We start from the raw sequence: 57,671 nt of genomic DNA, 5'->3' as shown, positions 1-57,671 counted from the left end.
TTAGATGATGTTCAACGTCACGAGCACCGAATTCCTGCTCTATGTCATCGCCGCACTAACCATTGCAGTGCTCATTGCTTGGGACAACCCGTGGATCATGGGACGAATATGATCCTTGAGAGATCGGCACGCGATGCAATCGGCGGCCTTACGAGAAAAGCCCGCGCCGCCAGGCATGCCGACGCGAACCTTTGGACGTACACGGTACGCCCCGTAACCCTGACCGCGGATTTCCGAGATGACGCCCGGCACCCCGACCACAGCGCGCCAGATCCAGAGCCGGCTCCTCCGATTTGCCCGCGAAGTAAGACTTGGGAGTGCGCCTTGGAGTTGCCGAGCTTCTTTTGCGCCCAAGTGAAAGGCCGAATCTGCGTTAAGCGCGCTCTCGATCCGTTCAACGGTACGGTGCATGCAAGTCACCGAAGCGTGAGAGAGCGCAGCTCTCGTTATCAGCCTGTTTCGGCGATCGCGATGTGTTTTCCAGCTTCGCGACGTCGATTCCGACAAAGTATCCCAACCTTCTGCCCCGGCTCGTCGTCCTGTGAACAGGATCGGCCCCGACCGCCCAGGTTCCCTTCGGACGCACAGGGTTAGCGCGAGTGGCCTCGCGGAAAGAGGCAAGACACAGCCTTTCGCTCAATAACAGCTCCCCGAATCCCCTCCGAGCCGACTGCAACTCTCGCCGTTGGATTGGCGCCACTGCGTGACTGCCGCCGGCGGCTCGCTGGCCTCGGCCGGCTTGGCCGGTAGCCTGCTACGCTCCTCGTCGAGGAGCTGCGAATGGAGCTTCTGGATCTGGACGTTTCGCTCGAGCAGGGAAATGGTCCTTGCCTGAACCTGCTCGGCCAGCGCCTTGCGCAGCGCGTTCTCGCGATCGAGCAGATCGGGAAACGGCAACAGCGGCCGGACGGGCTCGGTCGCCTTGATCACGCAGGACGCTCGCGCCATCGCCTGCGTGATCTGATCCGGAAAGGCGTTCCGGCAGTCCGCGAGGGCGCCGCTCAGGTTGACGGGCTCTGGCGCTGGTGTCGGCGTCCTTGTCGCCTCCGGCATCGGTACCGGTGCCGTAGTCGCCGCTGGCGTCGGCTCGGTGGCCGCTGTCGCCATCTCCGTTGTTGGGTCCGGTGTCGGTCCCGCCTCCTTTTCGATGACCTGGCGAGCGGCCCCGCAACAGGACAGCAGGATGCAGAACGAGAGAACGAGCAAGCATCTCGCGCGCTTGGCCAATCCTCCCTGGCGCAAGCCTCAATCGGGCGCCCGATTGTGAAATCGGTCACGGCAAGCCCCATCGCGAGCTCCCCACCCTGCCTCCTGCTGATACGAACATCACATCGCGCAATGGGTCGATCGCTACATTTGGTTAGCGATGGAGACGAGAGACTGGTTGAGGCGGCGCACCCGACACGCCGCCGCGCATCCACGCTCGCGCACTAGAATAATAAAGTGTCTGCGTAATGCGGGGCGCAAAGCCGTCATCCCTCCGGCGAAATTGGTATCGACCAAAACCTGCATCTGCAAAAAAGTAGTATCTCGAAATATCGCATTGGCACGAAATCGCGCCGTACACCTGATTGATTTTAGATGTAGTTTTGTTGGTGACGCAAGAGTCGCCTCAGGCGCAGCGGCGGTAGCTCGTCGGGCGAGCTGCACCACTGCCTGGTGCCCGCTTGCTCGACGATATCGAAGCGCATAGCGAGGCCATTCTTCGGACTCATTGCACCGGCGTGCGTTGCGGGCGCAAGCGGCAGCATTCTCAATGACGCCCGCTTCACCTTCATGCGACGGGCCGACCGTATGCTTGGATCCATTGGCTTATCAATAGGCGCACGATCCCCATGGCAGTCGCGCTGGTGCCGCAATTTCAACTTCATCCCGCCGAAATTTTCGCTTCATCCCAGCCGAGATCTTGCTCTAGGATCAGGCGTTTCAATGAGGGCGCCGAGCACGCGCTCGGGAATTTCCAGAACCAAAACGTAAAGCGACTGATCCGGCGTCATGGGGCTCGAGATGACCGATCGCATTGCACTTTTTATCGATGGTGCCAATCTGCACACCACGGTCAAGAACCTAGGCTTCGAAGTCGACTTCCGGCGTCTGCTTACGGAGTTCGGCAAGCACGGGCAGATCGTGCGCGCATATTTCTACACGGTGGTGAGGGACGACGACGAGTTCAGCAGCCTCCGGCCGCTGGTGGATTGGCTCGATTACAACGGCTATGCGGTCAGGAGAAAGGCAGCCAAGCAGCACGACGACGGCGATGGACGGCGGCGAATGAAGCGCAGCATCGGTATCGAGCTCGCGGTCGACGCGCTGGAAATCGCGCACCGCATAGACCATGCGTTCTTTTTTTCTGGCGATGGCGACTTGCGAGCCATTGTCGAAGCTGTCAGGCGGATGGGCGTCCGGGTCACTGTCGTCTCCAGCATTCGGACCAAGCCACCCATGATCGCCGATGAACTTCGCAGGCACGCTGACGTCTTCCTCGAACTCGACGGCCTCAGGCCATCGATCGAGCGTCCGGCGCATCCGATTGCGCCGGAGTAACGTCGCGGACGCCTTCGGACGTCGGCCGCAGGGATCTCTGGCAACGCGAGTACCGCTCGACCGACCGCGTCCGTACATCTCCGAGTTGCGCGGGCCTCGCGGGGACATCAGTATGATCCCAAGCAATGCAACTGCACAGGGAAAGCCAATGTGGAGGTCAGTCGGGTGCGTCTTGTTGTTGCTGACGACGACAGGCGCAGCAATAGCTGAACCCCTAAGGTTCGCCTGCGACACACCGCACGGCAAACGCGTCGAGCTTGGCGTCTCGGGCAAAAACAGTGACATTCAATGGATCGAGGACGATCTGGACACGGTCCGGCCATCCGTCGCGATCGATGGCGAAACCTTCTCGGTCACGTGGGGGACCTCTGTCGCAACGGAAGGCAAGGGAGCCAAGCTCACCACCTATGTCTTTGCGGCCGCCCACCGCACCGCTGCATCGGTCTTTGCGACCCGCATCGACGAGTCCACGGCCGAGATCTTCCGGTTCTATTTTGCCAGCAAGTCGCTCTACAAACTGACGAGCCGCCTGGCAGACCCCTCGCCCGATTCCAAGGCCGCGCCGTTCGTCGCGACCTACCTGGCGACATGCCGTAACCAGTAGCTTTGACCGCCCGTTAAGACGGGCTTAACTGTTCCAGGTACACCGGTGTTGCCTGCCGGCACCAGCTGGGATGCCCGGTCAAACTGCGCCAAGCAATTGATTTTTAATTAAATTCTCAATAATCTGCTCGCCAAAGCCGATTGCTCCGCCCAATTAGAGCCGCTGTGTGGCTGAAATGTCATAGGTTACGGAACCATCGTACGTTACGCTTTCGCGGATTCTACGTAATATTTTTTGCGAGTGTAGGGGCGGGGATTATGAAGTCGGCATACACGGTCATCGCGTGCCTCTGCTTGGCGGCAACGTCAGCGCGTGCCGAGTTTTTTTCCATTAACGATGCGTTGCGCCAGGCCATGCTGACCAACCCGGGCGTGGGCGAAGCCTCCGCAAATCGCCGAGCGACGGAAAGCGAGCTGAGGCAGACCCAGAGCACGTTGCTGCCGCAGGTGCGCATCGACGCCAGCTACGGTCCGGAAAAATTCGACCAGCCGCCGGGCTTCATCGCACCGACCATTCAGACGCCGACTGTGGGTGCAGGACCTTGGCGCAACGGCAGCCAGGAATCCGTGGTTGTACGCCAGCTGCTGTGGGACGGCTTCTCGTCGATCTATGACGTGTGGCGCCAGACCGCGCGCGTGAATGCTGCGGCCTCCCGCGTCAAGGAACGCACCGAGCTGCTGGCCCTCGACGCGGCCGAAGGCTACATGGACGTCGTGCGCTACATCCGGCTGGTGAGCCTCGCGCAGCAGAACGTCGCCAACCACGAAAAGATCTTTGCGAACGTGAACTCCCGCTTCTCGGGCGGCCGGGCTGGCGAAGGCGACCTGGAGCAAGCCCGGGAGCGCGTCGAGAGCGCCCGCGCGGCACTCGCCGAATTCCAGCGCAGCCTCGACGACGCAAGGGCGAAGTATCGCAAGGTCGTGGGCCTTGAGCCGATCAATGTTCGCTTCCCCGCTCCGCTCGGCGGATTGCCGCAGAGCCGCGACGAAGCGCTGGCGACCACGCTGCGGTTCAATTCGACGATCGCAGCGGCGCAGTCCGACGCCGACGCCGCCAAGCATGCGTTCAAGGCCACGGACGGAACGTTCGGCCCCAAATTCTATCTCGAGGGACGCGCAACCCACTACGACAACTCCTTCCCGTACGTGACCGCACCGGGAAATCCCGCCGTGACCCATGAGGATTACAGCGGCAAGGTGGTGATGTCCTGGGACATCTTCCGCGGCGGCCAGGACGCCTGGAACAGGTCGGAGAAGGCCGAGCGCTATACCGAAGCCACCATGCGCCACGCGCGCCTGCAGCGCGACGCCTATGAATCGATCGACAAGGCGTGGAATGCCCGTACGATTACGGCCACGCGCATCGCGGCGCTGACGCGCCAGCTGGAAGCCGACCGCAAGACCATCGCGGCCTTCCAGAAGGAATACGAGCTTGGTCAGCGCTCCCTGATCGACTTGCTCAACGCACAGAACCAGTTCTTCAACGCATCGGTCTCGCTCACCTCCGCCCGCAGCGTCGTCGTTTTCGCCGACTACCAGCTGCTGGCCGCGATGGGCACCCTGATCGAATATCTGAAGGCTCCTCCGCCGGTCGACGCGGCGCCCACCGACATGCTGTCGATCGGCCTGCCGCGCTATTCGTTCCCCACCCTTCGCGTGAACCTGCCGCAAACCGGCTCCGAGCCGCTGCACGTCGCCGTTCCGGGCCCGACCGCCACGGTTCGCCCCGCCAAGGGTTACAAGGGGGGCTATGCGTCGGCCCAGCCGGCGAAGGATGTCGGGTTTGCCGACCGGTTCACCGGTTCGACCACGACCGCTTCCGTGCCGGGCTCCGCGGAATGGATGCAGCAGCAGAAGAGCGCTGCGGACGGTCCGAACGTGATTTACGCGGATCCGTCGGTCACGGCGAATGCCAGCTCCTATGCCTCGACGAAGCCCCACTGGCTGCTGTCGGCCTTCCCGAGCTCCGCTCGATAGCAGCGGCCAACCAGAATCAGGACTTCCGGAAGGGCCCCAAATGGGGCCCTTTCGATTCCCGTATTAATACTTAAAGCAAGTTTCGCTGATTTTGTTCGCCGTTTGCTGTAGCCTGCCCGAAATCATCGAATGCGATTTCTGCATTTCCATTTTGGTTGTCGAGGTTTCAGTTGTTGTTTCGAACCCCCAGCGCGGCGGCTGACGCCGTTCGCACTTCGCCGGATGATGCAACTTCGAAGCCTGCCGCGCCCGCTCGGCCGCGTGCATTGGGCGACGATCCCCTCACCGCATCGCTGACTTTTCTCGCGGCTCATCACGGCCGCGCCGTCAGCCGCGAAGCGCTCCTCGGCGGACTTCCGATCACAGACGGGCGGCTGTCCGTTTCGCTCTACGATCGCGCGGCAAGGCGCGCGGGCCTGGAGACCGAGGCGATCAAGCGCGACATTTCGAACATTCCCGCGCTGGTCTTGCCGGCCGTCCTGATCATGAAGAACGGCTCTGCGCTCATCCTGCTCGGCACGGACGCAGCGGGCAAGACGGTCAAGATCGTCGATCCGGCCACGCCGAATGCCCCGCGCGTCGCCGACATCGCTTCGCTTGCCTCGGACTATACCGGCTACGCGTTCCTGGTGAGAAGCGCCGCGCAGGCCGACGCGCGTACCGTCGCCGCAGGAGACATTCCCAACAACCACTGGTTCTGGTCGGTGGTGAAGACGCACTGGCGCAGCTACGGACACATCGCGATCGCCGCCTTCCTGACCAACATCCTCGCGCTGGCGACGCCGCTGTTCACGATGAGCGTCTACGACCGCGTCATCCCCAACGGGGCGATCCCCTCCCTGATCGCCCTCTCGATCGGCATGGGGCTCGGCATCGTCTTCGATTTCATCTTCCGCATGGTCCGCAGTCGCATGATCGACGTGACCGGCAAGACCATCGACGTCGTGCTCGCCGCCAACATCTTCGAGCACGTGATGTCGGTGAAGATGGCGCAGCGGCCGACCTCGGTCGGCATCATCGCCAACCAGCTCCGCGACTTCGACTCGGTGCGCGAATTCTTCACGTCCGGAAGCGTGGTTTCGGCGACGGACCTGCTGTTCGCCATCCTGTTCGTCGGGGTGCTGTTCATCATCGCCGGGCCGCTGGCCTGGATCCCGCTGGTCATGCTCCCGCTGGTCATGCTGATCGGCTTCCTGCTGCAGCGGCCGCTCGATCGCGCGATGAAGCGCCTGCAGGCCGAATCCGCCGCCCGGCACGGCGTGCTCGTCGAGTCCCTGTCCAGCCTCGAAACCGTCCGCGCAACCGGCGCCGAGGCGCGGATGCAGACCTTGTGGGAACGCTCGGTCGCGGCGACCGCCCGATCCGGTGAGGACGTTCACTTCTGGTCGTCGATGTCGCTGACCAGCGCGAGCACGGCCCAGCAGATCACCAGCCTGCTGCTCGTCGTCGTCGGCATTTTCCTGATCCTCGACGGCAAGCTGAGCGTCGGCGCGCTGGTCGCCGCAAACATGCTCGCCGGCCGCATCCTGGCGCCGATCGCCGGCATCGCCTCCGTCATCACCAAGGGAACGCAGACGCTGTCGTCCCTCAAGGCGATCGATCGCATCATGTCGATCGAGCGCGAACGCTCGCCGACCCGGTCCTATGTCGCAAGACGGATCGACGACGGTAAGATCGCCTTCGAGAACGTGTCGTTCGCCTACCCCAACGCGCCGGGCAACGCGCTGGAGAAAGTCAGCTTCAAGATCGAGGGCGGAGAAAAGGTCGGCATCATCGGCCGGGTCGGATCCGGCAAGACCACGGTCGGCCGGTTGCTGCTCGGATTCTACGAGCCGAAGGAAGGCCGCATCCTGGTCGACGGCGTCGACTCGCGGCAATACGATCCTTCGGACCTGCGCGCCGGCATCGGCTTTGCGATGCAGGATACCGACCTGTTCTACGGCAAGCTGCGCGACAACATCGCCCTCGGCAAGCCGGAGGCGACCGACGAGGAAATCCTGCATGCCGCGCGGCTCTCCGGCGTCGAGAGCTTCATCGCCGGCCACCCGATGGGCTATGACATGCCCATCTCGGAAGGCGGCCGCAGCCTGTCGGGCGGGCAGAAGCAGGCGATCGGACTGGCGCGCGTCCTGATCCGCAAGCCGCGCGTGCTCTTCCTCGACGAGCCGACCGCGCATTTCGATATTCGCAGCGAGCAGGAATTCCTCGAGCGGCTCAAGGGGCTGCGCGACGATCGCATGACCATCATCATTTCGACCCATCGTCTGTCATTGCTGAACATGGTCGATCGCCTGCTGCTGTTCGACAACGGCCGCCTGGTGGCCGACGGCCCGCGCGACAAGGTGCTCGCCCTGCTCCAGGGCAGGCCCGCATCCGCGGCGCCTGCACCCGAGAATACGATCCAGCCGAAATCTGCATAACGAGCGAATATTATGGCGTCTTCCGATTTTGCGTTTGCAAACGACATCCGGTCCGCGGCGCTGCTGCGCACGCCCCGCACCTCCCGCATGCTGCTGTGGACGTCCTGCGCGCTGCTGGCGACGTTTGTGGTCTGGGCGCATTTTGCCGTGCTGGACGAGGTCAAGCGCGGCAGCGGCCGCGTCGTGCCGTCGCGGCAGATGCAGGTGGTGCAATCACTCGAAGGCGGCATCGTCGGCGACATCCTGGTGCGCGAAGGCGACATCGTTCAGCAGGGCCAGTCGCTGATGCGCATCGACGATACCAAGTTCGCCTCCGAGTTCGGCGAGATCCGCGAGCGCCGCGCGGCGATGGCGGCACGGGTGGCCCGCCTCGACGCCGAGGCGCGGGGACGAAGCGAGATCGCCTTCCCCGATGAAATCGACAAGGTGGTTCCTGCCGCCGTTGCAACCGAAGCCAGCGTGTTCAAGATGCGTGGTCAGAAGGTCGCGCAGGACATCGACGTCCTCAATCAGCAGGTTACCCGCCTCACCGGCTCGCTGAAGCTCCTGGAACGCGAGCAGACCCTGACCCGCAAGCTCTATGATCAGAAAGTCGTACCAGAGATCGAGATGCTGCGGCTTGATCGGCAGGCAACCGAGATGAAGGGCCAGCTCGCCGAAGCCCAATCGAAGATCGCGAACATCACCGCGTCCTTCCGTTCGCAGGCCGATGAGGATCTCGCCAAATCGCGTGCCGACCTCGCCGTGCTCGACGAGAACATCAAATCCGCCCAGGACCGGGTGCGCCGCACCGATCTGAGGGCGCCGGTTCACGGCATCGTCAATAAACTGAACATCAGCACCATCGGTGCCGTCGTGCAGCCTGGCGCCAACCTCATGGATATCGTGCCGCTCGACGACACGCTGCTGGTCGAGGGCCGGATCCGTCCCCAGGACATCGCCTTCATCCGTCCCGACCAGGATGCGGTGGTGAAGATCAGCGCCTATGACTCCTCGGTCTACGGATCGCTCAAGGGCAAGGTCGAACGCATCAGCGCCGACACGATCGTCGACGACAAGGCGGAGAGGACCGAGCGTCAGGAAACCTTCTATCGGGTGATGGTGCGCACCGATAAGAACCATCTCGGCACCGAGCAGCATCCGCTGCCGATCATTCCCGGCATGGTGACCACGGTCGAAGTCCTGACCGGCGAGAAATCCGTGCTGGACTACATCGTGAAGCCCGCCCGCCTGCTGCGTGACGAGGCCCTGCGCGAGCGCTGATCCGGCCCACGGGCTCCGTGGTTAACCGATCATCACTTCAAGTCGTTCAATTTCGAACGAACCGGAAAACCCTGGATTGACCGCCTTCTCGACAATCCAGTCGGCGGCCCCCTCCACTTAACCCGGCTTAAGCGGCCAAGCCGCCAGTCTGCGTCCCGATAACAGCGGGGACGCAGATCGACGCACAGACGTTGACGGTCCCCGGCATTGGGGACGTCATATGAAGTCGCTGAAGTTTGCTTCGTCGGCCGTCATGGCCGTGGCTGCATTTTCAATAAGTCTTTGCGTTGCGCCGTCTGCGTTTGCCGCGGACGAACTCTCCTTCGGCGCTCCCGCCGGCGAGCTTGCGCCGGCGTCGGATGCCGCGTCGAACCGCCCGCCCGCCACCTTCTTCACCATCACCGACGTCCTGGCCAAGCTCGACCGCCAGCGCGGCCGCGGTCCGAACGCCATTCGCACCGCCGCGCTGACGCCGCCGAATACGGCGACCGATGCGTTGCCGGCGGCGAAGCCGCTTCTGCCCGAAGGCACCGAGCCGTTCGGCCTGTTCACCTTTCGCGCGCCGGAGAACGGCCTGTGGCGCAAATGGCGCGGCCTCGAATCCGATCTCGCCAGGGAGCGCACCGTCCTCGAGCAGTGCCGCGAGAACACGGCCGGCTGCCCGCCCAATGCCGCGCAGTTCCTTCGCCTGATCAATGCGGTCAAGGCCAAGTCCGGACGCGACCGGCTGGATGAGGCCAACCGCGCCGTCAACCAGTCAATCCGCTATGTGAGCGACTTCGCCCAGTATGGCGAGGCCGACCGCTGGACCGCGCCGCTCGCCACCTTCGCCACCGGCAAGGGCGATTGCGAGGACTACGCGATCGCGAAATACATCGCGCTCAGCGAAGCCGGCTTCCCGCGCGAGGAGCTGCGCCTGGTGCTCGGCCGCGATCGCGCCATCCGCCAGGATCACGCCGTGCTGGCGGCACGGCTGGATGGCCATTGGCTGATCCTGGACAGCCGCCGCTCCGAGCTGATCGACGACGGCGAGCTCGCCAACTTCACGCCGATGTTTGCGATCAACGAGCGCGGCGTGCAGCTGTTTGCGGCGCCCTACGCCAAGCGGCTGCCGCTTGGCGACGAACTCGATGCCGCACCGGCGGCCGCCAATACGGCAGATACCGAATGGACCGGCGTAGAACCGCGCGAGGCCGCGAGCCCGCTGCCGGGCTTCCTGCCCGTGCTCATGTAGCGCAAGGCAAATTTCAGCCCAGAAAAATTCCGAAAGAAATCCAACAAAAAATCCGCGGGGTGGTCTCCGCGGATTTTCGCTTTTGCTGCAAGCCTGGCCTAGAAAATATGAATGTTCGCGGCCGCTGGCACGCCGGTGCTCAGATGTGCGAGGTCCACCTTGTCGGAGCCGGTGCCATTTGCCGAGTACCAGAGCTCATGCGTCGTATTATTGAAGAAGAACTTGTTGGTGCTGGCGCTTTCGTTCCAGGCGGTCGCGTTGTTCTCAGTCCCGCCCGTGGTTGCCGATGTCGTGAACTGGCTCGCCGTAAGAGCATTTGAAGTGCCCGCCGGGAGGCTTAGACCGGCCACGTCGAGAAGGACCAAGTCGCCGCTGCTGTTGAAATCACTAATGGTAAAGTGGGCGGCGAGATTGAGAACGAACTTGTCGTCCCCACCATTACCAGTGAGCGTTTCATTGGTTGCTCCGGCGACAATGACGTCATTGCCGGCCGTGCCCTGAAGGGTCGTGCTGCCATTGATGTTGATATTGATCGTGCCCGACGCTGTATCACCGTCACCGTCAACCGTCGACACGTTGAAGCTTAGGTTCTCGGAGAGATTCTGGGTCGATTCAACCCCGACGCTGACCAATTCGACCTTGCCGCTGCCCGTCACATCCGTGAACTGGACCGTGTAAAGCTGCAAGCCGGCGGGCGCTGCCGGGGTCGACCATTCATTGGCGACCGAGGTGTGCAGGGAAGGATCGAAATCACCCGACACCGACACGATGGAAGCCGCGTTCACCCCGTCCCAATAGGAAACGACGTAGTGAATATCGTTCCCGGCCGAGTAGTTGGAGAACGTGTAGTTCGCGACCCCTTCGTTTGCCGGCGGATGGAAAGCTGCGTTGTGCACCGGGCTGGCGATTGCGCCGTTCGTGAAATCGAACAGCATCTTTTCATTGACATCGAAGTTATTGTTGCCGACGCCCCAACCGGCGGTGGATCCGTTCACGCCACTTTGAGTACCGTTGGAGGCCGTGCCCGAAATAACCGCCAATTGGTCGGCAGCCGAACCCAGGATCTGCTCTGTCGAAGGTCCGGAGCCAAACGAGGTGGCGCTGCCGACGTTCTCGATCGTTGTGGCAGTGAACGGCTGCAACAAATCGAACGTGTATTGATCGGTCGTGGGATCCACCGTCAGCGTGAAGATATCGTTCGCCGCCGACGGAGCCGCGCCGATATAGGCGGTCAGGACATGTCCCGATGCGTCAATGGAGTAATGCACAGCCTGGCCGTCGAACGTCAGGCCCACTGGCGGCGTGTCGCCGGCCAAGGTCAAGGCGTATGCACCGAAGCCGTCGGCGCCGGAGAACACGGGCAGGTTGCCGATGACGGCTATTCCCGCGATGTCCGGGATGATCCCATTCTCGATCGTGCCAAATTGCGGACCGTCGTCGTGGAACGTGACGTGGGTGCTGAGGTCGAGGTTCTGGCTGGCGCTGTCACCATCCTTGTCGGTCACCGTCGCCGTCAGCGTCACCAGGGCGCCGGTCAGGCTGATGCCTTCACCGGTGTCCGGGCTCGAGGCCGTATTCTCGTGCACCGCGCGATCCTGCGTGAGCGTCACATTGCCCGTCGCCGGATCGACCGTCAGCGTGAACACCAGCCAGGCAGCCTGGCCCTCATGGCCCGCCACATAGCCGGAGATCGTGTTGCCGCTCTTGTCGAGCACGACGCCGAGACCGGAGGCGCTGTCGATCAGGTTGGTCGCCGTGCCGTTGGCCGCAATGTTCAGCGCATAGGTCAGCAACTGCTGACCATCCGCGCCGGTTTTCACCGTGAAGGCATTGGCGAAGCTTTCGGTGTCCAGCGTATGGCCTTGGGTCGCCACCAGATCCGGCGTCGAGCCGTTGACCCCCGCATTGGTCGAGGCCGAGAGGTACGCCTCAAAGGTGTTCAGCGAACCAACTCGGCCGCTCAATCCAATTGACGGACCGTCGTCGTGGAACGTGACGTGGCTGCTGAGATCGAGGTTCTGCGCGGCACTATCACCGTCCTTGTCGGTGACGGTCGCGGTCAGCGTCACCAGGCCGCCGGTCAGGCTGATGCCCTCGCCGGTATCCGGGCTGGAGGCCGTGAGCTCGTGCACCGCGCGATCCTGCGTCAGCGTCACGTCGCCGGTCGCGGCGTTGACCGCCAGCGTGAACACCAGCCAGGCCGCGTCATTTTCATGACCGGTCACATAGCCCGAGATCGTGTTGCCAGTCTGGTCAAGCACGACGCCAAGACCGGAGGCGCTGTCGATCAGGTTGGTCGCGACCCCGTTGGCCGAGATGCTCAGCGCATAGGCCGTCGTTGCATTGTCGGCACCGGTCACCACCGTGAACGCGCCGGCGAAGTTCTCCTTGTCGAGGGTATGCCCCTGGGTCGGCACCAGATCCGGCGTGGAGCCGTTGATGCCGGCATTGGTCGAAGCCGACAGATAGGCCTCAAAGGTATTCAGCGAGTTGACGTTCCCGCTCAGCGTGATCGACGGACCATCGTCGTGGAACGTGACGTGGCTGCTCAGATCGAGCTTCTGGGCGGCGCTGTCGCCGTCCTTGTCGGTCACCGTCGCGGTCAGCGTCACCAGGCCGCCGGCCAGGCTGATGCCCTCGCCGTTGTCCGGGCTCGAGGTGGTGAGCTCGTGGACCGCGCGATCCTGCGTCAGCGTTACGTCGCCGGTCGCGGTGTTCACCGTCAGCGTGAACACCAGCCAGGCCGCGTCATTTTCATGGCCGGTCACATAGCCGGAAATCGTGTTGCCGCTCTGGTCGAGTACGACGGCAAGGCCAGACGCGCTGTCGATCAGATTGGTCGCGACCCCGTTGGCCGAGATGCTCAGCGCATAGGCCGTCGTTGCATTGTCGGCACCGGTCACAACCGTGAACGCGCCGGCAAAGCTCTCCTTGTCGAGGGTATGCCCCTGGGTCGGCACCAGATCCGGCGTCGAGCCGTTGATGCCGGCATTGGTCGAAGCCGACAAATAGGCCTCAAAGGTGTTCAGCGAGTTGACGTTCCCGCTCAGCGTAATCGACGGGCCGTCGTCGTGGAACGTGACGTGGCTGCTGAGGTCGAGCTTCTGGGCGGCGCTGTCGCCGTCCTTGTCGGTGACCGTCGCGGTCAGCGTCACCAGGCCGCCGGTCAAGCTGATGCCTTCGCCGTTGTCCGGGCTCGAGGCGGTGAGCTCGTGCACCGCGCGATCCTGCGTCAGTGTCACGTCGCCGGTCGCGGTGTTCACCGACAGCGTGAACACCAGCCACGCGGCGTCACCTTCGTGGCCGGTCACATAGCCGGAGATGGTGTTGCCGCTCTGGTCGAGCACGACCGCGAGGCCGGACGCGCTGTCGACCAGGTTGGTCGCAGTGCCATTGGCCGTGATGCTCAGCGCATAGGCCGTCGTTGCATTGTCGGCGCCGGTCACGACCGTGAACGCGCCGGCGAAGCTCTCCTTGTCCAGGGTATGGCCCTGGGTCGGCACCAGATCCGGCGTCGAGCCGTTGATGCCGGCATTGGTCGCGGCCGACAGGTACGCCTCGTAGGTGTTCAGCGAGTTGACGTTCCCGCTCAGCGTGATCGACGGACCATCGTCATGGAACGTGACATGCGAGCTGAGGTCGAGCTTCTGGCTCGCGCTGTCACCGTCCTTGTCGGTGACCGTCGCCGTCAGCGTCACCAGACCGCCGGTCAGGCTGATGCCCTCGCCGTTGTCCGGGCTCGAGGCGGTGAGCTCGTGCACCGCGCGATCCTGCGTCAAGGTCACATCGCCGGTCGCGGTGTTCACCGTCAGCGTGAACACCAGCCAGGCCGCGTCATTTTCATGACCGGTGACATAGCCGGAGATGGTGTTGCCGCTCTGGTCGAGTACGACGGCAAGGCCAGAGGCGCTGTCGATCAGATTGGTCGCGACCCCGTTGGCCGAGATGCTCAGCGCATAGGCGGTCGTTGCATTGTCGGCACCGGTCACGACCGTGAACGCGCCGGCGAAGCTCTCGGTGTCGAGGGTATGCCCCTGGGTCGGCACCAGATCCGGCGTCGAACCGTCAACGCCCGCATTGGTCGCGGCCGACAGGTAGGCCTCAAAGGTGTTCAGCGAACCAACTCGGCCGCTCAATCCAATTGACGGACCGTCGTCGTGGAACGTCACATGGCTGCTGAGATCGAGGTTCTGGGCGGCGCTGTCGCCGTCCTTGTCGGTCACCGTCGCCGTCAGCGTCACCAGGCCGCCGGTCAGGCTGATGCCCTCGCCGTTGTCCGGGCTCGAGGCGGTGAGCTCGTGCACCGCACGATCCTGGGTCAAGGTCGCGTCACCGGTCGCGGTGTTCACCGCCAGCGTGAACACCAGCCAGGCCGCGTCACCCTCATGGCCGGTCACGTAGCCCGAGATCGTGTTGCCGGTCTGGTCCAGCACCACGGCAAGGCCGGAGGCGCTATCGACCAGGTTGGTCGGCGTGCCGTTGCCGGCAATGCTCAGCGTATACGCCGTCGTCGCATTATCAGCGCCGGTCACAACCGTGAACGCGCCGGCGAAGCTCTCGGTGTCGAGGGTATGACCCTGGGTCGGCACCAGATCCGGCGTGGAGCCGTTGATGCCGGCATTGGTCGAGGCCGAAAGGTAGGCCTCAAAGGTGTTCAGCGAACCAACTCGGCCGCTCAATCCAATTGACGGACCGTCGTCGTGGAACGTCACATGGCTGCTGAGATCGAGGTTCTGGGCGGCGCTGTCGCCGTCCTTGTCGGTCACCGTCGCCGTCAGCGTCACCAGGCCGCCGGTCAGGCTGATGCCCTCGCCGTTGTCCGGGCTCGAGGCGGTGAGCTCGTGCACCGCACGATCCTGCGTCAGCGTCACATCGCCGGTCGCGGTGTTGACCGCCAGCGTGAACACCAGCCAGGCGGCGTCACCTTCGTGGCCGGTCACATAGCCGGAGATCGTATTGCCGGTCTGGTCGAGCACGACGGCAAGGCCGGAGGCACTGTCGATCAGGTTGGTCGCCGTGCCGTTGCCGGCAATGCTCAGCGTGTACGTCGTCGTCGCATTGTCGGCACCGGTCACAACCGTGAATGCGCCGGCGAAGCTCTCGGTGTCGAGCGCATGGCCCTGGGTCGGCACCAGATCCGGCGTGGAGCCGTTGATGCCGGCGTTGGTCGAAGCCGAGAGGTATGCCTCAAAGGTGTTCAGCGAGTTGACGTTCCCGCTCAGCGAGATCGACGGACCGTCGTCGTGGAACGTGACATGCGAGCTGAGGTCGAGGTTCTGCGCGGCACTATCACCGTCCTTGTCGGTGACGGTCGCGGTCAGCGTCACCAGGCCACCAGTCAGGCTGATGCCCTCGCCGTTGTCCGGGCTGGATGCGGTGAGTTCATGCACCGCGCGATCCTGCGTCAAGGTCACGTCGCCGGTCGCGGTGTTGACCGTCAGGGTGAACACCAGCCAGGCCGCGTCGCCTTCATGGCCGGTCACATAGCCGGAGATGGTGTTGCCGGTCTGGTCCAGCACCACGCCGAGACCAGAGGCGCTGTCGATCAGATTGGTCGCGACCCCGTTATTCGAGATGCTCAGCGCATAGGCCGTGGTCGCATTATCAGCGCCAGTCACAACCGTGAACGCACCGGCGAAGCTCTCGGTATCCAGCGCATGGCCCTGGGTCGGCACCAGATCCGGCGTCGAGCCGTTGATGCCGGCGTTGGTCGCGGCCGACAGATAGGCCTCAAAGGTGTTCAGGGAGTTGACGTTCCCGCTCAGCGCGATCGACGGACCATCGTCGTGGAACGTCACATGCGAGCTGAGATCGAGCTTCTGGCTTGCGCTGTCGCCGTCCTTGTCGGTGACCGTCGCGGTCAACGTCACCAGGCCGCCGGTCAGGCTGATGCCCTCACCGGTATCCGGGCTCGAGGCGGTGAGTTCATGCACCGCGCGGTCTTGCGTCAAGGTCACATTGCCCGTTGCCGGGTCGACCGTCAGCGTGAACACCAGCCACGCAGCGTCATTTTCATGACCGGTCACATAGCCGGACACCGTGTTGCCGGTCTGGTCGAGCACCACGGCGAGACCGGAGGCGCTGTCGATCAGATTGGTCGCGGTGCCGTTGCCCCCGATGCTCAGCGCATAGGCCGTGGTCGCATTGTCGGCACCGGTCACGACCGTGAACGCACCGGCGAAGCTCTCGGTGTCCAAGGTGTGGCCCTGGGTCGGCACCAGATCCGGAGTCGAGCCATTGATGCCGGCGTTGGTCGAGGCCGAAAGGTAGGCCTCAAAAGTGTTCAGCGAACCAACTCGGCCGCTCAATCCAATTGACGGACCGTCGTCGTGGAACGTGACGTGGCTGCTCAGATCAAGGTTCTGCGCGGCACTATCACCGTCCTTGTCGGTGACGGTCGCGGTCAGCGTCACCAGGCCACCAGTCAGGCTGATGCCTTCGCCGGTGTCTGGGCTGGAGGCGGTGAGCTCGTGGACCGCGCGGTCCTGCGTCAAGGTCACGTCGCCGGTCGCGGTGTTCACCGACAGGGTGAACACCAGCCACGCCGCGTCACCCTCATGGCCGGTCACGTAGCCCGAGATCGTGTTGCCGGTCTGGTCCAGCACCACGGCAAGGCCGGAGGCGCTATCGACCAGGTTGGTCGGCGTGCCGTTGCCGGCAATGCTCAGCGCATACGCCGTGGTCGCATTATCAGCGCCGGTCACAACCGTGAACGCGCCGGCGAAGCTCTCGGTATCCAGCGCATGACCCTGGGTCGGCACCAGATCCGGCGTCGAACCATTGATGCCGGCATTGGTCGAAGCCGACAGATAGGCCTCAAAGGTGTTCAGGGAGTTGACGTTCCCGCTCAGCGTCACCGACGGACCGTCGTCGTGGAACGTGACATGCGAGCTGAGGTCGAGGTTCTGCGCGGCGCTGTCACCGTCCTTATCGGTCACCGTCGCGGTCAGCGTCACCAGACCATTGGAGAGGCTGATGCCTTCGCCGGTATCCGGGCTCGATGCGGTGAGCTCGTGCACCGCACGGTCCTGCGTCAAGGTCACGTCGCCGGTCGCGGTGTTGACCGACAGCGTGAACACCAGCCAGGCCGCGTCATTTTCATGGCCGGTCACATAGCCGGAGATGGTGTTGCCGGTCTGGTCCAGCACCACGCCGAGACCAGAGGCGCTGTCGATCAGATTGGTCGCCGTGCCGTTGCCGGCAATGCTCAGCGCATAGGCGGTCGTCGCATTGTCCGCGCCGGTCACCACCGTGAATGCGCCGGCGAAGCTCTCGGTATCCAGCGCATGACCCTGGGTCGGCACCGCATCCGGCGTCGAGCCGTCGATGCCCGCGTTGGTCGCGGCCGACAGATAGGCCTCAAAGGTGTTCAGGGAGTTGACGTTCCCGCTCAGCGTCACCGACGGACCATCGTCGTGGAACGTCACATGCGAGCTGAGGTCGAGGTTCTGCGCGGCGCTGTCGCCGTCCTTGTCGGTGACCGTCGCCGTCAGCGTCACCAGACCGCCGGTCAGGCTGATGCCTTCGCCGGTATCCGGGCTCGAGGCGGTGAGCTCATGCACCGCGCGATCCTGCGTCAAGGTCACGTCGCCGGTCGCGGTGTTGACCGCCAGCGTGAACACCAGCCAGGCCGCATCGCCTTCATGGCCGGTCACATAGCCGGAGATGGTGTTGCCGGTCTGGTCCAGCACCACGCCGAGACCGGAGGCGCTGTCGATCAGATTGGTCGCCGTGCCGTTGCCGGCAATGCTCAGCGTGTATGCCGTGGTCGCGCCGTCGGCGCCGGTCACCACCGTGAACGCACCGGCGAAGCTCTCGGTATCCAGCGCATGGCCCTGGGTCGGCACAGCATCCGGCGTCGAGCCGTTGACGCCCGCGTTGGTCGCGGCCGACAGATACGCTTCAAAGGTGTTCAGCGAGCCAACATTTCCGGTCAGCGCGATCGACGGGCCATCGTCGTGGAACGTCACATGCGAGCTGAGGTCGAGCTTCTGGGCGGCGCTGTCGCCGTCCTTGTCGGTGACCGTCGCTGTCAGCGTCACCAGACCATCGTTCAGGCTGATGCCTTCACCGGTGTCCGGGCTGGAGGCGCTGAGCTCGTGCACCGCACGATCCTGCGTCAGCGTCACGTCGCCGGTCGCCGTGTTGACCGCCAGCGTAAACACCAGCCAGGCGGCGTCACCTTCATGGCCGGTCACATAGCCGGAGATCGTATTGCCGGTCTGGTCGAGCACGACCGCGAGGCCGGAAGCGCTATCGATCAAATTGGTCGCGGTGCCATTGGCCGCGATGCCCAGCGTGTACGCCGTGGTCGCGCCGTCGGCGCCGGTCACCACCGTGAACGCGCCGGCGAAGCTCTCTGTGTCGAGCGCATGGCCCTGCGTCGGTACCGCGTCCGGCGTCGAGCCGTTGACGCCCGCATTGGTCGCAGCCGACAGAAACGCCTCGAAGGTGTTCAGCGAACCGACCGTCCCGCTCAGCGAGATCGACGGACCATCATCGTGGAATGTGACGTGGCTGCTCAGGTCGAGCTTCTGGCTCGCGCTGTCGCCGTCATTGTCGGTCACGGTCGCCGTCAGCGTCACCAGGCCGCCGGTCAGGCTGACGCCCTCATGGGTGTCCGGGCTCGAGGCAATGTTCTCGTGCACCGCGCGATCCTGCGTCAGCGTCACGTCGCCGGTCGCGGTGTTCACCGTCAGCGTGAACACCAGCCAGGCCGCCTGGCCCTCATGGCCGGTGACATAGCCGGAGATCGTGTTGCCGCTCTGGTCGAGCACGACGGCAAGGCCAGATGCGCTGTCGATCAGATTGGTCGCGGTACCATTGGCTGCGATGCTCAGCGCATAGGCCGTGGTGCCGCCGTCGGCGCCGGGCACGATCGTGAACGCGCCGGCAAAGCTCTCCTTGTCGAGCGCATGCCCCTGCGTCGGCGACGCATCCGGCGTCGAGCCGTTGATGCCGGCATTGGTCGCGGCCGACAGATAGGCCTCGAAAGTGTTCAGCGAACTCGCCGTCCCGCTCAGCGAGATCGCCGGGCCGTCGTCGAGGAACGTCAGATGCGGACCGACATCGGCGGTCGCGGTGCCCGTCTGGTTGAAGTTATCCGTCACCGTCGCCGTCAGCGTCACCATCCCGGCAGGCAGATGCACGCCTTCATTGATGTCGCCGCCCGCTTCGCCGGCGCCCTCGTGCATCGCGCGCAGATCGGTGAGCGTGATATGACCAGTCGCGTCCACGGAGATCGTGAAGTCAGCGAGGCCGTTCTGGCCGCCTTCCCGGCCGACGATCTGTCCGTTCTCCTGGAACAGGAACACGTGATGGCCGGTCTGCGAATCGATCAGGCCGGAGTCAACGCCTTGCGCGCTGATCGACAGCGCAAAGGCCAGCGACTTCTCGCCGCCGGGCACGGTGATGGTGAACGGCATCAGCCCGCTCGCCACGGTCGATCCCGCGGGGCCGAGCCCGGAGCCGGCGATGCCGTTGGTCGCAACGGTCAGGAAGCTCTCGTCAACCGCCAGGTCCGGCGCAGCGCCCAGGGAGATGGTGGGTTTGGCAGGAGTGGACGTCTGCGGGAGGTCACCCGTCTGCGGCGGGGTTACGATATTCGGAAGCTCTTCCGGGGGAGCCAGAACGTTGGTGGGCACGGGATCCAGCGGATCAACCGCGAACGGGCTGAAGTTCGCACCGCTCGCCTGCGCGTTGCCGCCATTGTCGGCCGCCGGCAACACGGACGAGTCCGTGCTGATCGGAAACAGGCTGGCAAACTCCTGCACCGAGACGTCGCGCCCCGGCGCCATCTCGATGGTGATGTTGTGCTGCCCGTCCGCGCGGGAGTCGAAGAACGGCTCAACCGTGACGGTCGACTGGTTGTCGAACAGGATGATCAGCTTTTCGCCGATATGAACCAGCGTGATCTTCTCCTTGGCGATCGCCGAGAAGTCGACCTTCACCTTCTGGTCGTATCCGAGATTGATGACGACCGCCTGATCGGTCAGCGGCTTCGTCAGTGTGTAGATTCTTACGGGAGCCGAATTGGTGGAATTGCCGGTGCCGGTAGCCTGAGCGACCTGAAACGAACCCTGCATTAATCAACTCCGCAAAATGCGATTAGAGGAAAAGTTGTAGAAAAATTTAGTTTTAGGCTATTGTTAACCCTCCCCCCGGTCAAGGAATGTATTTGGTTAATCAATGCTTTCCGTGGAAGTGTGGTAAAGATCGGACAGGTGGAGGCTGCAAGAACAACGGCTTAGCCCGTTTAACTTGGTCGAAAGGCAGTATTTGCCCGGCCCTGCTCGTCCTGATCGGCGATTTGGAGCGGTCGATGCGTGTGATTCTTCAGGCGTGTGCCGCCATTTTGATTTGCGGCTCTTTCGGTGCGGCGGCTGCGCAAGCCCCACAACAACCAGTCCCGCCCGAGACCACGGTCGAACGCCAGTATCGGGCGCTCGCCAACCGGGACACCCAAATCGGGATCTATCTCAACGTATTGCCCGATTGCACGTCGGGGCCATTGCCGACCATCCGGCTGGTCAGTCCACCTACTGCCGGCAAGGTTGTGGTGAAGACAGCGAAGGCCAAGGCGACCAACTACAAGGCCTGCCTGGCGCTCGAGGTGCCCGCCTATGTCGCCTTCTACAAGGCGCCCGAATTCCTCGGCGACGATGTCTTGACCATCGCGGTCAAGTACCAGGGCGGCCGCACCGAAATTCAGAAGATCACCGTCAAGGTCAGCGCGCCCGGCGGCCAGCAAAAGATCTGATGGCGCCGCAGGCGATCTTGGCCTCGCCGATCTAACGGGCGCATCGGCATAGAGCCGCGCCGGGCCTGAACGCCGCCCTAAAGCGGCTCGCCCTCTGCCGTCTCCTGCTCCACATCATGCGAAGCTTCGCTCGGTGCGGCGGCCGGCTGGCCAAGTTGTGCCCGCTCCTCGTGACAATCGCTGATCCGGCGCGCGACCACCCGGTCGGTCCGCGGCGCCTGGCCATAGACTTCATTGACCTCGGTATAGGCCTCGTCGCTCAGAACCGTGATGACGGTGCTGACCGGCCCCATGTAGTCGCAGCGGTTCGAGAAGACGTACCTGTTGTTCACCTTCTCCGGCCTTGAGGAATGGCAATTTCCGATCGATGGGGATGAGAACGTCGCCTTCATCGCCTGGGTCGGGTCGACACAGCGCAGCATCTCGCGCTCGAGCAGCTTTTGCCGGACATTCGTGGGCGACACGAGCTCCAGCGTCCGCACGAACCGCCACATCCCTTTCCGGAAGGTCGGCCCGCTGAAGCTCTCCTCGGCCACAGCGCCGTGGGAAGCGAGCAAGGACAGGGAAAGCGCGATCACGGCGCCAAGCGCGCAGGCGAAGACCTTCGACTGCCCGAAGCCCTCACGCGAAGTCATTTGACGAATCCTTATCGGCTGCACGGTGCGCATCGCGTGACTTCACTTGAAGCACGCCCAACCTCACTTCATTCCAGAACACTTCGCGTTAAGGTCGAGTAAATACTGACCCATTTTGGTTGAGGTTCTCAGCTGTCGGATCGAAGCCCCACGAAAGAGCCTGGTCCGGGCCCGTCGCAAATCGGGCCCATGCCTCGGCGTCCCAGGAGCTGATCCTGGCAAGCTCGCCGGCTAGCCTTTCTGGCTGATCGCCAACCTGGTGCTAGTGCTGCAAACGCGCCGGAGCGGACTTTTCGGAGTTGGCTGCACCTCCGTCGTCGCAGTCGCCGATCCTGGTCGCGACGACCGTGTCGGTCCTCGGATTCTCTCCGGTGCTGACCTCGTTGAGCTCGGTATAGGCCTCGTCGCTGCGTACCGTGATCACGGTGCTGACCGTGCCCATGTAATCACAGCGGTGCCCGAAGGTGTAGCGATTGCCGACCTTCTCAGGCTTGTCCGAGACGCAGCTTCCGATCGGTTCTGGCGAGAAGGTGGCCTTCATGGCGAAGGTCGGGTCGACGCAGCGCGTCGTCTCCGCGTTGACCACCCGGTACTTGAAATTTTTGTTCGCAGTCCTGACGACGTCGAGCGTTCGGATGAAGCGCCACAGGCCCTTGCGAAAGCTGGGACCAGAGAAGGAATGAGTGTCCTGAGCGGGCTGAGCCGCCGCGTCCCGGCCGCTCGCCGGTTGAGGAGATGGTGCCTGTGCATGCGCCGTCAGCGACGACGCGGAGACAATCATCAAGGTCAGCAGCGAACCTGCAATGGCACCACGGAAGTTCATTCCCACCCCCGACGTTCGTCCAAAACCCGTTCGCGTTGCGAACCGGTCAGGCTCTCGAAGCAGTCCCACGAAACGACTCAAGTACCCCTCACCACTTGCAGGCCAATTGTGGCCAGTAAAGGCACGTTGTCGCAGCAGGACAGCCGTCAACCTAATTCCGTTCCACTGCAGCAAACTTGCAACACCCGGCGCTCGAACCCTGTGTCTACCGCTGCCGCAGGTTTGACCTTGGAGGCTTTTTTTGCTCATTTAGCGCGAGTTATTTTTCCTCAATTACTTGGCCTATCGCTGGACGAGGGGGCACTGATGCGGATTCGAATTGGCTACATGGTCGCCGGCATTTTGGCTTTGGGCGCAGCACTCTCGGGCAATTCCCGGCCGGCCGCGGCCGCGGATCTCGGCCTGGTCACGAAGGCACCGGTCGGCACCTGCACCGAGATCGTGTTCACCTGCGAGAACGGCCATCAATATCCGCTGTGCCCGCGCGCCGTGTCGGTCGAGGGCGAGGTGGTCACGGCCTCCCTGCTCACCGGCCATGGCGGCATCCATGTGCGGCACGTTCCGATGGGCGTCGGCTACCGCTACGCGGGCCGCGGCATCTGGCTGGACGGCTTCCGGGAAAACGCGCTGCTCAACTTCGGCAAGCACCATCAGGTGGCCTGCACCATCGCGCACTCATGAGTGCGCGCTCTGCGTCGCTCCAATGGGCGTGACGCAGAGCAGCTAAGTCGCCGGGCTGCTCCTCACCCCTTGGTGCGAAGCACCACGCGCGACGATCGCGAGAACATATACGCTTTCGGATGGACGTAGACCGGGCAGTAATCCTGCCACTGGTAGAGCTGCCAATTCCATTTCCAGCAGCCCGATTCAATCTGCGGCTCCTGCACGTAGTCCAGCCGGTACGGCGGATCGCCAAACGGATAGTCGCCGCATTTCGCCGCCGTCGACGACAGGACGACGATGGACGCGGCCGCCGCAATGATCACAGAAAATGACTTGTTCATAACGCCCCTCGATCGAATGACGTGACGGCGCGAGAGTGCCAAATCCACCAGGCCTTATCAAGGTGCTGGCCGCCACACTCCGACGCCAATCGACCGTTCTGGGAGCGTTTTCGAGCGAAGTGGATCCCGGTTCGCGTGAAGAAAACGCGTCGTTCCGATTCACTCGGAACGCGGCTCTAGACCGCGCGATTCTGCGTCGGCGAGCGGCCACCGCCATCGGCGACCAGCACCGCGCCCGTCACGAAGGACGCCTCGTCGGAGGCCAGGAACAGACAGCATGCCGCGATCTCGGCGGGCTCGGCCATCCGTCCCAAAGCGATCCGCCGTTCGACGCCGCGAAACTCGGTCTCGGCGGTGGTGCCGTTCTGCTCCGCGAGCAGCTGCATTTCATAGGCGCTCATCGGTGTCCGCACCCAGCCCGGCGCCACGGCATTGGCTCTGACGCCATCGGCGCCGTGGGCGTAGGCCAGCGAACGTGTATAGGCGACGACGGCCGCCTTGCTGGCGGCATAGCTTGCGCTGTCCGGGCTGGCATTGAACGCGGCCACCGAGGCGATGTTGACGATCGAGCCGCCGCGCTGCCGCAGCAGCGGCAGGGATGCGCGGCAGACCCGCATCGTCCCCGTCAAGTTCACATTAAGCGTTTTGGCCCAAACCTCGTCGGAGACGCTTGCAGGCTGATCCGGCACGATCAGACCGGCGGCATTGACGACGATGTCGAGCCACGCGCCGCAGGCACCGACGGCTTTGGCAATGTCGTCCGGACGCGTGACATCGCCATGGACCGCCTGCCCTCCGCATTCCGCCGCAGCCTCTTGAAGCTCGGCATCCCCCAAACCGAACAGCACGACGCGCGCGCCGCTCAACGCCAGCAGAACAGCGGTGGCCCGGCCGATCCCGGTGGCTGCGCCAGTCACCAGCGCGGTCTTTCCGTCCAGCCGTGGCATCTAGACTCCCCACTGCCGCTCAACGGCGAATCCGGTCTCCGGCAAGGTCGAGCCGCCGTCGACGACGATGGTCTGGCCGGTGACGTATCTGGCTTCAACGGAGGCGAGGTAGAGCATCGCACAGGCGATGTCGTCCGCACTCCCCATGTGTCCCATCGGGATGAAGCGTTCGAGCTTCGCCTTGTTCTCCGGCGCGCTCATGGTGCCGCGGCCCGGCTTCTCGATGAAGCCTGCTTCGACGCCGTTAACTGTGATGCCGTCGCGGGCGAGTTCGAAGGCGGCGCCGCGGATGAACGCGTTCGCACCGGCTTTCGCCGCCGAGTAATGCGCGCCGCCGCCCATCGCAACGCGCGCGGACACCGAAGATGTCACGAGGATGCGCCCGAAGCGGTTGGCGCGCATGTGCGGGATTGCAGCCTGTGCAAGCCAGATGCTTGCGTTCAGGTTCAGCGCCAGCGTCTCGTCGAGCTTGGCTTCGTCGAGCTCCTCCAGCGAGGCCCACGGACAACCGCCGGCATTATGCACCACGATATCGAGCCGGCCGCATCTGGCGACGACATCGTCGACCATTGCACGCAGGCTGCCACGATCGAGCCTGTCGAACGGGACGCAATGCGCCGTCCGTCCATCAGCCGCCAGTTCGCGCGCCAGCGCCTCGGCGACGTCAGACGTGCGGTTGGCAATCACCACGGTCGCGCCGGCCTGCGCGAGCCGTGTCACGATGGCAGCGCCGATTCCCCTGCCCCCGCCGGTGACGATGGCGACCTGGCCGTCGAGATTGAACGGAGGCACCGGCATCAGATTGCTCCCGCTCCGCGCAGCAGATCGATGAACTGCGCGAACACCGCCGTGTGCTTGTCGACATCCCGCGCCGACGTCGCCGGACACATCAGCAGCATGGTGTGGAACGGCGTCACCAGAATGCCCTCGTTCATGTAGAACGCATGCAGCAAGGTCTCGAGATCGGGTTGCCGGCCCGCAATCACGTCGGCGCCACTGCGCGGCGGCTGCGGCATGAACATGATCTCGGCACGCGCGCCGATCTGCGTGACGTGCCAGGGCAGACCGGCCGCTCCGATCAGCCGGCGCGCCTCCTGCGCGAGCGAGGTCGCGGTGCCGATCATCCGCTCGTAGTTCGCCGAGGTCAGAACCTGCTCGAGCACCGCGCGCATGGTGGCGACCGTCAGCGCGTTGCCGGCGAGCGTGCCGCCGAAGCCGAGATGTGCGGACTGCCGCTCCCGCGGATTGACGTGAGGCACGAGCTTCCACAGCCGTTCCGCAATCTCCTGGCTGAGCCCGAACACGCCGGCGGGGATGCCGCCCGCGATCGCCTTGCCCGCGACGAAGATATCAGGCTCGAGCCCGTGGCTCGCTGTGTAGCCGCCCGGTCCGCAGGACAGTGTGTGGGTCTCGTCGATGATAAGGACGGTGCCGGCGCGCCGGGTCAGGTCGCGCAAGGCTGGTGAAACCGGGGTCGACCGGGATCATGCCGAAATTCGTCATCAGCGGCTCGGTCAGCACGCAGGCGACGTCGCCCTGCGCCAGCGCCGCCTCAACTGCCGCGACATCGTTGAACTCGACCACCCGGCTCACCGCATCATGGTCGATGCCGTTGGGATGGATCATGTTGCGCAGGCCGACCCGGCCGTCGCGGATCTCGACATGCGCCTCCTCGACGCCGCCATGATAGCAGCCGGAGAACACCAGCACCTTGCGCCGGCCGGTGATCATGCGCGAGATGCGGATCGCGGCGCGGTTGGCGTCGGTCGCCGACGTCGTCAGGGTCCAGTATTTCGGGCCGAAGCGGCGCGACAGCTCGGCGCCGACCCAGAGACTGTCCTCGGTCGGCAGCATCATGGTCGCGCCACGCTTGAGCTGCGCGAGCGCAGCCTCCGTCACTGCCTCGGGCGCGTGCCCGCACATGCCGCCGGTATCGCCGAGGCAGAAATCGATGTAGTCGCGGCCGTCGATATCCCGGATATGCGCGCCTTGCGCCTCTTCGGCATAAACCGGGAAGCCACCGGCCCAGCGCCGCATCCAATGCGACGGGCCGCCGTACAGATAGTGCTGCCGGCCTTCCTGCCACGCCGCAGCCGATCGCGGATGCAGAGTGCGAAAACGTTCCTGCTCGGCATCAAGCAAACGGTTCAGAACGCCTGCGCGTTCGGCGGCCAAAGATGTCATAGCGCGATCCAGGCAGTCTTGAGGTCGGTATAGGCGTCGAGAGCATGGAGCGACTTGTCGCGTCCAAAGCCGGATTGCTTGAAGCCGCCGAGCGGCACCGTGATGTCGGCGCCGCCATAGGCGTTGACGTGCACGACGCCGGCCTTGATGGCGCGCACCATGCGGTGTGCCGTCGACAGACTTCCGGTCCATACCGCTGAAGCAAGTCCATAGGGCGTCGCATTGGCGAGCGTGACGGCCTCGTCCTCGCTATCGAACCGCGTGACCGACAGCACCGGGCCGAACACCTCCTCGCGCCAGACCTCCATCGATGGCGTCACCTCGGCGAGGATCGCAGGCGCCATGAAGTTGCCGCCGCTCCCGGCGCGGATCTGCTCGCCGCCGATCAGCCGCTTCGCGCCCTGCGCTTCCGCGCGGGCAACCGCGCCGAGGTTCTTGCGCAACTGCACTTGGCTCGAAATCGCGCCGATATCGGAGGTCAGGTCGAGGGGATCGCCGACACGGAGCTTGGCGGTCGCGTCGAGCAGCGCATCCATGAAGCGATCATAGACCTGCGACTGCACCAGCAGCCGCGAGCCGGCGACGCAGACCTGGCCGGAGTTGCGGAAGATGCCGTTCGCAGAGACCTTGGCCGCATACTTGATGTCGGGCACATCGGCAAACACGATGTTGGGCGACTTGCCGCCAAGCTCGAGATGAACCCGCTTCAGGTTCGACCGCGCCGAGCATTCCAGCAGCCGTCGCCCGACCGCGCCCGAGCCGGTGAAGGCCAGCACATCGACATCCATATGCAGCGCGAGCGCCTCGCCGGCCGATGCGCCGCGGCCGGTGACGACGTTGAGCACGCCGTCCGGCAGCCCCGCCTCGGTCGCAAGCTCGGCAAGCCGCAACAGCGTCAGCGACGCCAGCTCCGGCGGCTTGACCACGACCGAATTGCCGGCGGCGAGCGCAGGAGCGATCTTCCACGCGCCGATCATCAGCGGAAAATTCCACGGCACGATCACGCCGACGACGCCGAGCGGCTCGCGATGCACCAGCCCGAGCACGTCGCCCGAGGTCGGCGCGATCTCGCCATACACCTTGTCGATCGCCTCGGCGTAATAACGAACAGTGCCCGCCGCCGATAGCGGCTCGGCCTTGTAGGCCATGCCGATCTCGGTGCCGTTGTCGCGCACACCGAGCACCGCGATCTCGAGAGCGTGCTGCTCGATGAGATCGGCGAACCGCAGCAGCACCTTCTTGCGATGCACGGGGGCCGCGCGCGACCAGCCGCCCTGCTCGAAGGCCTGCCGCGCCTGCTTCACCGCACGGTCGACATCGGCCGCATCGCCATCTGCGATGGTCGTCAGCACCTGGCCGTCGATCGGCGATACGACATCAAGCCGCGCCTCACTGACCGACTGCGCAGGTCTGCCGCCGATGAAGAGCTGCTGGGCCGGAATTGCGGCCGATCGGAGTTGATCGATCTGGGCTTGCTGCATGCGGGATCATTGTGACGGTGACGAAAGCTAATCCCGACCGGGATCGCTGGCATGGCGCAATCCTCGCCAAATCAAGGCCTTGGCAGCAATCAACCGATAGGTGGATGTCACCGCGGCTACTCCCCTCATAGCGTGATCGCACGATGGCCGAACGCTCTGCACGCTCGGTGCAAACCAGTCGCCCACGATCATTCACGCCTGCCGGCGAGCACTGACAAGGTCATGCCTGAGATTACGCAGCCCCGCATTCTCCTGATCGGAACGGGAGACACCAAGGCCGACGAACTGCTGTTCATGAGCGAGTGCATCGCGCGCGCCGGCGGCAGCACCATCATGATGGACATCAGCGTGCTCGGCGATCCGCCGTACCAGGCGGCGCATGACAAGCACGCGGTGGCGGCCGCCGCGCAAACCACGATCGCGGCGATTGCATCGAGCGGCGACGAGAACTCCGCGATGTCGCTGATGGCGATTGGCGCCGCAAATCTGGCGCGCGAGCTCGCTGGCGCCGATGCCATCGACGGCGTGATCGCGATCGGCGGCACCATGGGAACCGACCTCGCGCTCGACGTCGCTCAGGCGCTGCCGCTCGGCCTGCCGAAGCTGATCGTCTCGACGGTTGCGTTCTCGCATCTGATCCCGCCCGAGCGTGTCGCCGCCGACCTGATGATGATCCTGTGGGCCGGCGGCCTCTACGGCCTCAACGGCACCTGCACCGCCGTGCTGTCGCAGGCCTGCGGCGCGATCGTCGGCGCAGCGCGGAGCGCAATCAAGCCGCGCAAGGACCGACCGGTGGTTGCGATCACCTCGCTTGGCAAGAGCTGCCTGCGCTACATGGTGGAGCTGAAGCCGCAGCTCGAGCGGCGCGGCTACGAGGTGGTCGTCTTCCACACCACCGGCATGGGCGGCCGCGCGATGGAGTCGATCGCCGCGCAAGGCGGTTTCGCAGCCGTGCTCGATCTCAGCCTGCAGGAAGTCGCCAATCAGCTCACCGGCTCGGTGGTCAATTCCGGCGCAGACCGACTGGAGAATGCAGGCAAAGCGGGCATTCCGCAGATCGTCGCTCCCGGCGCGATCGACATGGTGGACTTCCCGACGTGGCTTGGGGTTCCGAACGAATTGTCGGATCGTCCGTTCCATGCGCACAACCGGCTGCTCGCATCGGCGACGTCGGGGGCAACCGAACGCCGCAGGATCGCGGGCGCGATTGCTGAGAAACTGGCCCGCGCCAGCGCGCCGGTCGCCTTCGTGCTCCCCGCCGGCGGTATCCAGCAATGGGACCGCGAAGGCGAGGCGCTGCACGAACCCGACGCCCTCGCCGCCTTTGTCGACGCGATGCGGTCGGCGGTCCAGCCGCCGGTCGAGCTGCACGAGATCAAGGAGCACATCAACAGCACGACGTTCAATGAAACCGTGCTCGGCATTTTCGACCGCTGGGTCGCGGCCGGCATCATCCGCCCCGGCCGCGCGACGGCTGCAGCATGACGCGGCCGCACGCCAAGCACTGGTGCTCGACTTCGGCGGTGTCATCTCGAAGACCCTGTTCGAGACCCATGATTTGACCGAGCGCGCACTCGGGCTCGCACCGTGCACGCTGAAATGGCTCGGACCGTTCGCGCCCGACAGCGATCCGCTCTGGGCGGCGATGCAGCGCGGCGAGATTTCCGAACGCGACTACTGGCTCATGCGCAGCCGCGAGGTCGGGCGCATGGTCGGCGAAGACTGGCACGACATGGAAACCTTCGTGAAACGGGCGCGCGGTGCCGATCCCGACACTGTGATCCGCCCCGAGGCGGCGCGCGCGATCACCCTCGCCGCCGACGCCGGGTTCCCGCTCGCGATCCTCTCGAACGAGCTCGACCTGTTTTATGGCGCGGATTTCCGCACCCGCCTGTCCATCCTCAAGCGCTTCGATACCATCGTCGATGCGACCCATACCGGGATCCTGAAACCTGACCCGCGCGCCTATCAAAGCGTGCTGGACGAACTGGGGCTGGAGGCAGACAATTGCGTCTTCGTCGACGACCAGCGCCGCAACATCACAGGCGCCGCCGCATGCAACATGCGCACGGTGCTGTTTGACGTGCGCAGCCCGGCCGCGTCCTACAGCGAGGCGCTGCGGCATTTCGGGCTGCAATTCGAATAAAAGAGAACGATCATGCGCGACAGAAACTTCCTGGTTGAGAACAACGCCAAGCCGATCTGGCATCCGATGGCCCATCCCGCCGAGATGCGGGCGCAGCCGCCGCGGATCGTGATGAAGGGCGAAGGCGTTCACGTCACCGACATCGACGGCAAGACCGTGATCGATGCGGTCGGCGGCTTGTGGAACGTCAACCTCGGCTACAGCTGCGATCCGATCAAGCAGGCGATCGCGGACCAGCTCAGCGCCCTGCCGTATTATTCCGGCTTCCGCGGGACTTCTAGCGGTCCCTCGATCGAGCTCGCCTACGAGCTCACCGAATGGTTCAAGCCCGAAGGCATGGTCCGCGCCTTCTTCACGTCCGGCGGATCGGACTCGGTCGAGACCGCGCTGCGGCTCGCACGGCAATACTGGAAGATCAAGGGCCAGGCCGACCGCACCAAGTTCCTGGCGCTGAAGAAGGGCTATCACGGCACCCATTTCGGCGGCGCGTCGGTCAACGGCAATGCCAATTTCCGCCGCAACTATGAGCCGATGCTGCCGGGCGTGTTCCATATCCCGGCGCCGTCGACCTATCGTAATCCCTTCAACGAGACCGATCCCGGAAAGCTCGCGCAGCTCTGCGCGGCTGCGATGGAAGAAGAGATCGCGTTCCAGGGCGGCGACACCATCGCGGCCTTCATCATGGAGCCGGTGCTGGGCGCCGGCGGCGTGATCGTGCCGCCGGACAGCTTCATGAAGCTCGTGCGCGAGATCTGCGACCGCCACGGCATCCTGATGATCGCGGACGAGGTCGTCACCGGTTTCGGACGCACCGGCGCGTGGTCGGGCTCGCGGCTGTGGGGCGTGAAGCCCGACATGATGACGATGGCCAAGGCGATCACCTCGGGCTATTTCCCGCTCGGCGCGACGCTGATCGGCGAAGCCGTCGCGGAAACCTTCGAGGCTGATGCGACAACGTTCGGCTCGATCGGCCATGGCTACACCTATTCCGGCCATCCGGTCGGCTGCGCCGCGGGCATTGCGGCGCTCGCCGAGACCCGCCGCCTCAAGCTCGACGAGAATGCCGCTGCGCGCGGCAAGGACCTTGCGCAGGCGCTGGCCGCACTCAAGGCCAAGCATCCGCTGGTCGGCGACGTCAGGGGCAAGGGCCTGATGGCCGCGCTCGAGCTGGTCGCCGATCGCGACAGCAAGAAGCCCGCCGACAAGAAGACGATGGCGAAGGTCGCAGATGCCGCCTACGAGGCCGGCGTGATGCTGCGCGTCTCCGGCAACAATCTCATCCTGTCCCCGCCTTTGATCCTCACCTCGCTGGATGTGAAGGCGATCGCCGAAGGGATCGACGCCGGCCTCTCAGCGGCCGGCTGAGACGCGTCATTGCGAGGAGCGATAGCGACGAAGCAATCCATATCTCCGCTTGTGGAGAGATGGATTGCTTCGCTTCGCTCGCAATGACGGGGATAGGGCTACGCGAAAATCATCTCGCACTCACGCAAGCGATCGCCCGCTCGAACGGCGCGCCATCCGCCTTGCCGCGGTCGAGGCAGTCGGCGAGCGATGCGGCCGACATTCTCTGATCCGTGCAGAAGATCCGCATGAAGTCAGCCGCGAGCGCTAGCTTGCGCGGCGCAGATTGGCGCTCCCAGTCGACGCCGCTCAGATAGAGCAAGGACGCATCGTCAACGCCGCTTTCGGCAGCAGCGCCGCGCGCGGCTGGCTGCGCGGCCAACAGCGCCAGCAGCGCACCGGCCATCGCGCCAAGGCGAGGCACGCGGCCGCTCATTTGCTCTCCCTGGCATTCACCATCGGCGGTACGTCGAGCGCGGGATTGCGGTCGAAGAAGTTGAACGGCCGCAGCCGGAAGCCATGCCAGAGGCCCGGCATCACGGGCCAATCCTCGGCGCGCGGCACGTGGCGGAAGCCGACCGTGTACCAGAGCACCAAGTCGCGATCCTCGATCGGCCGCTTCGCCGCGGTCCATTTCGGCAAGCCGTCGACCTCAGGGTTTTCGTTCGGATACATGCCCGCGGCGTAGCGCTCATCCCGGGCGTAGGCCGAGCTCCACAGCGTGTAGGCGCTGAAGCCTGCGCGCAACTGGATCGGATCGTCCTTGGCGAGCAGCGAGACGTCGGAATGGCCGGGCATGATCTGATAGCTGGTGCGATAGCCCTGCTTGTTGGTCTTGCCTGCACTCTCGATCCTGAACTGGGCGGCGCTCAGCGGCGTCGTGACCGGCCCTTCGGTCGCGACCGGCTTGGTGTCGACCTGCCACAGGCTCTTGCGCTGGCCCTGCTCCAGCCGGCGGACGCTGAAGCGATCCTCGACCAGCCGGTTCGAGGTGCCGTCGACGTCCATGTCGATCCGGAACGTCATGTAGTGATCGTGATTGACCGCGAGCAGCCGCTCGTCGACCAGCGTCCCATAGGCGGTATCCTGCGCGGCGGTCGGGTCGCTCAGTGTCTTGCTGGCGACGCCCTTGGTCGCATCGATGCCGTAGGCGCCGAGCCGGACGTCGATATTGCCGGCACGGTCGAACACATAGTCCACCAGGTAGTCGTAATTGCCGACCACCGGCGCCATCCGCACCACCAGCTCGTTGTTCGGGCGCACTTCGGCCGTGTTGTTGATCAGCTCGCTGTGGCGCCAGATCGGATCGCCGGTCGGGCGCTCGAAGATGCAGACCGCGCCCTTGGAGACGACCGGATTGCCCTTGGTGTCCGAGATCGTCAGGTCGAGGAAATGCGCGCCTTCGGGACAGTCGATGCCGCGCTGCAATTCGCTGGAGAGCACGCCAAAGCCGTATTCGCCGATATCCATATAGGCGCGGAACGACCAAGTCGGCGCCGGATCCATATAGGGCACGAACATCTCGCTCGCCGAGATCTGATAGGCGATGTCGCGGAAGGTGCCGTGGTCGTCGTAGCGGATCAGCGACAGCACCGCGCCGACGCGCGGCTCGAGGCGGACATGGAACGACCAATTGTCCCAGCGGACCTGGCCGCCCTCCACTTTCACATTACTGCCCTCGGGCGCGGTGATCTCGATCGGTTTCGGCGGCTTGCGGTATTTTCCGGAGTCGGCATAGGCGTGCGAAGGCGACTGCGGCGGCGGCGTCACCACGCCGAGATCGGTCACCGACAGCACCGTCTTGCTCTTGAGATCGACCTGGGCGACCAGATTCTCGATCGGCTTGCCCCAGAGATTGTTGGCAGCGCCCGTGGTGTCGACGCAGGGCACGTTGAGCAGGCGGCGGCCCTTCATGGCCGGGTCGCTCACCGGCCCGACCGTGAGCGGCAGGCACATGACGTTGTGGAAATCGGTGATGCCACGCTTGGCCATCGCCGCGATCCAGCGCGGGTCCTGCTTCGGCAGGTCGCCGGCGGACATCAGTTCGTCGATGGTCAGCGCGGCCTCATGATCGCTGACCTCGTCCCAGCCGACGAGGCTGCGCGCGGCGAGATCGATATGAGATTCGTAGAGATGCCCGCCGCTCAGCAGCGTCGCGTTCGCCCGGCGTGCGAACGGCTGTCCCGGCTTCCACGCCCGCACCTCGTCCTTGGGATCCTCGTCGACGGTCATCGAGACGACCCGCGCGGCATCGTCGAGCTTGCCGGCGCCACGGAGGATTTCGGTCACCGAACGGATCTCGTCCGTCGTCAACCCGTCCATCGGGTGCGTCGCGGCCGCCTGCGGCCACATCCTGCGCTCGGCCTGCGCCGGCAACGGCGCCGTCAACGTCGCCACGACCAGGCCGGCCACTGCCCATCCGCATCCCCGAAATACCAGAGCCATCACGCCCTCCACTCAAAGCCAGAACGGTCAGAATACAAGCAATGGTGACGGCGTGAAGGCCTGCTTCATCCGGTAACCCGTTCCGATGCGCCCGGCAGGATGGTGGCCGTGGCCGGACGCGGCGCGGCGCGGTGGACATCGAGCAGCCGCACGCCGAGGCGATCGCGCAAAGCCGGCCAGATGCCGCGCGGCGCCACGATCATCACGACGACGGCGATAATGCCGAGCCCGACCAGATACCAGCCGCCGGACAAGCCGAGCGGCCCGGTCATCAATTCGCGCAGACCGAAGAAGATGATGACACCGAGGATCGGGCCTTCCAGCGTCCCGATACCGCCGATGATCACGATGAACATCATGTAGACCGACCAGTTGACGTCGAATGCCGCGAGCGGCGCGATGAACAAATTGCCCATGAAGCTCAACGCACCCGCAAGCCCGCATCCGGCGGCCGAGAGCACGAAGGCGATGAAGCGGTTATGGCGGACGTCGACGCCGACGCTCATCGCCGCAAGATCATTGTCGCGCACACTCATCAGCCCGAGCCCGAAGCTCGAGGTCATCATCTTGTACAGCGCCGCGATGGTGACGAGCGTCAGGCCGCCGGCGAGCCAGAACATCGTCGGCTCGAACCAGTCGAAATTGATCAGCTTGCTGGTCGCGAGCGGCATGCCGGACGTGCCGCCGACCTCCTGCGACTTCATCGTGAACGCGCCGATGATCTCGGCAAACACCCACATCGCGATCGAGAAATAGGCGTCGCGCAGCCGGAACAGCGGAAACGCGATGATCGCCGCGACCGCGCCCGCCACCAGCGGTGCGACCGGCAGCACCCAGATCGGGGTGACCTCGAGCCAGCCCGAGGTCAGGAACAGCGCATAGGCGCCGAAGGCGATGAAGACCTGGTGACCGAGCGACACCAGTCCGGCATAGCCCGCGAGCAGGTTCCACATCTGCGCCATCGTCAGCAGCAGCAGGCATTCGGTCGCGAGCCGCAGGAAACCCTCGTTGAGCACGAAGGGCGCGCCGGCAATGAGCGCGACGAGCACGATGGTAGAGGCCATCAGAATTGTCCGCGTCGGCATCGGCGTCACACCCTGCTCGACACGAGACCCGACGGGCGGATCAACAGCATGATGAAGAACAAGAGGTGCGCGTAGAGCAGTCCCGCATTCGGATCGATCTTCAGCCCGATCAATTGCGCCATGCCGAGCGCGATGCCGCCGAGCAGCGCGCCCCAGAACGAGCCGAGCCCGCCGAGCACCACGACCTCGAAGGCGATCAGGAGCCGCTCCGCGCCCGAGAAGGGCGTGAAGCTCGAACGCACCGCGAGCAGCACGCCGCCGATCGCGCCGAGCGCCAGCGACAGGCCCATGACGTAGTTATAGACCCGGTCCGGCTTGACCCCGGACAGCCGGACGATGTCGCGGCGGTCAGCGGTGGCGCGCACGATCCGGCCAAACTCGGTATGGCGCAGCACCAGTTGCAGCGCCATGAACAGCAGTGCGGCGAGCACCAAGGTCAGCAGCGGCATGATGCCGATGTTGAGGCCGGCGATCTCGAGGCTGGCGCGGGAGAGCTCGCCGACCTGCAGGCTGCGCACGTCGGCGCCGAACACCTCGACCGTCACGTTGCGCAGGATCACCGAGACGCCGAAGGTCAAAAGCAGCGGCGACAGCGGATCGGGCGACGTCACGACCCGGTTGACGATGACGGCCTGGTAGAGCCATCCGACCGCAAAGGACAAAGCGATCACCGGAATCAGCATCAGCAGCGGCGACACCTGCGGAAACAGGTTGGAAAGCAGCACGGCGCAGAACGCGCTCAGCACCATGAACTCGCCATGCGCGATGTTGACGACGCGCATCACGCCGAACACCAAAGCGAGCCCGATGCCGAGCAGCGCGTAGAGCCCGCCCAGCAGGGCCCCGTTGATCAATGTCTCAACCCAGATCATGTTCGTTGCCAATCCTGGCTAGTTTCCGAAATAAGCGTGCGTCAGCTGCTCCGGCTGCAACCCTTGCGCCGGGCCGGTCAGCGACACCCGCCCCTTCAACAGGCAATAGATCCGCTCCGAGGTCGCGAGCGCCCGCTTGACGTCCTGCTCGACCAGCACGACGGCGGTGCCCTCGCGGCGGATGTCGGCAAAGGATCGATAGATCTGCTCGACCACGACGGGCGCGAGCCCGAGCGAAATCTCGTCGCACAGCAGCAGCCGCGGGTTCGACATCAGCGCGCGGCCGATCGCCGCCATCTGCTGCTGGCCGCCGGAGAGCTGGCCGGGAAACATCCGCCGCCGCTCTTCCAGGATCGGGAACAGGTCGAATACCCGCCGCAAGGTCCAGCTGCCCTTGCGCCGGTTCACCATGCCCATCAAGAGGTTCTCCTCGATGGTCAGCGAGTCGAACAGCAGGCGTCCCTCGGGCACCATGATGAGGCCGAGCCGCGACACCTGCTCGGCCGGCATCTGCGAGATGTCGATGCCGTCGAAACGCACCGCCCCGCGCCGCTCCTCGTTGAGCCCGACCAGCGCTTTGAGGAACGTCGACTTGCCGGCGCCGTTGGCGCCGACCAGCGCCACCGCCTCGCCGTCCGCGACGGTGAAGTTCATGTCGAACACGGCCTGGAGATCGCCGTAGAATATCTGCAGGCCGTTCACATCAAGCAACGCCATCGGCCTTCAATCCCATATAGATTTCGCGCACCACGGCGCTGTCCATGACGTCAGCCGGCGGTCCTTCGAGCACCTTGCGGCCGAAATCGAGCACCAGGATGCGGTCCGACACCGCGCGCAGCGCGTGCGGAATGTGCTCGATCCAGATCATGGCGTGATCGGCCTTCACGCCCTTGATGATGGCAACGAGGCGCTCGACCTCGGGCTCGGTCAGCCCGGCGGCGATCTCGTCGAGCAGGATCAGCTTGGGCTTCGAGGCCAGCGCTTGGCGAATTCCAGCCGCTTGCGGTCGATCAACGGCAAGGCGCCGGCGAGCTTGTCCGCCTTGGCGTCGAGCCCGGTCCGCTGCAACACCTGCATGGTCCAGCTCGACGCCGCCTCGCCATAGAGACCCGCGCCGTAGGACGCCGCGACCAGCGCGTTCTCATAGACCGACAGATGCGGAAACGGCTGCGGGATCTGGAACGCGCGCCCGAGCCCCATCCGCGCCCGGCGATGCGGCGGCAGGCCGGTTATCTCCTCGTCGTCGAGCATGATCGACCCGCCGTCGGCCGTGAGCAGGCCGACGATCAGGTTGAGCAGCGAGCTCTTGCCGGCGCCGTTCGGGCCGATCACGCCGAGGCACTCGCCGCGCGCCAGCTCGAAGCTGACATTGTCGGCGACCACGATCTCGCCGAAGCGCTTGAAGAGCCCGCTGACGCGCAGAAGCGGTGCCATCTCAAGCCAGCTTGGAGAGCAGCTGGAGATCGGCCTGCTTCGGAATGAACGGCGCCGTACCATTGTGCACGATCAGGAGCTCGTATTTCGACTTGCCACCCTTGCTCTTGCGCCATTGCCCGCCGGACAGCGAGGTCACCGCGACGTTCTTGATCGGCGTTCCCTTGAACTTCACCGGCCCGACCACCGTCTCCATGTCGAGACCCGCGATGGCATCGCGCAGCGAGTTCTTGTCCTTTGGATCGCTGTTCTGCAGTGCGGCGAGCGCAACCTCCCACAAGGCGTGGGCGTAACCGATCGGCTGAGTCCATTGCTTGCCCGTCGTCTTCTCCCATTCCGCGGCGAGTTCGGCAGCGCTCTGCCCGGTCAGCGACGACTTGAACGGATAGGCTGGCGTCCACCACACTTCGGTGGACATGCCGTCGCCGCGATCGCCGAGCGCGTTCACCGCACTCGGAAACAGGAACGCCGCCGCGACGGTGCAGATCTGCGGCTTGAAACCGGCCTGGGCGGCCTGGTTCCACAGCGTCACCCAGTGATTGCCGTAAGTGAAGCCCGAGACGATGTCGACGCCGTTGTTCTTGAACGACGACACCTGATTGGTGAAGTCGTCGGTCGCAATCTGGAATTTTCCGGCAGAGAATTCCTGATAGCCCGCCTGCGTGATGCCGCCGGGCAAACCGACCTTCGGGTCGGAGAACGCCTGGCCAGCGGGATTGTCGATATAGAGCGTGCCGACCTTCTTGTTGGTCTCGACCGACTGCCACATGCCGAGGAAGTTCTTCACGACATCATCGGCGCCCCAGAAGAAGTGATAGCTGTAAGGGAAGCCCTTATCGGGAGTCGACTTGCGCGGAAACATCCAGCCCTGCCACGGCACCATGGTCGAGATCGAGGGAATGCCGCGGGCATCGGCGAGCTCCTGCACCGGCGCCTGCGCGTCGCCGTCCTCGATCAGGATCAGGTCGCATTTCTCCCGCAGCACCAGCTCGCTCGCAACCACCGACGAACGGTTCGGATCGGATTGATTGTCCTTGAAGACAAACTCGACCTGCCAGGTCTTGCCGCCGATCTTGAGACCATCCTTGAGGCGGGCCTTGATGCGTTCGTGAATCCAGGTGTCGGGCTCGGCAAACGGCGCGCGGACGCCGGAGAGGCAACCGACCCAGCCGATCTTGATGGTGTTGCCGGCGGCGCGTGCGATGTTGACCAACGGCACGTTCATCGCGGATGCGAGACCGGTGGCGCCCGCGGCTTTCAGCAGCGTGCGCCGGTTGAGCCGGCCGGACGACGGGTTCGTCTTTGAATTCTCAGTCATGTCCCTCTCCCTGAAGCAGTGTCTGAAGTAAATTCCGCCTAGGCCGCGGATCGCTGGATCGCCGCAGGGCTCACCGCGGCAAATTTGCACAAGGTGTTCTCGATGATCTGGCGCGGGATGCCGCGCACGATGAAGACGAGCCGCGAGCGGCGGTCCGCCGATGGCCAGCCGGCAAGCGTGATCGGTGGATGGAACACATGCTGCACGCCGTGCACCACGATGGGCGTATCGGGCTGCTCGACGACATGTACGATCGCCTTGAAGCGCAGCAGGTCCTCGCCCCTCAGCGCCGCGACATAGTCGAGCCAGCGCGCGAATGCGTCGCGCTGGATCGGCTCGTCGATGATCAGGCTGTAGGACGATACGTCGGTGTCGTGCGCGTGGTGACCGTGGTGGTCGCACGCATCGCCATCGCAATCGTGATCTTCGTGATGGTGCGGTTCGTTGGCCGTCTGTGATGCCAGATCGAACCAGCGCACGACATCGGCGGACCGCCCAGCGGGGTCGAACATCCCGGCATCGAGCACTTTTGCCGGATCGACCACCCCATTCCGCACGCGGCGGCGCGCCGCGACTGGATTGATTGCTGCAAGTCGAGCATCAAGCCGCGCCAGCACATGGTCAGCAGTAAGGTCGGTCTTGGTCACGAGCAGCCGGTCGGCGACTGCAATCTGCCTGACGGCTTCGTCATGCGCCGCAAGCGTGTGCGCGCCATTGACGGCATCGACGGTCGCGACCACGCCGTCGATCCGGTAGCGACCGATGATATCGGGCGCGGTCATCAGCGTGTGCAGCACCGGCACGGGATCGGCGAGCCCGGTGGTCTCGACCAGCACGCGGTGGAACGGCGGGATCGTGCCGGCGGAGCGGCGAGCGGCGAGATCGGCCAGCGTCTCGATCAGATCCTCGCGCACCGAGCAGCAGATGCAGCCATTGTCGAGCAGCGCGAGACGATCCTCGCTGCTCTCGACCAAAAGATGATCCAGCGCCACCTCGCCGAACTCGTTGATGATGGCGACGACGCCATTCAGCTCCTTCTGGCGCAGCAGATGGTTCAGCACCGTGGTCTTTCCGCTGCCGAGGAAGCCGGTCAGCACCGTGACCGGGATCTGGTCCGCCGCTGCCATCACTTGCCCCGCTGGTAGACCTTGCGGCCCTCGAAGAAGGTCATCTCGACCCGCGTATCGGCAAGCTGATCCGGCGGGATGTCGAAGATCATCTGGTCGAGCACGATCAAATCGGCCGATTTGCCGACCTCGATCGAGCCGATCGACTGGCCGAGGCCGGCCGCGCGTGCGGCATCGATGGTGTAGATGTCGACCACGGTCGCAAGATCGAGCGCCTGCTCGGCCCACAGCGACTTGCCGGGAAAATCCCCGGTCGGATTTTGCCGCGTCACCATGCCCTCGATGCCCTGCCAGGGATCGGGGATCGGGATGACAGGCCAGTCCGAGCCGCCGGCGATCAGCGCGCCGGCCTCCTTCAAATCCTTGTTCGGCCAGAAGCGCTGCGCGCGCTCCTCGCCCATCGCGGCCTTGTGCGCCTCGAGGAAGATGGTCGGATACCAGATGATCGGCGACAGGTCGGCCGCGACGCCGAGCTCGGCGAAGCGCTTGATGTCATCGGGCGCGATGTAGCTCGCATGCGCGATCTGATGAATCAGATGGGTCGGGCCGCTGAAGCTGCGCACGACATCGATGGCATCGAGCGCCTGCGTCACCGCGGCATCTCCGGCGCAATGGATCTTCGCCGCCAGGCCGAGCTTCTCGCAACGCCCGAGCCAGCGGATCAGGTCCGGCACGGTCAGCATGGTCGCGCCGCGGAAGCAGCAGCCGCGCACAGGGTCTGCCACGTAGGGCTCGTGGAAGGCCGCGGTCTTGGCGCCGGGCACGCCATCGAGAAACACTTTCACATAGTCGGGTTTCACATGGGCGCCGCGATACTGCTCGCGCAACGCAAACAGCTCCTCGCCGGCCTTGCCGAACATGAAGCCGGGCTCGACCACCGGCATCGCGCAGACCGCCCAGGCGGTGAGTTCGCCGCGGTCGTCGAGCCCCTTCAGCGCCGCCATGATCGGCTGCATGCTGGCGGCGTCGATGAAGGCGGTGACGCCATAGGTATTCAGCACCGAGATCGAGCGCGCCACTGCCGCACGGTCCATCTCCGGCGTGTAGTGACCGGAGGCGGCGAGCGCCCGCTCGACTAGACCCGAGGCGGCCTCGATCATGATCCCGGTCAAGGTGCCGGTCTTGAGGTCGCGGCCGATCTCGCCGTCGGTCGGATCAGGGGTGTCGGCCTGCACGCCGGCGAGCCGCAGCGCCGCCGAGCTTGCCCAGCGATTATGATAGGTGTCGTCGCGCAGCACGACCGGGTGCCCGAGACACGCGGCATCCAGCAGCGCGCAGGACTCCGCGGTGTTCATCTCGTTCAGCAGATTGTTGCCGAACTGCCCGCCGACGATCCAGGCGCCGGGCGCAGCCGCCGACGCCGCCTTGTGCAGGGTCTCGGCGATCCTCGGCACACTGTCGGCGTTGGAGAAGCGCAGCTCGTAGAGATCGGCCTGCCCACCCATCATGATGTGATTGTGAATGTCGACGATCCCCGGCATCGCCATCCGTCCGCCGAGATCGACGGTTGCAGTCCCCTCGCCGATCAGCGACGCGACGTCGCGCTCCTCGCCGACGGCAATGAACCGGCCGGCCTTGACCGCCGCCGATGTCGCCCAGGGCTGCCCACGGTTCGACGTGTAGATCCGGCCGTTGCGGAAGACCGTGTCGGCGAATGTCCTGTTCATGCGGATCAACTTCTCGATTGGGAAGGCCTGAAGCGATCACTGTGCGGTGCACAGCGGCCGAACCGCGCACGACACCAGCGTGACGCCAAACGTTCGGCATGTCGGCATTTGGAACAATCCACCGTCCGGTGGATGCTCCGCCGCCTCCCGCAATGCGGGCAAGCGCCCCCCTCGGGATGACGGATCTATGTTCGTCATTGCGAGCGAAGCGAAGCAATCCATCGCGCGGCATGCGCGGGAGCATGGATTGCTTCGTCGCTATCGCTCCTCGCAATGACGGGGTGAATTTCACAGACTTTCAGAACCCCAGCGCCAGGCCGTCCTTGCGGTGGTCGGAGGCGCCGAACAGAACGCCCCTGGCGTGGTCGATGCGGATTGCCTGGCAGCCGCCGATCGGCTCCTCAGAGAAGCGGGCCTCGTGACCGCGGGCGCGCAGTTCGTCGCGGATATCAGCCGATATCGTCGTCTCCAGCGACAACGCACCGTCGAAGGCAAAGGAGCGCGGTGCCTCGGCCGCCGCCTGGATGTCCATCTTCAAATCGAAGATGTTCGAGATCAGATTGGCATGACCCGCGGCCTGGTAATGTCCGCCCATCACCCCGAACGACATCACGGTCCTGCCGTCCTTGCGCACGAGGCCCGGGATGATCGTGTGCATCGGCCGCTTGCGCGACCCGAGCGAATTGAGGTGTCCGGGCCTGGCGCGAAAGCTCCAGCCGCGATTGTGCAGCAGGATGCCGGATTTCGGCGCATAGATGCCGCTGCCGAACGGATAGAACAGCGAATTGATCAGCGAGACCGCATTGAGGTCGCGGTCGACCACCGTGACATAGACGGTGTCGCGGTGCTCGATATCGTCCCAGGTCGCAGGCGCGGACGCGCTGTTCATGTCGATCTTGCTGCGGATCCTTCCGATATAGTCTTCGCCAAGGAATGCAGCCGGATCGACCTTGCCGGTCGCCGGATCGCAGAAGAAGGCGTCGCGCGCGCGATAGGCGGCCTTGGTGGCTTCGGCGAGCAGATGGATGCGATCGGCCTGCGCGAGTGAACCGACATCGTAGCCGGCGAGCGTGCGCAGGATCATCAGCGCGGCCAGGCCCTGCCCGTTCGGCGGACACTCGACCACGTCGTGATCATGGTATTGCGCCGAGATCGGCTGCACATAATCCGAGCTGTGCGCGGCAAAATCGTCGGTGCTGTGGGCGCCGCCCAGCCCGCGCAAGATGCCCGTCATCTCGTCGGCGGCCTCGCCTACATAAAAGGCATCGCGCCCATGCTGCGCGATCCGGCGCAGGGTGCGGCCGAGCGCAGGTTGGGTGCGGATGTCGCCAACCTCAGGCACCTTGCCGCCGGGAAGGAACTGCGCCGCCGCATTGGGGTCGATCTCGATCCGGGCGCGAAAGCGGCGCCAGTCCTCCGCGACGCGCGGCGTGACGCAGAAGCCCTGCTCGGCGGCCGTTATCGCCGGCCGGAAGATATCCTCCAGCGACTTGCTGCCGTGATCGGCGACCAGCCGGCACCACGCGTCGATCGCGCCGGGCACGGTCACCGCCTCCGGCGCGGTCGGCGGAATGTCGCGCGCCCCGCTTGCGGAATATTTCTCGACATCGATACCGGCCGGCGTGCGGCCCGAGCCGTTCAGCGCGATCGGTTCCCCGGCTTTCGGTGAATATAGCGCAAAGCAGTCGCCGCCGATCCCGGTCATCTGCGGCTCGACCACGCCCTGCACCGCGACCGCCGCCACCGCGGCATCGACAGCATTGCCGCCGGCCTTCAGCATCTCGACCGCGGCAAGCGTCGCCTGCGGATGCGAGGTCGCGGCCATGCCCCGCTCCGCAACCGCCACCGAGCGGCCGATGGCCATGAAATCACGCATGTCGCTTCCTCTGATGTTGCGAGCGGCAGCCGCTCGCCAACATTGTCGAATACGACACCGGTCCGCAGGGAACTCTCGGCCGGCCGCGCGGTGGGCGGCAATCCACCCAACGGTGGATCGGGTGGACAAATCATGTCGCGAGAATATGGACCTGTGACTCAGAGGCCGCGCCACTCACTCGGTGTCGTCCTGGCGAAAGCCAGGACCCATTGCCCCAAATGGCAATTGCTGTGCGACGCTGAAGCCACAAAACCCGCTCACAATCAACGGCGGTGTTTATGGGTCCTGGCTTTCGCCAGGACGACGACTGGAAGGCAGCTGAACCGTGATGCTCGCGCCCTAATGCGGACGCGACATCATCGCTACCACCGCCGACCGCGTCTCGACGCCGAGCTTCTCGAAGATGTGGATCAGGTGCGTCTTGACCGTCGCGAGCCCGATGTTCAGGCATTCGCCGATCTCGCGGTTGGTGCGGCCGCAGCACAACAGCTCGACCACCTCCATCTCGCGCGAGGTCAGGCCGTAGCGCGCCGGCTCGTCGGGATTCGGCGACAGGCGGCTGGTCAGGTTGAACTCGAGATAGTCGTGGATCTTCTCGGCAATATGCATGCTGCCTTCGGGGATCGCGCAGCCCGGCGCCCAGAGCACGCTCATGCCGGCGACGATCCGGTCGTTGCGGCGGAAGAAGAACTCGATCATGTCGGCGACGCCGCATTGGCCGGCGAAGGCGCGGTAGGTCGCCGCCTCCTGGGACGCGCATTGGGCGAGCGCTGTGCTCAGCCGGGCAATTGACCGGTTGCTCGCGGAGCGCGGATGCAGCGGATCGAGCCGGTTCATGCCGGCAAGGTACTGGTCGTGGAAACTCGGCGGGACGTTGCTGGAGAGCACGAAGCGGTTGAGGGTCAGATTGCCGTCGACCTCGTAGAACGCGGTCGCGGACCCCTCGAGAATCCCGCGCGCGAACTGAATGGCCTGCGTGGTTGCCGGATCCGGTCGGCCCAGAAGCGCGATCATGACCTACCTCCCGATGTTTCCCGATGGCGAACGTCTACGCGTCGCATGCCTGGCACGCTGGGGCAGACGCAGGGCGTAGTCAAGCAATTTGCGGGCCAAGCGCACATCCTGGAAACGGTTACGCCGGAGTAACCTCAGACCCCCCTCCACCATCCGGTTGATTGCGGACGGCGCGACCCATGCGGAACTTTCGCACCTCCCCATGTCATCATTGGATCAAGAATGAATTCGCGTCGCATCATGCCGCCTTCCCGTCGGCGGCCGACGAACAAGTCACCCTCGCCAACTGGCGTCAGCATCCCTATAACGAGTGGGCGTTCCGCAATGTCCGCGAGCTGCTGCCAACCGCGAACATCGCACGCGCATCGGCGCCGGCGCCGCTGTCCTTTGCGCCGCGCTATCTCGACGACGTCAGCTTCGCCGATCCGCGCGGCGAGACGGTGGGCGTCGGCCAGGCGCTGCGCACCAGCCACACCGACGGCATCGTGGTGTCGCATCGCGGACAGGTCGCGTTCGAATGGTATGCCCACGGCCTGGCACCGGATACGCCACACCTGATCTTCTCGGTCAGCAAGTCGGTCGCCGGCACGCTTGGCGGCATCCTGGCCGATCGCGGCAAGCTCGATCCCGACGCGCCGGTGACGCGCTACATCCCGGAGATGGAGGGATCGGTCTATGGCGGCAGCTGCACGGTGCGGCATCTGCTCGACATGAGCGTCGGCATCCGCTTCGACGAAGACTACATGGCGCGCGACGGCGACATCATGAACTACCGGCGCTCGACCGGCTGGGAGCCGCCGGATCCGGCGATTCCGCCGAGCAATCTGCGCGACTATCTGCGCACGCTGCGGCCGAACGGCGCGCCGCATGGCGAGACCTTCCACTACGTCTCGACCAACACCGACGTGCTCGGCTGGGTCTATGAGCGCGCCTGCGGCATGTCCTATGCGAAGATCCTCTCGCACTATCTGTGGCAGCCGATGGGCGCCGAGCACGACGCCTACATCACCGTTGATTCGCGCGGCGCGGCGCGCGTCGCCGGCGGCGTCTGCGCGACACTGCGCGACCTCGCCCGCTTCGGCGAGATGATGCGCAATCACGGCATCAGCAACGGACGGCAGGTGGTGCCCGGCTGGTGGGTCGACGACATCAGGCAGAACGGCAATGCCGAGGCGTGGTCGCGCGGCGACCTGACCAAGGTGTTTCCGAACGGCAATTACCGCAACAAGTGGTACACGCTCGACCGCGGCGAAACGCCGTTCGCGGCCGTCGGCATCCATGGCCAGTGGATCTACATCGATCCGGCCAATGAGACCGTGATCGCGCGCGTGTCCTCGCAGCCACTGCCGATGGACCTCGATCTCGACCACATGTGGATGCGCGGCTACCGCGCGATCGCGGCCAGGCTTGCCGGCACGGCCTGACCGGTTGACGGTGGCCTCATTCGACAGGAGGCCGCCGCGTATGCCAGTCCGTAACCGACTGGAACGCGGCGCCGGCGCGGACCAACACGTCCTCGGACAGATGCGGACCGACCAGCTGCATGCTGAGCGGCATCTGGTCCGAGGCCATGCCCATCGGCAGGGTGATGGTCGGGCTGCCCGAGAAGTCGAATACCGCGGTGAAGCGCAGGATGCTCAAGAGCACGTTGGGGTCGGCGCCGTACTCGCTCATCTTGGTCAGCGTCGGGATCGGCACCGGCATCGTCGGGATCAAGAGGAGATCTATATCCTCGAACATCGCGGCGAGGCTGCCCGCGAACCTCAGCCGCTCGTGATGGATCGCGGCAATGTCGACGCCGCTCATCGCCCTGCCCTGCTCGATCAGCTGGGCGAGGTCCGGCCCGTATTCCGACTTCCGCGACGGGTAAGTGTCGAGATGCGCCTCCGCCGTCTCCACCGAGCACATCGCAATCCACTGGCTGACGAGCTTCTGGTACGGCGGGACATGCACCTCGCGGATGTCGGCACCGAGATCGGCGAGCGTACGCTCGGCTTGCACCAGGGCGGTGACGACCTGCCGGTCGATACCCTCCTGGGTGTACCTGCGATCGACGCCGATCCGCAGGCCCCTGATGCCCTCGCCTGCCCCGGCCAGATAGTTCGGCACTACCGCCCGTAACGCGGTCGGATCGTTGGCGTCAGCGCCGGCGATGACGCCCAGCATCGCCGCGGCGTCCGCAGCGCTGCGGCACATCGGCCCGACGTGATCGAGCGAGTCCGCCAACGGGAAGATGCCGTGACGGCTGACGCGGCCCCAGGTCGGCTTGATCCCGGTCAGGCCGCAGGTCGCCGACGGAAACCTGATCGAGCCGCCGGTGTCGCTGCCGATCGAGCCGTAACAGAGCCCCGCCGAGGTCGCGACACCCGATCCGCTCGATGACGAGCCGACCCAATAGTTCACATTCCACGGATTGAGCGGAGCCTCGACGGCCGGATGGTGGCTGGTGTAGGCGCCCTCCGTCATCTTGAGCTTGCCGAGCGTCACCGCGCCGGCGACTTCGAGCCGGTCCACGATCGTGGCGTTGAAGGACGGCACGAACTTGGCGTGGATCGTGGTGCCGCCCGTGGTTGGCGCAAACGTCGTGTAGCAGAGGTCCTTCAGCCCGATCGGAACGCCGTGCAGCGGGCCGCGCCAGATGCCCCTGGCGATCTCCGCATCGCGCTGTTTCGCCTGGGCCATGGCGCGCTCCGCAAGAACGTGCGCGTAGCCGTGAAACTGCCCATCCAGTTTCGCGATCCGGCCGAGGATCACCTCCGTGATCTCCGAAGACTTCACCTCGCCGCGGCGAATGAGCCCGGCGATCTCGGTGATCGACTTGTAGTGCAATGGATCCGCTGACATCTGACGCCCTGCTGTTTTCGGAAAATGCCTGCCCGGACCGCCGCTCCGGGCGGCGGTCTCATCACTGTGCTGACGGCCTGCTGCGCCTAGAACTGGACGCCGCGTGTCAACGCTCCGTCCACGACGAGGTTGGTCCCCGTGATGAAGCTCGCCGCCTTGCTGGCAAGGAACACCGCGGCATTCGCCATCTCCTGCGGCGTGCCCATGCGGCCGGTCGGGTTGAGCGCAAGCGCTGACTTGTACAGTTCGGGATTGCCGTCCTTGATCATGTTCCAGACACCACCTTCGAAATAGGTGTTGCCCGGCGACACCGAATTGGCCCGGATGCCCTTGGCGGCGAGCTGGTAGGCAAGCCCCTGCGTGTAGTGGATGATCGCAGCCTTGAACGTCCCGTAAGGACCGCTGGCAAAATCGACTTCGCGACCCGAGACGCTGGAGATGGTGACGATCGCTGCCGCCTTGCTCTTCTCGAGATGGGGCATCGCGGCGTTGACGAGCCGCACCGTGCCCATCATGTCGGTGGAGAATTCCTTCTCCCAGCTCTCCTCGTCCTGCCCGATCGAGAGCGCGCTGACATTGGCGACCACGACATCGACGCCGCCGAGCTTGGATGCCATGTCGGCAACCCAGGCCTTCAACGCCGGTCCGTTCGCGACGTCGACCGCGCCGCCGAACGCCGCAACGCCCTTGGCCTTGATCGCGGCAACCGCGGCGTCGACATCCGCCCGGTTGCGCGCGCAAATACCGACATTGGCGCCTTCAGCGGCAAAAGTGTCGGCGATTGCCCTGCCGATGCCCTTGGTGCTGCCGGTGACGAGAACCTTTGCTCCCTTGAGTCCCAGATCCATGTCCATTCCCTCCGTCATTATCGATTATGGAAACGCTATTCACCACATGGCGCAGCCGATCAGAGCAGCAGCTGCGCGCGAACGTTGTCTTCGTTGACCTCCTCACCGGCCAGCGACCGCGTGATCTTGCCCTTCTCCATGATGTAGCAGCGCTGGGCGATCGCCAGGATGGTGTCGAGGTTCTGCTCGACGAAGATGATCGTCGTCCCGAGCTCGCCGCGGAACGATTGCAACGCCTCGCAGATGTGCTGCACGATCGACGGCTGGATGCCCTCGGACGGCTCGTCGAGGATCATCAGAGACGGATTGCCGATCAGCGCGCGACCGATCGCAAGCTGCTGCTGCTCGCCGCCCGACATGGTGCCGGCGACCTGCCGCCGGCGCTCCTTCAGGCGCGGAAAATACGCGTAGACGAGTTCCGGGAGCTTCTTTCCATCGGGGCCGCCGATCAGCTCGCCGACCTGCAAATTTTCCTCGACGGTCATTTGCGGAAACACGTCGCGGCCCTGCGGGATGTAGCCGAAGCCGGCGCGCGCCCGCGCATCGGCCTCGAGCTGCGTGACATCCTGATCCATGAAGGTGATGGTGCCGCGCCAGCTCTGCAGCAGGCCGATCAGGCAGCGCATCAGCGTCGACTTGCCGACGCCATTGCGGCCGATCACGCCGACGATCTCGCCGCGCGAGACCTGCATGCTGACGCCCTGCAGGATCGGCGTCGCGCCGTAGCCCGCCCAAAGTCCCGAGACGTCCAGAATTCGATCAGTGGGCATGGGTCTTACCCAGATAGATTTCCGCGACCTTCTCGTCTTCCAGGATAGCCTCGAGGCTGCCGCGCGCGAAGATCTTGCCAAGATGCAGGACGGTGACGCGCTGGGCGACCTGGCGCACGAACGCCATGTCGTGCTCGACCACCAGCACCGTCATGCCTTCGGCGTTGAACGACTTGATCAGCTCGCCGGTCTTGTGGGTCTCCTCCGGCGACATGCCGGCGGTCGGCTCGTCCAGCAGCAGCAGCTGCGGCTGCAATGCCAACGCCATCCCGATCTCCAGCCATTGCTGCTGGCCGTGCGACAGCGCGCCGGCGAGCTTGCCGCCGTCGTCAGCCAGATTGAGCAGCGTCAGCAGCCGTTCTTCCTCTGCAACGCATTCTGCGCCCGAAAGCCGCTCCTGGAGAGCGACCTGGATGTTCTGCCGCACCGGCAGTTCCCTGAACACGCTCGGCGCCTGCATCTTGATGCTCATGCCGCGCTGCACCCGCGCGTAGGGCCGCTCGGCGGTGATGTCGATGGAGTCGAAGAAGATACTGCCCGTGGTCGGCGGATAGAGGCCGACGATCAGCTTGAACAGCGTGCTCTTGCCGGCCCCGTTCGGTCCGATCAGGCAGTGGACCTCGCCGGCATTGACCGTCAGGTCGACCTCGGAGACCGCGGTCAATCCACCGAAACGCTTGGAGACGCCCTTCACATCGACCAGTGCCATGAATCAAGTCTCATCCGATTGCAGGCGGCTGGTATCGGCCAGCGCAGGAACCTCGTCGCGGCGTCGGCGCCGGTTCCACCGGTCGACAACGAGCTTGCCGATACCGAGCACAAACCCCTGCGGCGCCAGCATCACGGTGGCGAGCAGCAACGCCCCCATCAGCACCAGCGCGGCCTGCTGGCTGTACACCGTGATGGTCTGGAAGCCGAACAGCAGCAGGAACGAGCCGACCAGGGTCGCGGTCAGATCATTGCGGCCCGAGAACGCGACCCACACGATCGGCATCGCGGCAGCCGGCAGGCCGATGCTGGAGGGCGTGATGAACTGGCCCCAGGACGTGTAGAGCGCGCCGCTGAGGCCCGCGAGGCCGCTGCCGATCACGAAGGTCAGGAGCTGGTATTTGCGGACGTCGTAGCCGAGCATCTCGGCGCGCTGCGGATTTTCCCGCGTCGCCACGATCACGTTGCCGACACTCGAGTTCACCAGCATGCGCAGCGCGATGTAGACGATCACGATCAGCGCAATCATGACGTAATAGAGCGCCGATCCCTCGATATCAAAGCTGCCGACGGTGAGCGGGTCCATTCCCTTCATGCCGTTGAAGCCGTTCAACCGCGCCGAGCCGATATGCCATTCCGGTCCGGCCGTCTGTCCAAGGAAGAAGGCGAGCACCAGCGTCGCCGACAGCGTCACGATGCCGAAGAAGATCCCGCTGATGCCGCCCCAGATCATGAAGTAGCCGAGGATCCCGGCCGCGATCATCGCAATCACGACCGAAAGGACGAGCGCGGCGATCGTAGTCGTTCCGCCGCCCATGTTGATGGCGAGTACGCCATAGCCGTAGCCGGCGATGCCGAAGAAGAAGGTCTGGCCGAACGACAGCATGCCGCCATAGCCCCACATCAGGCAGAGCCCGAGCGCCATGAATATCCAGATCAGGAAGTAAGCGAAATTGCCGACGTCGTAGGAATCGGCGAACAAGGGATAGATCAGCGCGCCCGCCAGCACGGCAAGGAAACAGGACCAGAAGATCTTGCCGCGTCCGAGCGTCTGCGGACCGTCGAGCAGCTTCAACATCGGAAATTCCCGTCTAGCGCCCACGACGCACCAGCACGCTGGATAGCCCTTCAGGCAGCACACGTATGATCAGGATGACAGCAAACAGCATGCCGATCTGGCCGATGATCTGGCCGTAGCTTGCATTCAGCGCCATCCGGATCATCGCCAGGAACACCGCGGCCGGCGCCGTTCCGAGCAGGACATTGGCGCCGCCGATCACCACGGTGACAAAGCTCTCGACCACGAAGGTTGCGCCCATGGTCGGGATCAGCGTCATGGTCGGCGCGTACAGCGCGCCGCACAGTCCCGCGAGCGCGGTGCCGATCCCGAAGCTGATGGAATAGATCCGTCCGGTGCGCGCGCCGAGTGCCTTCGCCATCGCGGCGTTCTGCATCGTCGCCCGCGCGATCACGCCAAACCGCGTCTTCATGAAGATGATGTAGAGCCCCGCCAGCACCGCCACCGCAGCGCCGAACAGCACCAGGCGGTAGGTCGAGAACGTATAGCCGCCGATCGCGAAGCTTCCTTCCGGCGTGCCGATGCCGCGCACGGCAGAGCGACGATCAGCAGCATCGACTGCGTCACGATCAGACTGAGGCCCCAGGTGGCGAGCAGTGAATCGAGCGGACGCTTGTAGAAGCGGCGCACGATCAGGAGCTCGACGATCATGCCGATGATCCCCGCCGTCAGCGCCGCCAGGATCTGAGCGATCGGCAGCGGCACGCCGAGATTCACAAGTCCCACGGTCACGTACGCGCCGCACATGATGAACTCGCCATGCGCCATGTTGATGACGCCCATCATGCCGAACACGATGGCAAGGCCGGCCGCCGACAGGATCAGGAACGCGAAGACGTCGGCGAACTGATAGAATACCGAGAAGAGTTCAGCCGCCATTCCGCTCTCCGTTATCACGGCGCCGCATCATTGCGGCGCCGCTTCGCTTGCAAGTCATGACGCACAACACGAGCAAGATTCGTGCCCGCACGCATCACGATTTGCTGGGAAGATGGCTCGGCGTGTACTGATCCTTGTCGTTCTTCTTGGTGAGATCGCAGCCGATTTCGCCAAGCCAGTACGGCTGGATCGTTCCGTAGTCCTTCTCGACGGTCACCTCATGCTTGGGCCCGACCGAGATCAGGCGCATGCGGTGAGACGTATGCTGGCTCTTCGGATCGATGCAGACCTTGCCCTCGGGCGCATCGATGCAGGCATCGCCAGACGCGATCACCTTGCGCATGTCCTCGAGCTTGGTCGACTTCGCCTTCTCGACCAGCGCCTTGTACATGTAGAGCGCGTTATAGGCGTTGTAGCCCATGTCGTTGATGTAGAGTTCGTCGGGGAACTTGGCGTGCCAGCGCTTTTTGAAGTCGTTGGCTTCGGGCGTGTCGATCTCCTCGAACCAGTTCGCGGTCGCATGCATGTTGTTGAGCGCCGGCGGCTTGAACCGCTTGTGCTCGAAGCCGAGCATGACCTTGATCGAGGACCCCATCGGCAGGTTGAGATTGGCCGCGGCCGCCTGCTCGAAGAAGGAGTCCTGCGCGGCGCCGACATTGATGGTCAGCAGCCAGTCCGGCTTCGCCTTCTGGATGTTCTGGATCGTCTGCGCGAACTGCGACACGCCGAGCGGGATGAATTCCTCTCCGACGACCTCGCCGCCGAGATCCTTCATGATCTTCCGGTTCCACTCGGCCGAGATCTGGCCGAAATTGTAGTCCGCGGCGATGACGTAGACCTTCTTGCCGAACTTCTGGACCATCCAGGGGATCAGGGTCGAGAACTGCTGCTCCGGCACCGCGCCCATGCTGACCATGCTGGCGTCGCAGACACCGCCTTCATACTGGTTCGTATAGAAATACGGCGTGGTGGTGCGATCGACGATCGGACGCAACGCCTCGCGCGAGGCCGAGGTGATGCCGCCGATCAGTACATCGACCTTGTCGCGATTGAGCAGCCGCCGGCCGAACTCCTGATAGCGGGCGTTGTCGCCCTGCGGATCAAGATGGATCAGCTCGATCTGCCGGCCGAGAATGCCGCCGCTCTTGTTGATCTCCTCGACCGCCAGCTGCGATCCGTGCAGCTTCGGCATGCCCATGAAGGCAAGGTCGCCGGAGACGTCCTCCAGCAAGCCGACCTTCAGCGGCGGTTCTGCCGCCTGCGTGTTACCTATTGCCGCGATTCCAAGCATTGCACCAAGCAAAGCCATTCCAACTATTCGCCCCGAATTCATCGCGATGTTCCCTGTCGTTGAATGATTGTTGGAAGTTCACGCCTTGAGGTAATTCTTCAGGATCGACGCCCCCATCGTGTATTTGGGGTCGACCATGTTGCCGAGCCGCATCCGGCCGGCCTGGCTGAGCAGCATGTAGGCGTCGATCTCATCGAAGCCGTAATCGGCGCTCATCCAGCGCACGAGCTCGCGATAGGCGATCCGCGCCGCGTCTTCGAGCGGGCGCGCACTGCCGATCGTCATGATGAAGTCGCGCGTCTCCAGCCGCGGCCAGGCAAAGCTCCAGTTCTTGATCAGGTCGATCTGCAGCGTCACGGTCGCCCTCTGTTCGAGCGCGACGCCCGAGAGTTCGCCATCGCCCTGCGTGGCGTGGCAGTCGCCGACATAGAGCAGCCCGCCTTCGGCATGCACCGGCAGATAGATGATCGCCCCCGGAGCGACGTCGGGCAGATCCATGTTGCCGCCGTGATAATCGGGCTGCAGCGAGGAGATCGCCTCGATCTCGGGCGACACGCCGATCGTGCCGATGAACGGCTCATAGGGCAGCGTGATCTTGTCGCTCCAGCGCACGCCGTTGCGGTCGACATGCAGCTTCTTGACGCGTTCGGGCAGCGGCGGATTGAGCAGTGCCGTCGATGCGGTCCCGACCAGGCCGCCGAACTCCGGAATGATGCAGGTCGTGCCGGCCGGCTGCGCGCCGCGGGTCTCGACGTCGCGGATATGGACGGCGAGGCAATCGCCCTTTTTGGCGCCCTTCACGGCGATCGGCCCGCATTGCGGGTTCAGGTAAGGGAAATTCAGCTTGGCCGTGGGGCTGTCGCTTTCGCCGGTGAGCACGCCGCCGAAGGCATCTTCGGTCTCGACGACGACCACCCCGCCGGGATCGATCGACAGGGTCGGCTTGGCATAGGGTCCATAAACATAATGGAAACCGCCCTGCTGCTCGATCGTCAGACTATGGGTCGTGCCGGTCGCGCCCTTGGCGACGGCCCGCTTGGCCATGATGGAACTCTTCAACCAATCTTCGGTCATGCGAACGGCTCCTTAGGCTCAGATCGCGGGATGGCGCTTGTGCCAGTCGGTGACGCGCTGGAAGGCATCGCCCGCACGAACGAGGCTTGCTTCGTCGAAGTGACGGCCGACAAACTGGAAGGCGACCGGGCCACCGTTCGGTGCGAAGCCGCCGGGAAGCGTCACGGTCGGGCTGCCGGTCATGTCGAACGGACAGGTGAAGCGCAGCAGCCCGGTGATCAGCGACGGGTCCTCACCCAGCGCCGCCATCTTGGCCAATGTCGGCGCAGCGAACGCCTGGGCCGGGACCGCGATGAGGTCGACCGCCTCGAACAGCAGCCGCACCGCGCCGCGGAACGCCTCACGCCGCAGCACGATCTTCTGATAGTCCATGCCGGACTGCGCCCGGCCGAGATCGAGCAGGCCGGCGAGCGCCGGACCGTATTCGTCCTTGCGCGCGGGATAGGTTGCTTCGTGTGCCACGGCCACCTCGATGCCGCACAGCGGAAACCAGTCCTCGATGACGGCCTTCGGATCAGGGAACGTGATCTCCTTGATTGTCGCGCCGAGGTCAGCCGCGACGCGCAGGCCGTCGCTGAGCACCTTGCCTGCAGCCTCGTCGGTGCCCTCGCTGGTCCAGCGCCGATCAACCCCGATCGACACGCCGCGCAATTCTCCCGTCAGGCCTGCGAGATAATCCGGCACGGGCAGCGGCACGGAGGTGGTGTCCTTGGGATCCTGCCCTGCGATCACGGCGAGCATCGCGCCGCAATCAACTGCGTTGCGCGCCATCGGACCGATATGGTCAAGCGTGGCTGCGAGTTCGAACGCGCCGTAACGGCTGACCCGTCCCCACGTCGGCTTCAGCCCGGTGATGCCGTTGGCGGCCGAGGGAAAGCGGATCGACCCGCCGGTATCGGTTCCAAGCGAGCCGAAGCAAAGCCCCGCGGCGGTGGCGACGCCGGAACCGCTCGAGGACGCACCGGACCACAGATCGGCGTTCCAAGGATTCTTCGGCGGATCGATCTTCGGGTGATGGTCGGCATAGGCACCCTCGGTCTGCTGCAGCTTGCCGAGAATGATCGCCCCGGCATCCTTCAGCCGCGCCACCACCGTCGCGTCCTCGTTCGGACGGAAATCGCGATGAATGGTCATGCCGTGCGCGGCCGGCGCGCCCTTGGCCCAGCACAGATCCTTCACCGCAATCGGCACGCCGTGCAGCGGTCCCTTGATCTTGCCGGACGAGATGTCCTTTTCGGCCGCTGCTGCATCAGCAAGCGCTGCCTCGCCCATCACATGAGCGTAGCTCTTGAGCTTGCCGTCGAGCTGATCGATCCGTCCGAGCATCGCCTTGGTCACCTCGACCGGCGAGAGCTTCCTGGCCTGGATTTGCTGCCCGACCTCAATCAGTCCGAGATAGTGAAGATCCGTCGTCGGCATCGTTTCTCATCCCCGCACTTGGCACCGCACTTGGCACGACGCAAGCGCAGGCACTGCCCATCACCGCGCATGCGCCTCCGGCTTGGCGACACGGGCGTGTCGCCAATTTGTTTGGCGGCAAAAGCAAAAAGCCACCCGCCCCTCCGAAACGAAGGGGACGAATGGCCCAAATGCCGCAGCTATGATCTATCGCAAGGGACCGTGATCGAACGGAGCACTCTGCGCGGCGATCGGGACGTCATCGGCCAGATCGACGCACGCAAGGTTCGACAGGAAGCCCTGTAGGAGAAAATTCTAAGGAGGTGTGCAGCGCGTTGTCAACGAGGCTGGCTGCACAAATTTCGCAAGGTGCATGCGCAGCAAATCGGCATGACCTCTTGCACCGACCTCTGCGAAGATGATTTCCTTCGCAAGTTGCATTGAAAGTCGTCGATGACAAAGCCGTCCATCCCCGTTGGCATTATCTGCTCGCAGCATGGGCCCTATCAGGCCATGGGACGCGAGATCCTGAAGAGCGCCATGATGGCGGTCGACGAGATCAACGAGCAGGACGAGTTCGACTTCTCGATCGCTGCGCATGTCCGCGATCCCCGCGGGATCATTTCGGAATACCATACGGTCTGCGACGACCTCATTCGCAATGTCGGGGTCGAGCACATCATCGGCTGCTACACTTCGGCCTCGCGCAAGCAGGTGCTGCCGATCGTCGAGCGCACCGATCGCATGCTCTGGTATCCGGCGCGCTATGAGGGGTTCGAATGTTCCGACAACGTGATCTATGTCGGCGCCTCGCCCAATCACAACGTGCTGCCGCTGGTGCGTTACGTGCTCGACAATCTGTCGCGCGAGATCTTCTGTGTCGGCTCCAACTATGTCTGGACCTGGGAAACCAATCGCGTCACCCGCGAGCTGGTGACGGCGGCGCGGGGAAAGATCCTCGCAGAACGCCTGCTCGAACTCGGTGAAAGCGCGGTCACGCACATCGTCGACGAGATCGTGCGGCGCCGGCCGCCGGTCGTCTTCAACACGCTGGTCGGCAGTTCGAGCTATGATTTCATCCGCGCCTTCCATGCGGCAACCCTCGGCGCGGGTCTCGACATCCCGATGCTGAGCTGCAGCCTGTGCGAGCCCGAGCTCAAGATCGCCGGCCCCGCATCGGCCGGCTGCATCACGTCGTCGGCCTATTTCGAGAGCATTCGCCTGCCCGAGAACCAGGCCTTCGTCGCGCGCTGGAAGGCACGTCACGGCGAGCACTCTAGCCCGTCCGTCGACGGCCAGTCCGCCTATGTCGCAGTCTATCTGCTGGCCCGCGCATTGCAGCGCGCCGGCACATCCGACATCGGCGAGGTGCGGCGTGCCGCGGCCGGCCATCGCTACAATTCGCCGCAAGGTCCGGTCTGGATCGACGGCAGCAACAACCACTGCGTCCTGACGCCGCGGCTCGCCGTCTCCAACGCCGATGGACAGTTCGACATCTTCTGGGAAGCTGAAGCGCCGGTCAGACCGGATCCTTATCTGACGCAGCTCGACATCGCCGCCGGTCCCGCACGGGATGGAACGTTGCCGAATGCGCCGCATTTGCGGGTCGTGAAATGAGCAAGCCGTCGTCGTTTTCGCTGCGCGGACGCAAGGCGCTCGTTGCCATCAAGGACGAGCGCGACGCTACGATCGTCAGGCGCCAGTTCGAGCGTCTCGGGATCGACATCGTCACATGGGAGCCGAGCTTGGAGCCCGGCGTCAATATCGACTGCCGGCCGGACGTGGCGCTGATCGACGACGAGTTCCTGCCGCTCACCTCACCGGCGCAGCGCACCTCGCTTCGACGCAGCCCGGTCATCGCCCTGCTCGGCACGGAGACGCCGAGCCGCCTGAAGCTGGTGCTCGACCTCGATCCCGCATCGTTCCTGGTCAAGCCGCTGCGCTCGGCCGGCATCTATGCCGCGCTCGTGCTGGCCTTCGAGCGAAGCGAGCGCACCCACGAGCTGAAGCAGCAGGTCGTCAAGCTCGAACAGCGGCTTCGATCCCGCCGCGTCGTGCTCGCCGCGGTGCTTCAGGTCATGCACACCCAAGCGCTGGCCGAGCCGGCCGCCTTTGCGCTGATCCGGCGGGCAGCGATGGAGCAGCGCAAGACCATCGAGGAGCTCTCGGCCGAGATCACGGCCAACGGCTCCCTGCCCCGGGCGGCCGGTTAGCTGGTATCGCCGATGCCCGGCCCAAGACCGGGCATGACTAGTCCGTGGAGCGATCGAGCACGATTGCCCTGCCGCCGCAGGTGCGCGCTACCAAAATATCGAAAACAACCCCATGCAAAGGAGCTGGCGGCTGCCGGCGTTCGACAGGGCAGCTTGACACGTCGGGCAACTCAGGGGTATATTTCTAATATTCCGAAATCGTACAGCCACCCCTCGCCCAAGCGCGGGGCGAGAGGAAGCGGAGCCTGCTCGATTCAAAGTCAGGTCATCGCGCTTTAGCTCTTTGTTTGAGCATGATCTCCGCGCAAACGCCTTTGGCGTTTGTCGCGAGGGAAAACCGCTTCGCACATTTCCGGATCATGCTTT

41 protein-coding genes and 3 pseudogenes are annotated in these 57,671 nt (G+C 64.5%); 14 read left to right on the top strand and 30 right to left on the bottom strand.

What is annotated here, in order from left to right; genetic code table 11:
- Nucleotides 1-636 precede the first annotated feature (636 nt).
- Nucleotides 637-930: a hypothetical protein gene (locus tag AKN84_RS46210; RefSeq protein WP_128971308.1), complete on the bottom strand. Its 294-nt coding sequence runs from the start codon at nucleotides 928-930 to the stop codon at nucleotides 637-639.
- A 1,077-nt stretch (nucleotides 931-2,007) separates the two neighbouring features.
- Here AKN84_RS46210 and AKN84_RS31810 point away from each other — a divergent pair.
- The 3 genes from AKN84_RS31810 to AKN84_RS31800 all read left to right on the top strand — a co-directional run bounded on the left by AKN84_RS31810 (nucleotide 2,008) and on the right by AKN84_RS31800 (nucleotide 5,124).
- On the top strand, nucleotides 2,008-2,544 hold the full coding sequence (locus tag AKN84_RS31810) for a LabA-like NYN domain-containing protein (RefSeq protein WP_050424437.1): 537 nt from the start codon (nucleotides 2,008-2,010) through the stop codon (nucleotides 2,542-2,544).
- A gap of 175 nt (nucleotides 2,545-2,719) precedes the next feature.
- A complete protein-coding gene (locus AKN84_RS31805) occupies nucleotides 2,720-3,148 on the top strand; it encodes a hypothetical protein (RefSeq protein WP_128971307.1) in 429 nt (142 codons plus the stop codon).
- A 257-nt stretch (nucleotides 3,149-3,405) separates the two neighbouring features.
- On the top strand, nucleotides 3,406-5,124 hold the full coding sequence (locus AKN84_RS31800) for a TolC family outer membrane protein (protein ID WP_050424426.1): 1,719 nt from the start codon (nucleotides 3,406-3,408) through the stop codon (nucleotides 5,122-5,124).
- A 63-nt stretch (nucleotides 5,125-5,187) separates the two neighbouring features.
- Here AKN84_RS31800 and AKN84_RS46205 read toward each other — a convergent pair whose 3' ends face one another.
- The gene (locus tag AKN84_RS46205; RefSeq protein ID WP_128971306.1) at nucleotides 5,188-5,391 is read right to left on the bottom strand and encodes a hypothetical protein; all 204 of its coding nucleotides are present in this window, start codon (nucleotides 5,389-5,391) and stop codon (nucleotides 5,188-5,190) included.
- Between AKN84_RS46205 and AKN84_RS31795 the strand changes: the two genes are divergently transcribed.
- From AKN84_RS31795 to AKN84_RS31785, 3 genes are all read left to right on the top strand, one after another.
- A complete protein-coding gene (locus tag AKN84_RS31795) occupies nucleotides 5,391-7,544 on the top strand; it encodes a type I secretion system permease/ATPase (protein ID WP_128971305.1) in 2,154 nt (717 codons plus the stop codon). The two genes, AKN84_RS46205 and AKN84_RS31795, sit on opposite strands and share 1 nt — an antisense overlap.
- Nucleotides 7,545-7,556: 12 nt before the next feature.
- Nucleotides 7,557-8,807, top strand: a complete 1,251-nt coding sequence (locus AKN84_RS31790; RefSeq protein ID WP_050424425.1) for an HlyD family type I secretion periplasmic adaptor subunit — start codon at nucleotides 7,557-7,559, stop codon at nucleotides 8,805-8,807.
- Nucleotides 8,808-9,027: 220 nt separating this feature from the next.
- Nucleotides 9,028-10,041: a transglutaminase-like cysteine peptidase gene (locus AKN84_RS31785; RefSeq protein ID WP_050424424.1), complete on the top strand. Its 1,014-nt coding sequence runs from the start codon at nucleotides 9,028-9,030 to the stop codon at nucleotides 10,039-10,041.
- Between the two features lie 98 nt (nucleotides 10,042-10,139).
- Here the strand turns inward: AKN84_RS31785 and AKN84_RS31780 are convergent, their stop codons facing one another.
- Entirely contained in the window at nucleotides 10,140-20,126 is a 9,987-nt protein-coding gene (locus AKN84_RS31780) for a DUF5801 repeats-in-toxin domain-containing protein (protein WP_050424423.1), read from the bottom strand.
- A 236-nt stretch (nucleotides 20,127-20,362) separates the two neighbouring features.
- On the opposite strand from AKN84_RS31780, the gene AKN84_RS46200 reads away from it, so the two are divergent.
- Nucleotides 20,363-20,800, top strand: coding sequence for a hypothetical protein (locus AKN84_RS46200; protein ID WP_128971304.1), 438 nt, complete (start codon nucleotides 20,363-20,365; stop codon nucleotides 20,798-20,800).
- Nucleotides 20,801-20,877: 77 nt separating this feature from the next.
- On the opposite strand, the gene AKN84_RS31770 is transcribed toward AKN84_RS46200, so the two are convergent.
- Both AKN84_RS31770 and AKN84_RS31765 read right to left on the bottom strand, forming a co-directional pair.
- Nucleotides 20,878-21,435 (bottom strand): DUF3617 domain-containing protein, encoded by a 558-nt coding sequence (locus AKN84_RS31770; protein ID WP_050424422.1) that lies wholly within the window; start codon nucleotides 21,433-21,435, stop codon nucleotides 20,878-20,880.
- Between the two features lie 262 nt (nucleotides 21,436-21,697).
- The gene (locus tag AKN84_RS31765) at nucleotides 21,698-22,258 is read right to left on the bottom strand and encodes a DUF3617 domain-containing protein (protein ID WP_050424421.1); all 561 of its coding nucleotides are present in this window, start codon (nucleotides 22,256-22,258) and stop codon (nucleotides 21,698-21,700) included.
- Between the two features lie 306 nt (nucleotides 22,259-22,564).
- Between AKN84_RS31765 and AKN84_RS31760 the strand changes: the two genes are divergently transcribed.
- Nucleotides 22,565-22,939 carry a hypothetical protein gene (locus AKN84_RS31760; protein WP_050424420.1) on the top strand — a complete coding sequence of 125 codons (375 nt, stop codon included), beginning with the start codon at nucleotides 22,565-22,567 and terminating at the stop codon, nucleotides 22,937-22,939.
- Between the two features lie 62 nt (nucleotides 22,940-23,001).
- Here AKN84_RS31760 and AKN84_RS31755 read toward each other — a convergent pair whose 3' ends face one another.
- From AKN84_RS31755 to AKN84_RS31735, 5 genes and pseudogenes are all read right to left on the bottom strand, one after another.
- Nucleotides 23,002-23,262: a hypothetical protein gene (locus AKN84_RS31755; RefSeq protein ID WP_050424419.1), complete on the bottom strand. Its 261-nt coding sequence runs from the start codon at nucleotides 23,260-23,262 to the stop codon at nucleotides 23,002-23,004.
- A gap of 176 nt (nucleotides 23,263-23,438) precedes the next feature.
- Nucleotides 23,439-24,209 (bottom strand): SDR family NAD(P)-dependent oxidoreductase, encoded by a 771-nt coding sequence (locus AKN84_RS31750; protein WP_050424418.1) that lies wholly within the window; start codon nucleotides 24,207-24,209, stop codon nucleotides 23,439-23,441.
- The gene (locus AKN84_RS31745) at nucleotides 24,210-25,007 is read right to left on the bottom strand and encodes an SDR family oxidoreductase (RefSeq protein ID WP_050424417.1); all 798 of its coding nucleotides are present in this window, start codon (nucleotides 25,005-25,007) and stop codon (nucleotides 24,210-24,212) included.
- A pseudogene (locus tag AKN84_RS31740) lies at nucleotides 25,007-26,246 on the bottom strand (transaminase). Before AKN84_RS31740 ends, AKN84_RS31745 begins: the two are co-directional and overlap by 1 nt.
- Nucleotides 26,247-26,389: 143 nt before the next feature.
- On the bottom strand, nucleotides 26,390-27,874 hold the full coding sequence (locus AKN84_RS31735; RefSeq protein WP_050424416.1) for an aldehyde dehydrogenase: 1,485 nt from the start codon (nucleotides 27,872-27,874) through the stop codon (nucleotides 26,390-26,392).
- 222 nt (nucleotides 27,875-28,096) lie between these two features.
- Here AKN84_RS31735 and AKN84_RS31730 point away from each other — a divergent pair, with 222 nt between their 5' ends.
- From AKN84_RS31730 to AKN84_RS31720, 3 genes are read left to right on the top strand one after another with little or no spacing between them, the layout of a single operon-like run.
- The gene (locus AKN84_RS31730; protein ID WP_050424415.1) at nucleotides 28,097-29,359 is read left to right on the top strand and encodes a Tm-1-like ATP-binding domain-containing protein; all 1,263 of its coding nucleotides are present in this window, start codon (nucleotides 28,097-28,099) and stop codon (nucleotides 29,357-29,359) included.
- A complete protein-coding gene (locus AKN84_RS31725; RefSeq protein WP_050424434.1) occupies nucleotides 29,349-30,020 on the top strand; it encodes an HAD family hydrolase in 672 nt (223 codons plus the stop codon). Before AKN84_RS31730 ends, AKN84_RS31725 begins: the two co-directional genes overlap by 11 nt.
- A 12-nt stretch (nucleotides 30,021-30,032) precedes the next feature.
- Nucleotides 30,033-31,385, top strand: a complete 1,353-nt coding sequence (locus AKN84_RS31720) for an aminotransferase class III-fold pyridoxal phosphate-dependent enzyme (protein WP_050424414.1) — start codon at nucleotides 30,033-30,035, stop codon at nucleotides 31,383-31,385.
- A 109-nt stretch (nucleotides 31,386-31,494) separates the two neighbouring features.
- On the opposite strand, the gene AKN84_RS31715 is transcribed toward AKN84_RS31720, so the two are convergent.
- The 11 genes and pseudogenes from AKN84_RS31715 to AKN84_RS31665 form a co-directional block, all read right to left on the bottom strand.
- Complete coding sequence (locus tag AKN84_RS31715; RefSeq protein ID WP_050424413.1) at nucleotides 31,495-31,800, bottom strand: hypothetical protein; 306 nt, start codon at nucleotides 31,798-31,800, stop codon at nucleotides 31,495-31,497.
- Nucleotides 31,797-33,809 carry a copper amine oxidase gene (locus AKN84_RS31710; RefSeq protein WP_128971303.1) on the bottom strand — a complete coding sequence of 671 codons (2,013 nt, stop codon included), beginning with the start codon at nucleotides 33,807-33,809 and terminating at the stop codon, nucleotides 31,797-31,799. The genes AKN84_RS31715 and AKN84_RS31710 overlap by 4 nt, the downstream gene beginning before the upstream one ends.
- Nucleotides 33,810-33,874: 65 nt before the next feature.
- Nucleotides 33,875-34,873, bottom strand: a complete 999-nt coding sequence (locus AKN84_RS31705) for a branched-chain amino acid ABC transporter permease (protein ID WP_244485620.1) — start codon at nucleotides 34,871-34,873, stop codon at nucleotides 33,875-33,877.
- Between the two features lie 26 nt (nucleotides 34,874-34,899).
- On the bottom strand, nucleotides 34,900-35,766 hold the full coding sequence (locus AKN84_RS31700; protein WP_050424410.1) for a branched-chain amino acid ABC transporter permease: 867 nt from the start codon (nucleotides 35,764-35,766) through the stop codon (nucleotides 34,900-34,902).
- An 18-nt stretch (nucleotides 35,767-35,784) separates the two neighbouring features.
- Nucleotides 35,785-36,483: an ABC transporter ATP-binding protein gene (locus AKN84_RS31695; protein ID WP_050424409.1), complete on the bottom strand. Its 699-nt coding sequence runs from the start codon at nucleotides 36,481-36,483 to the stop codon at nucleotides 35,785-35,787.
- A pseudogene (locus tag AKN84_RS31690) lies at nucleotides 36,470-37,200 on the bottom strand (ABC transporter ATP-binding protein). The gene AKN84_RS31695 and the pseudogene AKN84_RS31690 overlap by 14 nt, the downstream one beginning before the upstream one ends.
- A gap of 1 nt (nucleotide 37,201) precedes the next feature.
- Entirely contained in the window at nucleotides 37,202-38,518 is a 1,317-nt protein-coding gene (locus tag AKN84_RS31685) for an ABC transporter substrate-binding protein (protein ID WP_050424408.1), read from the bottom strand.
- A gap of 38 nt (nucleotides 38,519-38,556) precedes the next feature.
- Nucleotides 38,557-39,645: a CobW family GTP-binding protein gene (locus AKN84_RS31680; protein WP_050424407.1), complete on the bottom strand. Its 1,089-nt coding sequence runs from the start codon at nucleotides 39,643-39,645 to the stop codon at nucleotides 38,557-38,559.
- Complete coding sequence (locus AKN84_RS31675; protein ID WP_050424406.1) at nucleotides 39,645-41,312, bottom strand: amidohydrolase; 1,668 nt, start codon at nucleotides 41,310-41,312, stop codon at nucleotides 39,645-39,647. Before AKN84_RS31675 ends, AKN84_RS31680 begins: the two co-directional genes overlap by 1 nt.
- 298 nt (nucleotides 41,313-41,610) lie before the next feature.
- On the bottom strand, nucleotides 41,611-43,188 hold the full coding sequence (locus AKN84_RS31670; protein WP_050424405.1) for a gamma-glutamyltransferase family protein: 1,578 nt from the start codon (nucleotides 43,186-43,188) through the stop codon (nucleotides 41,611-41,613).
- A 339-nt stretch (nucleotides 43,189-43,527) separates the two neighbouring features.
- Nucleotides 43,528-44,202, bottom strand: coding sequence for a helix-turn-helix transcriptional regulator (locus tag AKN84_RS31665; RefSeq protein WP_050424404.1), 675 nt, complete (start codon nucleotides 44,200-44,202; stop codon nucleotides 43,528-43,530).
- A gap of 179 nt (nucleotides 44,203-44,381) precedes the next feature.
- On the opposite strand from AKN84_RS31665, the gene AKN84_RS31660 reads away from it, so the two are divergent.
- Nucleotides 44,382-45,626 (top strand): serine hydrolase domain-containing protein, encoded by a 1,245-nt coding sequence (locus AKN84_RS31660; protein WP_128971302.1) that lies wholly within the window; start codon nucleotides 44,382-44,384, stop codon nucleotides 45,624-45,626.
- Nucleotides 45,627-45,642: 16 nt separating this feature from the next.
- Here AKN84_RS31660 and AKN84_RS31655 read toward each other — a convergent pair whose 3' ends face one another.
- The 9 genes and pseudogenes from AKN84_RS31655 to AKN84_RS31615 form a co-directional block, all read right to left on the bottom strand.
- Entirely contained in the window at nucleotides 45,643-47,046 is a 1,404-nt protein-coding gene (locus tag AKN84_RS31655; protein ID WP_050424403.1) for an amidase, read from the bottom strand.
- Nucleotides 47,047-47,132: 86 nt separating this feature from the next.
- Nucleotides 47,133-47,894 (bottom strand): SDR family NAD(P)-dependent oxidoreductase, encoded by a 762-nt coding sequence (locus AKN84_RS31650; RefSeq protein ID WP_050424432.1) that lies wholly within the window; start codon nucleotides 47,892-47,894, stop codon nucleotides 47,133-47,135.
- Between the two features lie 59 nt (nucleotides 47,895-47,953).
- Entirely contained in the window at nucleotides 47,954-48,664 is a 711-nt protein-coding gene (locus tag AKN84_RS31645) for an ABC transporter ATP-binding protein (protein WP_128971301.1), read from the bottom strand.
- Entirely contained in the window at nucleotides 48,654-49,373 is a 720-nt protein-coding gene (locus AKN84_RS31640) for an ABC transporter ATP-binding protein (RefSeq protein WP_050424402.1), read from the bottom strand. The genes AKN84_RS31645 and AKN84_RS31640 overlap by 11 nt, the downstream gene beginning before the upstream one ends.
- 3 nt (nucleotides 49,374-49,376) lie before the next feature.
- On the bottom strand, nucleotides 49,377-50,450 hold the full coding sequence (locus tag AKN84_RS31635; protein ID WP_050424401.1) for a branched-chain amino acid ABC transporter permease: 1,074 nt from the start codon (nucleotides 50,448-50,450) through the stop codon (nucleotides 49,377-49,379).
- Nucleotides 50,451-50,463: 13 nt separating this feature from the next.
- Nucleotides 50,464-51,329 (bottom strand): annotated as a pseudogene (locus AKN84_RS50485) (ABC transporter permease subunit).
- Nucleotides 51,330-51,423: 94 nt separating this feature from the next.
- Complete coding sequence (locus AKN84_RS31625; RefSeq protein WP_244485619.1) at nucleotides 51,424-52,638, bottom strand: urea ABC transporter substrate-binding protein; 1,215 nt, start codon at nucleotides 52,636-52,638, stop codon at nucleotides 51,424-51,426.
- Between the two features lie 60 nt (nucleotides 52,639-52,698).
- Nucleotides 52,699-53,694: an acetamidase/formamidase family protein gene (locus AKN84_RS31620; RefSeq protein ID WP_050424399.1), complete on the bottom strand. Its 996-nt coding sequence runs from the start codon at nucleotides 53,692-53,694 to the stop codon at nucleotides 52,699-52,701.
- Between the two features lie 18 nt (nucleotides 53,695-53,712).
- Nucleotides 53,713-55,113 (bottom strand): amidase, encoded by a 1,401-nt coding sequence (locus tag AKN84_RS31615; protein ID WP_050424398.1) that lies wholly within the window; start codon nucleotides 55,111-55,113, stop codon nucleotides 53,713-53,715.
- Nucleotides 55,114-55,545: 432 nt separating this feature from the next.
- Between AKN84_RS31615 and AKN84_RS31610 the strand changes: the two genes are divergently transcribed.
- Both AKN84_RS31610 and AKN84_RS31605 read left to right on the top strand, forming a co-directional pair.
- Nucleotides 55,546-56,709, top strand: coding sequence for a transporter substrate-binding domain-containing protein (locus tag AKN84_RS31610; RefSeq protein ID WP_050424397.1), 1,164 nt, complete (start codon nucleotides 55,546-55,548; stop codon nucleotides 56,707-56,709).
- Nucleotides 56,706-57,305 (top strand): ANTAR domain-containing response regulator, encoded by a 600-nt coding sequence (locus AKN84_RS31605; RefSeq protein ID WP_050424396.1) that lies wholly within the window; start codon nucleotides 56,706-56,708, stop codon nucleotides 57,303-57,305. Before AKN84_RS31610 ends, AKN84_RS31605 begins: the two co-directional genes overlap by 4 nt.
- Nucleotides 57,306-57,671: the final 366 nt, after the last annotated feature.

The sequence above is a fragment of the Bradyrhizobium tropiciagri genome (genome assembly GCF_001189845.1).
In the GTDB taxonomy this organism is placed as follows: domain Bacteria; phylum Pseudomonadota; class Alphaproteobacteria; order Rhizobiales; family Xanthobacteraceae; genus Bradyrhizobium; species Bradyrhizobium tropiciagri.
Note: the sequence above shows the minus strand (reverse complement) of the source record. Positions and strands in the feature narration are given on the sequence as shown.

Excerpts from the sequence above, each read along its gene's own strand:
- AKN84_RS31785 (WP_050424424.1), top strand. The coding sequence starts at position 9,028 with ATGAAGTCGCTGAAGTTTGCTTCGTCGGCCGTCATGGCCGTGGCTGCA.
- AKN84_RS31780 (WP_050424423.1), bottom strand. The coding sequence starts at position 20,126 with ATGCAGGGTTCGTTTCAGGTCGCTCAGGCTACCGGCACCGGCAATTCC.
- AKN84_RS31650 (WP_050424432.1), bottom strand. The coding sequence starts at position 47,894 with ATGGATCTGGGACTCAAGGGAGCAAAGGTTCTCGTCACCGGCAGCACC.
- AKN84_RS31735 (WP_050424416.1), bottom strand. The coding sequence starts at position 27,874 with ATGCAGCAAGCCCAGATCGATCAACTCCGATCGGCCGCAATTCCGGCC.
- AKN84_RS31605 (WP_050424396.1), top strand. The coding sequence starts at position 56,706 with ATGAGCAAGCCGTCGTCGTTTTCGCTGCGCGGACGCAAGGCGCTCGTT.
- AKN84_RS31685 (WP_050424408.1), bottom strand. The coding sequence starts at position 38,518 with ATGACTGAGAATTCAAAGACGAACCCGTCGTCCGGCCGGCTCAACCGG.
- AKN84_RS31755 (WP_050424419.1), bottom strand. The coding sequence starts at position 23,262 with ATGAACAAGTCATTTTCTGTGATCATTGCGGCGGCCGCGTCCATCGTC.
- AKN84_RS31715 (WP_050424413.1), bottom strand. The coding sequence starts at position 31,800 with ATGAGCGGCCGCGTGCCTCGCCTTGGCGCGATGGCCGGTGCGCTGCTG.
- AKN84_RS31625 (WP_244485619.1), bottom strand. The coding sequence starts at position 52,638 with ATGGCTTTGCTTGGTGCAATGCTTGGAATCGCGGCAATAGGTAACACG.
- AKN84_RS31765 (WP_050424421.1), bottom strand. The coding sequence starts at position 22,258 with ATGAACTTCCGTGGTGCCATTGCAGGTTCGCTGCTGACCTTGATGATT.
- AKN84_RS31680 (WP_050424407.1), bottom strand. The coding sequence starts at position 39,645 with ATGGCAGCGGCGGACCAGATCCCGGTCACGGTGCTGACCGGCTTCCTC.
- AKN84_RS31640 (WP_050424402.1), bottom strand. The coding sequence starts at position 49,373 with ATGGCACTGGTCGATGTGAAGGGCGTCTCCAAGCGTTTCGGTGGATTG.
- AKN84_RS46200 (WP_128971304.1), top strand. The coding sequence starts at position 20,363 with ATGCGTGTGATTCTTCAGGCGTGTGCCGCCATTTTGATTTGCGGCTCT.
- AKN84_RS31615 (WP_050424398.1), bottom strand. The coding sequence starts at position 55,113 with ATGCCGACGACGGATCTTCACTATCTCGGACTGATTGAGGTCGGGCAG.
- AKN84_RS31675 (WP_050424406.1), bottom strand. The coding sequence starts at position 41,312 with ATGAACAGGACATTCGCCGACACGGTCTTCCGCAACGGCCGGATCTAC.
- AKN84_RS31730 (WP_050424415.1), top strand. The coding sequence starts at position 28,097 with ATGCCTGAGATTACGCAGCCCCGCATTCTCCTGATCGGAACGGGAGAC.
- AKN84_RS31750 (WP_050424418.1), bottom strand. The coding sequence starts at position 24,209 with ATGCCACGGCTGGACGGAAAGACCGCGCTGGTGACTGGCGCAGCCACC.
- AKN84_RS31800 (WP_050424426.1), top strand. The coding sequence starts at position 3,406 with ATGAAGTCGGCATACACGGTCATCGCGTGCCTCTGCTTGGCGGCAACG.
- AKN84_RS31665 (WP_050424404.1), bottom strand. The coding sequence starts at position 44,202 with ATGATCGCGCTTCTGGGCCGACCGGATCCGGCAACCACGCAGGCCATT.
- AKN84_RS31700 (WP_050424410.1), bottom strand. The coding sequence starts at position 35,766 with ATGATCTGGGTTGAGACATTGATCAACGGGGCCCTGCTGGGCGGGCTC.
- AKN84_RS31655 (WP_050424403.1), bottom strand. The coding sequence starts at position 47,046 with ATGTCAGCGGATCCATTGCACTACAAGTCGATCACCGAGATCGCCGGG.
- AKN84_RS31770 (WP_050424422.1), bottom strand. The coding sequence starts at position 21,435 with ATGACTTCGCGTGAGGGCTTCGGGCAGTCGAAGGTCTTCGCCTGCGCG.
- AKN84_RS31610 (WP_050424397.1), top strand. The coding sequence starts at position 55,546 with ATGACAAAGCCGTCCATCCCCGTTGGCATTATCTGCTCGCAGCATGGG.
- AKN84_RS46205 (WP_128971306.1), bottom strand. The coding sequence starts at position 5,391 with ATGCACGCGGCCGAGCGGGCGCGGCAGGCTTCGAAGTTGCATCATCCG.
- AKN84_RS31790 (WP_050424425.1), top strand. The coding sequence starts at position 7,557 with ATGGCGTCTTCCGATTTTGCGTTTGCAAACGACATCCGGTCCGCGGCG.
- AKN84_RS31810 (WP_050424437.1), top strand. The coding sequence starts at position 2,008 with ATGACCGATCGCATTGCACTTTTTATCGATGGTGCCAATCTGCACACC.
- AKN84_RS31760 (WP_050424420.1), top strand. The coding sequence starts at position 22,565 with ATGCGGATTCGAATTGGCTACATGGTCGCCGGCATTTTGGCTTTGGGC.
- AKN84_RS31720 (WP_050424414.1), top strand. The coding sequence starts at position 30,033 with ATGCGCGACAGAAACTTCCTGGTTGAGAACAACGCCAAGCCGATCTGG.
- AKN84_RS31710 (WP_128971303.1), bottom strand. The coding sequence starts at position 33,809 with ATGGCTCTGGTATTTCGGGGATGCGGATGGGCAGTGGCCGGCCTGGTC.
- AKN84_RS31670 (WP_050424405.1), bottom strand. The coding sequence starts at position 43,188 with ATGCGTGATTTCATGGCCATCGGCCGCTCGGTGGCGGTTGCGGAGCGG.
- AKN84_RS31660 (WP_128971302.1), top strand. The coding sequence starts at position 44,382 with ATGCGGAACTTTCGCACCTCCCCATGTCATCATTGGATCAAGAATGAA.
- AKN84_RS31645 (WP_128971301.1), bottom strand. The coding sequence starts at position 48,664 with ATGCCCACTGATCGAATTCTGGACGTCTCGGGACTTTGGGCGGGCTAC.
- AKN84_RS31620 (WP_050424399.1), bottom strand. The coding sequence starts at position 53,694 with ATGACCGAAGATTGGTTGAAGAGTTCCATCATGGCCAAGCGGGCCGTC.
- AKN84_RS31705 (WP_244485620.1), bottom strand. The coding sequence starts at position 34,873 with ATGGCCTCTACCATCGTGCTCGTCGCGCTCATTGCCGGCGCGCCCTTC.
- AKN84_RS31745 (WP_050424417.1), bottom strand. The coding sequence starts at position 25,007 with ATGCCGGTGCCTCCGTTCAATCTCGACGGCCAGGTCGCCATCGTCACC.
- AKN84_RS31635 (WP_050424401.1), bottom strand. The coding sequence starts at position 50,450 with ATGTTGAAGCTGCTCGACGGTCCGCAGACGCTCGGACGCGGCAAGATC.
- AKN84_RS31695 (WP_050424409.1), bottom strand. The coding sequence starts at position 36,483 with ATGGCGTTGCTTGATGTGAACGGCCTGCAGATATTCTACGGCGATCTC.